This window comes from Pseudomonas sp. BN606, assembly GCF_029873115.1.
Lineage (GTDB): Bacteria > Pseudomonadota > Gammaproteobacteria > Pseudomonadales > Pseudomonadaceae > Metapseudomonas.
The window spans coordinates 1-55437 of the sequence record NZ_SSOF01000074.1 but is presented as its reverse complement, the minus strand read 5'-3'; the positions used below and the strand labels follow the sequence as shown (position 1 = coordinate 55437).

The window sequence follows — 55437 nt, the reverse complement described above, 5'->3', positions numbered from 1 at the left end:
GCCGAGGTCGCCATCGACTATCGCGCTGAAGATATCCACAAGGCACTTGGGCGGTGGGCACCGGAAGGGGTCGATCTGGTACTCGACTGCATTGGCGGCGGCAGCCTGACAGGCGCGCTCGACCTGTTGCGCCCTGGTGGTGCCCTCGTCGCCATCCTCACCCTGGCGCCGGGCGATGCCGGTCCCGACCATACCGAAGCGGCCCGGCGTGGGCTTCGCACCGCGGTGGCCTACAGCCGCATGCCCAGCGGCGAACTGCTGGGGCGCATCGCCAGCCTGCTGGCCGCTGGACGGGTGCGGCCCCCGGCCTTGGACCTGCTACCGCTGGCGGAGGTGGCCAATGCCCACGAGCGCCTCAAGCAGGGCCGCGTGCGGCGCAAGCAGGTTCTGCAAGTCGCCGAGTGAGTGACGCCCTCGTCCGCTCGGACGATGGAGTGGCCAGCCGAAGCGGCTCTACTGGCTCCGACAACAACTAGAGCGAGGGGCGTCAGCCATGCGAATCGAACAGGGCCAGGTGGCGGTGATCACGGGTGCGGCCGGCGGCATCGGCCGCGGCCTGGCGGAAGAAGGGGGCGCGCGCGGCCTGCGCCTGGTGCTGAGCGACGTGGACCCGCAGCGTTTAGCGGCCCTGGCCGGACAACTTCAGGCGCAAGGCGTCGAAGTAGTCAGCCGCGAGGCCAACGTAGCCGATGCGTCCCAGGTGGATGCTTTGCGCGATCTCGCCGTCGAACGCTTCGGCGGCGTCGATCTGCTGTTCAACAATGCCGGCGTCATTCAGACCGGCTTCAGCTGGGAGATCGAAGCCAGTCGCTGGCAACGCCTGCTGGATATCAACCTGGGGGGCGTGATCAACGGCATCCGCAGCTTCGTCCCCCTGCTGCTTGGCCAGCAGCGCCCGGCTCAGGTGGTCAACACCGCGTCCCTGGCCGGACTGGTTTGCAGCCCCATGCTCGGCCCCTACACCGTGAGCAAGCAGGCGGTGGTGGCGCTGTCGGAAACCCTGCACTACGAACTGGCTGCGTTGCAGTCACAGGTCAGCGTGGCCGTGCTCTGTCCGGGCCCGGTAGCCAGCGACATCATGGCGTCCAACCGGACTGCCGGTGCCGCTAGTGGCCAGCTCGATGCGTTGCTCGACAGCAGCATCCGCCAGGGCATGGACCCGCGCGATCTTGCCCGCGAAGTCTTCGCCGGCATCGAGGCCGGACGCTTCTGGCTGCTGCCCCACAAGAATTTCAAACCGGCGCTGGAACGGCGCCTCACCAGCATCCTCGACGAGACCAACCCGGTCTTCCAGATGGCCGAAGCCTAAGGACCGCATCATGCCCCTCGATCCTCAGATCGCCGCCGTACTCCAGCAATTCAGCGGCATGCCGCAACCGGACTACAGCCAGCTCGATCCGGTCCAGTACCGGCAGTTCTGCGACAACCTGATGCCGCCGATTCCCGGCGAGCGCCTGTTCGAGGTGCGCAACCTGGGCCTGGCCGGGGCCGAGGGCGAGCTGGACGCGCGCCTTTACCGACCTGAAGACCGCGATGATCTGCCGCTGCTGGTGTTCTTCCATGGCGGCGGCTTCGTCATTGGCAACCTCGATACCCACGACAACCTGTGCCGCAGCCTGGCGCGCCTGTGCAACGCGGTGGTGGTGTCGGTGGCGTACCGGCTGGCACCGGAAAGCCGCTTCCCGGCGGCGCCCTACGACTGTTACCGCGCCACCTGCGACCTGGTGGAACGGGCCCGCGAACTGGGCTTCGATGCCAGTCGCCTGGCCCTGGCCGGAGACAGCGCAGGGGCCAACCTGGCCATCGCCGTGAGTCGCCTGGCCCAGATTCGCAAGGGCCCGCGTATCGCCTGGCAATGCCTGTTCTATCCGGCCACCGATGCCCGTTGCGATAGCGCGTCCCATGCAGCCTTCGCTGAGGGCTTCTTCCTCACCCGTGAACAGATGCGCTGGTTCTGGAGCCAATACCTGCCGCGCGCCGAACTGGTCGACGACGCCCTGGCATCCCCAGTGCGCGCCGAGGACCTGGTCGGCCTGCCGCCTACCACGCTGATCAGCGCCGAGTACGACCCGCTGCGTGATGAAGGCGAAGCCTTCGCCCAGCGCCTGCAACAGGCCGGGGTGCAGGTCCGCATGGAGCGTTGCGAAGGCATGATCCACGGGTTCATCAGCATGGCCGCGTTCGTCGGACGGGCCCAGGCCGCGCTGGAATCCGCCTGTGCCGACCTGCGTCGCGCATTGAACTAGAAGGAGCGCCCATGGACAGCCCACAGCGACTGATCGAGGCCATGGCCAGCGGCGCAATGCTCGTGGTGACCGATGACGATGAAGGTGAAGGCTCGCTGGTAATTTCTGCCGGCCGGGCCGATGCCGCTGCCATCAACTTCATGGCCCGCGAAGCGCGTGGGCTGATCTGCCTAGCGCTCACCGAGGAGCGCTGCAAGACCCTCGGCCTGGAACTCATGGTGCCCAACTCACGCGCCCGCCACGGCATGGGTTTTACCCTGTCCATCGAGGCACGTACTGGGGTTTCCACCGGTATCTCCGCTGCCGACCGTGCACGCACGATCGAGGTCGCGGTGGACCCGGCCAGCAGCGCCAGCGACCTGGTGCAGCCCGGCCACATTTTCCCCCTGCGTGCCCAGCCGGGCGGGGTGATGCAGCGTGCCGGACATGTCGAAGCCGCGTGCGACCTGGCGCGCCTCGCCGGCCTGATCCCGGCCGCCGTACTGGTCGGCATCCTCGACGAAGACGGTGAGCCCGCGCGTGGCCAGACCCTTCGTGAGTTCGCGCAACGGCACGGTCTGCCGCTGGGCAGCGTGGCCGACCTGATCCACTACCGCATCCTCCACGAAGGCACTATTCGCCGCTCGGGCGAATACCCAATCCAGACCCGTCATGGCGAGTTCCGCGTCATCACCTACCTGGACGACTACCAGGGGCAACTGCACCTGGCCCTGGTACGCGGCGAAGTCCACCGCGACCGGCCGGCACTGGTGCGGGTACAGGCCGCGGAAACCCTGAGGGACCTGCTCGATAGCCACCCTGGGCAGTGGAACCTTGACCGTTCGCTGGCGAGGGTGGCAGAAGAGGGCGCCGGCGTCGTGGTACTGCTGGCACAGCAGGAAACGCCGGCCGCGTTGATCGAACAGCTCCAGCAGGGCACGCACAAGCCCCGCCCGCCAAGCTTTCCCCAGCGCACGCTGGGAATCGGTGCACAAATCCTGCGGGATGTGGGCGTTCGCAAGATGCGCCTGCTGAGTTTCCCGGTGAACTACAAGGCGGTGTCTGGCTTCGAGCTTGAAGTCGTCGAGTTCGTTTCCTTCGATCAGGAGCAGGCATGAACCCGCACCTCGACTGTGTGTTGCAACCGGCCCGGCTTGCCGGGCTTCAACTGCGCAACCGACTGATCAAGACGGCCACCTTCGAAGGCATGTGCCCCGGCGGGATTCCCGGCGACGACCTGATCGAGCATCACGCGGCCATGGCTCGCGGCGGTGTCGGCCTGACCACCGTGGCTTATTGCGGTGTCTCGCCCGACGGACTCACCTTTCACGACCAGATGTGGATGCACGCCGGCATCTTCCCGCAGCTGCAGCGCCTGACCGCGGCGGTGCATGCCGAAGGTGGCGCGATTTCCGCCCAACTCGCCCACTGTGGCTACTTCAGCCGCAATCGCCCGCTCAACATTCCCCGGCCTCGCGGTCCGAGCGCCTGCATCAACCAGTACGGCCTGTTCTCCGGCATTCCCTTCGGAGGTGCCATGGGCATCGTCGACATCGGCCGAACGGTCGCTGAGTATGCCGCGGCAGCCGGGTTGGTCCGCGATGCCGGCTTCGATGCCATCGAAATCCACATGGGGCATGGCTACTTGCTCAGCCAGTTCATCTCGCCAGCGTTGAACAAGCGTCGCGACGCATACGGCGGCGCGCTGGAAAACCGCATGCGCCTGCCACTGCAGGTGCTGGCGGCGGTGCGTGGCGAGGTGGGACGCGATTTCCCAATTCTGGCCAAGCTCAATCTCAGCGACGGATTTGCCGGTGGCCTGCAGATCGAAGAGTCCTGCCAGGCGGCGCGTCTGCTGGAGGAGGCGGGACTGGACGCCATTGTCATGAGCGGCGGGTTGGTCAGTCGCACACCGATGTTCCTCTTTCGAGGCGCGAGCCCGCTGCCGCAGATGGTGCCGCTGGAGAAGAACCCTTTGCAGCGTACAGCGATGAAGTGGTTCGGTGGCGCCAGCTTCCCGGACCTGCCATTCGAAGAGCTGTACTTCCTCGAGCTGGCCCGGCAGATGCGAAGCGCGGTGAGCATGCCACTGGTGTATCTCGGCGGCGTCACAAGTGGCGAAGGCATCTCTCAGGCGGCGCAGGAGGGATTCGACTTCCTCGCCCTGGGACGTGCCTTGCTCAATGACCCGCACCTGCCGCAGCGCCTTCGGCATGAAGGCTCGAACTGGCGTAGCGCCTGCACCCACTGCAACCAGTGCGTAGCCAGCATGGCGTTGCCGGGTGGGATTCGCTGCGTGCTGAACCAGCCGGCCGCCTTCCTATAGGGGTGAATTCATTCGCCAACCGGTCCTTAGGACCGGCCCGGTACTTTCCGGGGACGCTTCGCATCCCTTGGCGAATGAATTCGCCCCTACAGGGATCGTGTGCCCATCAAGTATCCAACCAGAAGGAACACCCATGACTCGTGAAGCATTCCCCGATGGCGTCGCCCTGGTAGTGGGCGGCAGTGGTGGCATGGGCCAGGCGATCTGCGAGCGCCTCGCCGAGGCCGGAAGCGATGTGGTGCTCACCTACCACCGCAACGCCGAACGCGCGCAGTCCGTGGTAGGCGCGGTAATGGAGCGCGGTCGTCGTGCCGAGGCGGTGCAACTGACCCTGGGCGATGAAGCGGCCGTTGCCGCGACGCTGCGGCAGCTCACCGCCGGCCGGCGTATTCATACCCTGGTGATCGCCTCCGGCTCCGACATCAGTCACCGCGCATCGTTGATCTCGACCTCGCGCAATGGAAACGAGTGATTGACGCCGACCTCAACGGTTTCCTCAACCTTGTGCTCTGCCTGCTGCCGCATATGCGCGATCAGGGCGGTGGTTCGATCGTGCATATCAGCTCCGCCGGGCTGTTCCGCTGGCCTGAGGGTGACGTGTTGTCGGTGGCGCCGAAGGCTGCCATCGAGTCGTTGATCCAGGGGATCGCCAAGGAAGAAGGCCGTCATGGCATCCGCGCCAACAGCGTGGCCATCGGCGTGATAGACGCGGGAATCTTCCACCGTCTCTGGGCGGACGGCACCTTTGACGAGCAGTGGAAGGACGCGGTACAGGGCAAGCTCTGCGTCAAACGCTGGGGCATGGCAGAGGAGGTGGCCGAGGCAGTGGCTTTCCTCGCCTCCAATCGTGCCGGCTACACCACAGGCCAGGTGCTGGCGGTGGATGGGGGATACGGGGTCTGACGCTTGAGGCGTTGGGCTTGCTGTAGTGTGGGCCACGCTCTACCGGTCCACCATTCGTGATTCATCCGGACTCCGCTGGTGGATGTGTACGGCGACATCCACCTTACGCACGTTGCGAGTGTACGTAGGTTGGTGCAGAGCGCAGCGAAGCCCAACGTGGCTCGGTATCAGGTCCGCACCGTTGGGTTTCGCGTAGCTCAGCCACAACCTACGGGTCGTACAAAAAAGCCCCGCATTCGCGGGGCTTCTTTTCGATCACTGGAATCTCAAGGCTTCAACCCGCCCAGCATCAGCTTCGCCTGAGCCTGTACCAGCGGCGAGGCGGTGTAGTTGCCGTCGATGGGGGTGATCACCGCCTTGCCGAGGGACAGCTGGTAAGAGTCGCCCTGCTTCTGTTCGGTAGTCGGTGCGGGTGGCGGCACGAGGTTTACCCGTACGACGCCGTCAGCGCCCTGCTGGGGGGCGAAGACCACATTTCCCCAGTCGCTGATCGGGGCGAAGGCCACGCCCGTAACCTCGCCTGACTCCAGCGCCGGGTAGTTGATGTTCAACCCGGTATTGCCCGGCAGGCCAATCACGTTGGTTTCGCAGTAGGGCTTGGCCTTGCCATGGCTCTTGTCGCAGATGCGTTTCGCCTCGGCGCCGATGGCAGCCGCGCGGTTGATCACGCGGACCGCGAAGCGTGCGGTGTCGTCCATGGCGTTCAGGGTTTTCTGGTAGCCGGCCTGCGGGTTCTGGGCGATCAGTTGCAGGTCGATGGCGGTGGACACGGCTACTGCTGGCACACCCTTGAACATGGCACGGACGGCGGCGTTGACGGTGCCGGACATCTGCGTCAGCGGTCCGACGTTGTCACCGAAGTTGGTGCCGGACACCACCAGGTCAGGGCGGTTGTCCTTGAGCAGCAGGTCAAGGCCGACGTTCACCGCGTCCACAGGCGTACCAATTGCAGAGGTCTTTCCGGCTGGCGGGACATAGCCGGCCGGAGCACCGACGCAGTATTTGTCCTGGGCAAGTTGGGTAATGGCGACCGGCTGGCCTGGTACCACGACGCTGGCAGCGCCGATGCCGCTGCTGTCGTTCTGCGGACCGACGAGGGTTACCTGGTGGCCGGCGGCGACCAGCGCCTGGTAGACGGCGTCGATACCGGGCGCGCGGCAGCCGTCGTCGTTGGTCAGGAGGATGTTCAGGGCGCTGGCCTGTGCGGACAGGCCAAGGGCGGCCAGGCAGATGCCGGCGCTCAACAGCGTTTTCATTGTTGTTTCCTCGTGAGGTGGGGCTGTTCGGAAAAAGCTGACCCTAGGGTCGATTTGTTACAGGCTTTCGAGGGTGCTGTTGCAACTGCTGCCGGGCGGCGGCGCCATTGCGGCTCCGCCACCCGGCATGCCTGGGATCAGCGACCCTGCTTGCGCAGGCTCGCGACGGTGAAGTTGCTGGCGTCGAAGTCGCTGGCGTTGAGCTTCGGCGCGTCCTGGTCGTTGATCAGGCGATCGGCCAGGTAGGAGCCGGCGATCAGGTCGTGATAGACCGCGACGCGGGCGTGGAAGCCCTGCAGCTCATAGGCGTAGATCGAAGCCTGCATGTTGGTGCGCCAGAGCTGGCCCTTGCCGTCGTAGTTGTCGGCCAGGGCGGCGGCCCAGGTGTCCTCATCGAGGTACATCACGCGCTTGCCGTAGACGTGGCGCTTGCCGGGCTTGAGGGTGGCTTCCAGCACCCAGACACGGTGCTTCTCATAGCGCATGTATTCCGGGTTGATGTGGCCGCTGGTGGACAGCAATTGGTCGAGCTTCACGGCCGGGTCATCGAGCCGGTAGTTGTTGTAGGGGATGTACAGCTCCTTCTTGCCCACCAGCTTCCAGTCGTAGCGGTCGGGGGCACCGTTGAACAGGCGGTCCTCGTCCATCACGCGGAAGCCGCCGGCGCCGTATGGGGTGTCATAGGCCACAGTGGGTGCGCGGCGCACGCGGCGGTTGCCGGGCAAGTACTGCCAGCTCTGGCGCGGTTGGGCCAGGGGGTCGGTGAACTCGTTGCCAAGGAAGATCTCTCCCCGCTTCCGGGTGGGTTCCATGGTGGTGATCATGAAGTGCGCCTGGATGCCGTTGAACCCGGTCGCGTTGCCCTTGGGATCGGTCCAGGGCGAGAGGATCTTGTAGTTCACCAACTCGAACTGGCGGTTACCGTTGGCCAGGGTCAGGGCCATCTTGTAGGTAGCGTCTTCCTTCCAGGCCACGGTGTGGAGGTTGTGGTTCCACATCAGCTCGTAGCCATTCTTCGGGATGGGGAATGGCGCACCACCGTAGGCGTTGGCCACTCCGTTGCCGTCATTCACGAGCTCGGCGTCCAAGGCATTCTGCTTGATCGCATCTTCCACCCACTGGGCGTAGCGGAAGTCCCGGTGACTCGGGTAGACCGGCATCTTGAAACTCTGTGGATAACGCTGGAACAGCGCCTTCTGCCCGTCCGAAAGCTGGTCGGCGTACTGCGCCATGTTCTGCGCGGTGATGGTGAACAGGGGCTGTTCGCCAGCGTACGGGTCAGGGTGCTTGTTGCCACTGCCGGCAAATTGCACCTGGGGCGGTGCACCGCGCCACTTGCCGCTCCAGGCGGGAATGCTGCCGTCGGCGTTGCCGGCTTTCTCTGCACCGGTGGGGGTCAGCTCCTGGCCCAGGCGTGCGGCTTCTTCCGGACCGACCTTGGCCAGGGCAGGAGCGCTGGCGATGCTGGCAACGAGCAGGGCGCCCAACAGAGGGGCGGGGTTTTTCATGAACATGTGCAAGGCTTCCGTGAGGGTTGCGGGGAAGCCCTGGCCCCGCCGTCTTGCGCGGCACGGGTGCCAGGGAGGGGCTCGGCTTATTTGCCGAGCTTGCGCAGGTTGGCGGCGGTGAAGTAGCTGGCGTCGAAGGCCGCGTCGTTCAGCTTTGCCGGCGTCAGGCCGTTGACCAGACGGTCGGCCAGGTAAGAACCGGCGATCAGGTCCTGGTACACCGCCACGCGGGCGTGGAAGGCCTGGATCTCGTAGGCGTACACGGAGGTTTGAGTGTTGGTGCGCCAGAGCTGGCCCTTGCCGTCGTAGTTGTCGCCCAGCGCGGCCGCCCAGCTGTCCTCGTCGAGATAGAACACGCGCTTGCCATAGACATGGCGCTTGCCCGGCTTGAGGGTCGCTTCCAGTACCCAGACACGGTGCAGTTCGAAGCGCACGTAGTCGGGGTTGATGTGGCCGGTGGCGCCGGTGATTTCACTGGCGGGCAGGTCCGGGTCGTCGAGGACGTAGTTGTTGTAGGGGATGTACATCTCCTTCTTGCCCACCAGCTTCCAGTCGTAGCGGTCTGGGGCGCCGTTGAACAGGCGGTCCTCGTCCATCACGCGGAAGCCGCCTGCACCGTAGGGCGTGTCGTAGCCGATGGTGGGTGCGCGGCGTACACGGCGGTTGCCGGGTAGGTACTGCCAGGCCTGGCGCGGCTTGGCCAGCGGATCGGTGAAGTCGCAGCTGAGGATGATTTCGCCCTTCTTGCGGGCCGGCTCCTGGGTGCTGATCATCGCGCACGCCTGGGTGCCGTCGAAGCCCTGGACGGAACCCCTGGGATCATCCCAGAGCGACAGGATCTGGTAGCCGACCTTCTCGTTCACGCGGCTGTTGTTGGCCAGCACCAGCGACATGTTGTAGGTGGCCTCTTCCTTCCAGGCACGCGCCGGCAGGTTCTGGTTCCACATCAACTCGTAGCCATTCTTCGGGATCGGGAAGGGCGAACCGCCGAAGGCATTGGCCACGCCATTGCCGTCGTTGACCAGTTCGGCGCTGAGCGCGTTCTGCTTGATGTTGGCTTCCACTACGGGTGAAAAGCGGAAGTCGCGATGGCTGGGATATACCACGATCCGGTAGGTGTCCGGGTAACGCTTGAACAGCGCCAGTTGGCCGTCGGATAGCTTGTCCTTGTACTGCTCCACATTGGCCGCGGTAATGGTGAACAGCGGCTTCTCGCCCGCATAGGGATCGGGGCGCTTGCTGCCGGTGCCGTCGAATTTCACATGGGGTGGGGCGCCCAGCCATTTTCCGCTCCAGGCGGGAATGCTGCCATCGGCGTTACCGGCCATCTCGGCGCCCATGGGGGTCAGGTCCTTGCCCAGGCGGGCGGCTTCTTCGGGGCTGACCTTGGCCAGCACGGGAGTGCTGGCCAGGCTGGCGGCGAAGAGGGCGATGAGGAGCGGTTTGTTGTTGTGCGCTTGCATCTCGTCTCTCCTGCTGCGGTGGATCAGAAGCTGTACTTGGCGCTGAGGCCGAAGTTGTCGCGGTCAGCCAGAGGGGTGTCGCCGGCGTCGCCGAGGAAGGCGTTGTAGCGGGCCTCGACGGTGAAGTTGTTGAGGTAGCGCCAGGTGGTGCCGATGCCGAGGCGGTCGTCGCCTTCGCCCATGCCGAAGCTGCCGGCCATGGAGGAGTCGCCGCCGAGCGACTGGCTGTAGATGAGCGGAACGGTTAGGTCCCAGCCTTCGAAGATGTTCAGGTACTCAAGCGACAGGTTGAGGGTGTAGCCCCAGGCCTTCTTGTCGTTGTAGAGCTCGTCGGTGTTGTTGGTGGTGATGGGCACGGCGCCGCCGAAGCCGTCCGGTACGAAGACGTTGAAGCTGGGCGCGCGGTCGTTGTCGAGCACCTCGTTGTAGCCAACCTCACCGGTCAGGGTGGTGTTGTCGGCGAAGGGCTGGTCACCGAAGGAATGGATGAACGACACCTGCGCCTGCAGGGTCTCGGCGCGCACCGCGTGCGGTGTCAGGCCGGTATCCACCAGCACCGGTTGGCCATCGCGGTAGCTCACTTCACCGCTCACGTTGGTCTCGCCGAGCACAGTGGAGAAGCTGGCGCCATAGAGGTCGATGTTGTCGAAGTAGCGCACCTGGTACTGGGCGGAGTTCCAGTTGGTGAGGAAGTCCAGGGTCGGCGCCTTGTCGTGGAAGCGGATGTAGTAGAGACCAAATTCGGTGTTGTTCAGCGACTCGGCGACGTAGGTCATGGCCACGCCGTACTGGCCGCTGTCGCTCGGCTTGTCGTCGCCGATCCGGCGGGTCAGGCCGAAGGCGTCGGTGAAACCGCCTTTATCCATCTGGTCGGTGACCGAGAAGAAGCTGCCGACACCATCGATCTCGGTCTTGTCCCAGTCGTACTGGTAGTAGGCCTGCAGGCCGAGGTTGTCGGTGAGGCTGAGCTGGCCGAAGAGCTGGCCGACCGGCAGGAAGATTTCCTTCACCTCCACGCCAGGGGTATTCACCTTGGTGCCATCGGCCGGGCTCATGGCTGAGGAAATGCCGTTGGCGATGAACAGGCTCTCGCCCCAGCTCACCACCTGGTCGCCGAGGCGCAGGTTGAGGTCGTGGCCGCCCATGTCCCAGGCGCCGTAGAGGTAGGAGTCGAGCAGGCGGACGTCCTTGCCGTGCTGGTCGATGGTGTCATGGGGGAAGTGGTTGGCCTGGGAGCAGCCGCCGCCAGCGAGGCAGTTGGAGGTGCCGGTGCCGTTGTCATTGCTGCGGTTGTAGACATCGTCGTAGAAGCCGCTGGCGCGCATGAACAGGCCGAAATCGCTGCGCCAGTTGAAGTTGGCCTCGGTGAGGAAGCTGGCGCGGTTGGTGATCAGGCTGCCCTTGTCGAAAGCGTTGTTGCCGTCGTCGATGTTGGCGATGTTCGGGTTCGGGAAACCGTTGGACAGCGCGTGATCGCGGGACTCGGTACGCCAGGCGAGGGCGTAGGTGAGGGTCGTGTCCCAGGAGATTTTCAGGTCATCGTTGGGCTGGAAAGCCAGAGCGTGACCCTGGCCAGCATGGCCGAGGGCAAGGCCCAGGCAGGCAAAGCGGATCGCGGAGTGAAGCGGCGCAAGGGGATGCCCCTTTGTTGTTCTTATCATGATGTCGCTCTCGGCGTGTCTGGGCACAGCTCGTTCCGCCAGGCCCAAGATTGAGTTGAGTGTGGCGGGCTGACTATGTGGTCACCGAGAGGGCGCAACATCGTCCGAAAAGACTAAGCGGAACGGCCCGGCACAAGGTGTCTACCGCTAGTCCCAACGGACGATGTTGCTGCAAGGAGGGCTGTCGAGAATCCGGCTGGATTGCGCATACAGAACAACAAGGGAGTAACCCGATGAGCGCCAACAGCCTGCAGTGGGACGACAGTTGCGACGTACTGGTGGTTGGGTCAGGAGCCGGCGCCATGACCGCTGCGCTCCGTGCCCGAGACCTCGGTTCGAAGGTGCTGGTGGTGGAGAAGAGCGACCGCTACGGCGGCACCTCGGCCGTATCCGGTGGTGGTATCTGGATACCCTGCAACCACCGCATCGAGGCCCTCGGCGGTGAAGACTCGGCCGAAGAAGCGATCGCCTACATCCGCGCCGTGACCCATGGCGAGATCGATGACGGACGCATCGAGGCCTACGTGGAACAGGGGCATCAGGTGGTACGCTACCTCGAAGCCAATTCGCGGGTGCGATTCGAGGCCCAGCCACGTTACGCCGACTACTACCCGGAAGTCCCCGGCGGCAAGCCAGGCTACCGCTCCATGGACCCGCTACCCTTCGACGCACGCCTGCTGGGGGACGAGTTCGCCCGTATGCGCGAGCCTTCTCCCGGCACCCTGATGATGGGTCGCATGGCCATGACCATGAAGGAAGCGCAGGTGCTGTTGTGCCGCGGCCCTGGCTGGTTCGGCCTGACCTTGAAGATTCTCTGGCGCTACTGGCGCGACCTGCCGGGACGACTGCGCTCGAAGCGCGACCGTTTCCTGACTCTTGGCAACGCGCTGGTTGCCGCCTTGCGCCGTTCCCTGCTGGACCGCGACGTACCGCTCTGGCTCAACTGCCGGCTCGAGCGCCTGATCGAGGAAGACGGCCGCGTGCTGGGCGCCGAAGTGATCCGTGATAGCCGCCACCTGCTGATTCGTGCCCGTCGTGGTGTGGTGCTCGGCGCTGGTGGTTTCGAGCGCAACCAGGAGATGCGCAGCCAGCATCATCCGCAACCCTCCCGCAGTGCCTGGAGCGCCACGCCGCCGTACAACACCGGCGATGCCATTCGTGCTGGGCAGGCACTCGGCGCCGCCACCGCGTTGATGGACCACAGCTGGTGGGCGCCCACCACCCATGTCGAAGGCGAGGAGAAGCAGCGTGCGCTGTTCGTCGAGCGCACTCTGCCTGGCTGCATCATGGTGGATGCGGCGGGGCAGCGCTTTGTCAATGAAGCCGCGCCCTACACCGACATCGTCTATGCGATGTACGAGCACGACAGTGAAGGCGCCCGCAGCGTGCCTTGCTGGCTGGTATTCGATGCCGAGTTCCGTCGCAAGTACCCCTGCGGTGCGCTGTTGCCGGGCTACGCGATGCCGGATAGCCGTTTGCCGAAGCACTTGCAGGGCTATTTCTACAAGGCCGATAGCCTGGTGGAACTGGCCGGGCAGATCGGCGTCGATCCCGCCGGGCTGTTGCGAACAGTTGAGCGCTTCAACCCGATGGCCGAGGCCGGGCGGGATGAGGACTTCCACAAGGGCGACTCGCTGTTCGATCGCTACTACGGTGACCCCACTGTGCAACCGAATCCCTGCCTGGCGCCGCTGCTGCAAGCGCCTTACTACGCCGTGAAAGTGGACGCCGGCGACATCGGCACCAAGGGCGGCTTGCTCACCGATGTGCACGCCCGTGTGCTGCGAGAGGATGGAAGCCCCATCGCCGGGCTCTATGCCATCGGCAACACCGCCGCTTCCATGATGGGCCGCACATATCCCGGTGCCGGCTCCACCATCGGCCCGGCCATGGTGTTCGGCTTCCTCGCCGCCAGTCATATCCACGATGCGGAGCAGGAGGCTGTAGGGGCGAATTCATTCGCGAAACAGGCCGCGGGTCTGCCCTCCTGATTCAGGGAAGAACGAATTCTCACTACTCCCCGTAGCGTGTGCTGCGCACACCGAAACATCCGCACGGGGCTTCCGGTGCGCATGGCGCACCCTACCCATTCGGGAGAATCCCATGACTGCAAGCAAACCCCGTATCGCCCTGGTCACCGGCGCCAGCCGTGGCGTCGGCAAGGGCATCGCCATCGCCCTGGGCGCCGCCGGTATGACCGTCTACCTCAGCGGTCGCTCCAGTACCGAAAGCGCCAGCCGCCTGCGTGGCCAGTTGTTGCCCGGCAGCCTGGCGGAAACCGCCGAAGCAGTGACCCGGGCTGGCGGCCAGGGCATCGCCGTGCCCTGCGATCATCGCGATGACGAACAGGTGCACGCACTCTTCGCCCGTATCGAACGGGAGCAGGGTCGTCTCGACCTGCTGGTGAACAACGCCGCTTTCCTCCACGAGAACCTGATCGACCCCGGCCCTTTCTGGGAAAAGCCCCTGGAACTGGTGGACATCCTCGATGTCGGCCTGCGCTCCGCCTACATCGCCAGCTACCACGCGGCGCCATTACTGGTGAAGAACGGCCACGGCCTGATCGCCTTCGTCTCGTCCTACGGCGCCGGCTGCTATATGCACGGCCCGGCCTATGGCGCGCAGAAGGCGGGTGTGGACAAGTTCGCGGCAGATATGGCGGTGGATCTCGAAGGCACGGGCGTCAGCGCGGTTTCCCTGTGGCTCGGGCCGCAGCGAACCGAGCGCACCGCAATCGCCGGTGCCGAACGGGCCGACCAGTACGAAGCCTTCCTGGCCGTGGCGGAAACCCCTGAGTTCAACGGCCAGGTGATCCATGCCTTGCTGAACGACCCGCAGCTTTCCAGCCTCTCCGGACAGACCCTGGTGACGGCGGAGTTGGCGCAGGGCTATGGCATCAGTGAAGCCGAAGGGCGCCAACCGCCGTCCTATCGGGAGATGCTCGGCAGCCCTCGTGTGCAACATCCGGCGCGGGTGATTTGAAGCGGGATTGCAAAAGGGGCGGCCGAGGCCGCCCCTTTTTTCTTCCAGTGGCTCAGCCCCAGTGCGCGTGGCCACCATCCAGCGGAATGGTTGCACCGGTCAGGTAGCGGGCCTGGTCGCTGACCAGGAAGGCCACGGTGCGGCCAATATCGTTCTCGCAATCGCCGACCCGGCCCAGGGGAATGCTGTGAACGAACGCTGCCGCTTCATCCGGGTAGGCGTCCATCCAGCCGCGCAGACCGGGCGACAACGCAAGCGGCGCGATGACATTGACGCGGATACCATCCGGCCCCCATTCACAGGCGGCACCACGGCTGAGCGCGCGAATGGCCTCTTTCGTCGCGGCGTAATGTCCGTAGCCGGAGGCATCCCAGCGGACGGCGGCGGAAGAGGCCAGGTTGACCACTGCGCCGTCGCCCTTCAGATGCGGGTAACAGGCGCGCATCAGGCGCACGGTTGCCATCGGACCAGAGTCGAGTCCCTTGCTGAAGTCCTCGTCTGTGACCTCCAGAATACGGCCCAGCGGAATGATCTGCGCGTTGTTCACCAGGATGTTCAGGCCGCCGAAAGCGTCCACTACCTGGGCGACACAGCGTTCGATATCAGCGGGATCCGTTACGTCGCAGGTCACCGCCAATCCCGTACCTCCGCGCTGCGCGATCTGTGCGCAGGTTTGCTCCAGTGCGGCGATGGTGCGTCCTGCCACTGCGACGCGCGCGCCCTCGGCTGCCAGTGCCAGGGCTATACCCTGGCCGACGCCCTGGCCACCACCGGTCACCAATGCGACCTTGCCTTCCAGCATTTTCATCGGTTGTCTCTCCTGAGAGTCTTCAATGGGGACTGCACAGGGGAACCTCCCACCGATACCAGGAGGTTGCATCGTCCGCAGGGACTAGCGATCGCGTCAGCCGGCGCGAAGTTCGCGAATGCCCTTGCCCAGGCGCTTGCGCAGCAGGGTACGCAGGGTCACGCCGTCGGCGTAGCCCACCAGTCCGGCGACCTGGTCGACGCTGTGCTCACTGGTCTTCAGCAGATGCACGGCGCGTTCGATGCGCAGGTCCTGCACATAGGCCAGGGGCGTTTTGCCCAGCACTTCGTGGATGCGCCGGGCGAGGGTGCGCTTGCTGGTGGCCAGTTCGCCAGCGGCGACGTCGAGGTTGAACCCTTCCGCCAGGCGGTCGCGCACCCAGCGATCGAAGCGCTGCACCAGCGGGTCGGCGTGAGCCAAGTGGTCGGAGAGGGCATAGGCCGATTGCGACGGGCGTGAGTCGACGATCAGGTAGCGCGCCACCAGGGCGGCCAGTTCCGGGCTGGTCTGGCGAATCAGCCAGAGGGTCAGGTCCAGATGGCTCAGCGCGGCGCCGGCGGTGACCCACTGCCCGGAGCTGACGATCATTCGCCCGGCATCGAGTTGCACCTGTGGATAACGTTGCCGGAAAAGCGGCGTCAGCCACCAGGTGGTAGTGGCGTCATGGCCGTCCAGCAAGCCGGTTTCCGCCAGCACGAAGGTGCCGATGCAGGCAGCGGCAATGCGCGCCCCCCCTTCGGCCCAGGCGCGCAGGGCGGCGACCGCATCGGCTACGTCTGGACGCGCCAGGGCCTGTTGCAACGGGTCGGGCATCTTGTAGCCCATGGCCGGAACGATCACCCATTCCGGTACCGGACAGTCCGTCACCAGGCGCACGGGAACGCCGAACCCCAGCGAGCTGTTCACCTGGGGCCGCACGCCCGCCAGGGCCACCTCGAACTGCGGGCAGGGCAGACCATGCAAGGTGGCCAGCTCGTTGGCGGTGGTCAGTGCATCGAGGACGGCGGCCAGACCTGTATCGAAAACCCCTTCAAGGGCGAGGACGGTGATCTTCATGGCGAGATCGCTACCAAAGTTGTCAATCGCGCCAGTATTGCAGAGGCCCGACAGGCCATAAAGTGAGCTCCACCCACCTTGCTGCGGAGACTCATCATGTACCGGAAGACCCTTATCGCCGGTTGGGGCGACATGGACTTCAACTCTCACATGCGCAACACCGCCTACCTCGACAAGTCCGCCGACGTGCGCATGATGTATTTCTCCGATCGCGGCTTCCCCATGTCGGAGTTTCGCCGTCTGCGCCTGGGGCCGGTGGTCATGAAGGACGAGATCGAGTACTTCCGCGAATTCCATCTGCTGGACGAAATGGACATCAGCATGCGCTTGTCCGGCCTGTCCGAGGACGGCAGCCGAATGATGCTGCGCAACGAGTTCTATCGAGGCAGTACGCTGGCGGCGCGGGTCACCTCCACGGCCGGCTGGTTCGACCTGGAGCAACGCAAGCTGGTGGTTCCGCCACCCGCACTGCTGGAGGCGCTTCAGGCCCTGGAAGAGAGCGAGGATTTCCGCGTACTGCCTGGCAGCAACCGCTGAGGAGGAGTGGAAATGAGCATCAGCATCGTTCAGCTGGGAACCGCGCGGGCGGACGGCGAAGGCCTGCGCATCGGCACCGTGCGTAGACCTCCACGGGGGGTACCCAAGGCCGAATTCGCCAGCCGCGACTACTACGACACCTGGTTGCCGCTGCTGGCGCCCAGCGGCGAGTTGATGGCCGAGGGCAAGGCCGCTGAAAGCGATGCCGACTGGGCCCGCTTCGCCAAGCGCTACCGCGCCGAGATGGAGGGCGGGGAAGGGGCGCGGGTGCTTGACCTGCTGTCAGCGCTCTCCCACAGCAGCCACTTTGCGGTGGGCTGCTACTGCGAAAATGAGGCACGTTGCCATCGCTCCGTGCTGCGTCAGTTGCTGGCCGAGCGCGGAGCCTCGATTCGCTGAGTCTGGCGGCGATTTTCGGCGAGCATTTCCCGCTGGCAGTCATTCGACCAAAGGCGCAAAATCGCGCCCCGACGACGGAAGGCGCTGAGTATTTGGCGCCTCCGTTCCTATACTTCGCCGGTATGGGTCCTACTTTTCATCTCTCTCATTTCCTACATTTTCGTTACTGGACGCATCGTGAAAATTCGCAGTTCGATCGCCAAGCTGTTCGTCCTCGGTTCCTGCCTGTTCGTGCTTGCAGGCTCGCCAATTCAAGCCCAGGAGGCGCCTCTGCCGGTTCGCGACCCGGCACAGTTGCACCTGGCTTCCGGCAGCGTGATGCTGCTTGACCTGAATACCGACAAGATTCTGTATTCCCGAAATTCCAATCTGGTTGCCCCCATCGCCTCGGTGACCAAGCTGATGACTGCCATGGTCGTGCTGGATGCAAAGCAGCCGATGGACGAAGTCATCACCGTGACTATCCGCGACAACCCGGACATGAAGGGCGTGTATTCACGGGTGCGTGTGGGCAGCCAGGTGAATCGCCACGACATGCTGCTGATGACCCTGATGTCTTCGGAGAACCGTGCTGCCACTGCCCTGGCCGCGGCCTATCCGGGCGGCTATTCGGCGTTCATCAAGGCGATGAACACCAAGGCCCGTGCCCTCGGTATGAGCAGCACCCGCTATGTCGAACCCACCGGCCTGTCGCTGCACAACGTGTCCAGCGCCCACGATCTGGTGCTGCTGCTCAAGGAAGCGCGCAAGTACCCGATGCTGAGCAAGCTCAGCACTACCCCGGAAAAGACCATCACTTTCGTCAAACCGCGCTACAGCCTGGGTTTCCGTAACACCAACAACCTGGTCCGCAAGCCTGGCTGGAGCATCCAGGTGACCAAGACCGGCTTTACCGATGAGGCTGGCCACTGCCTGGTGATGCTGACCCAGATGAATGGCCGCCCGGTGGCCATGGTGCTGCTGGATGCCTTCGGCAAATACACCCACGTGGCCGATGCCACGCGCATGCGCCGCTGGCTGGAAACCGGCAAGAGCGGCCCGGTGCCGGCGGCGGCGAAGAACTACCGTCAGTACAAGGACAGTCAGATTCGCGAGGCGACGGTGCAGACGGAGGTGAAGAACTGAGGTTCTGCGGGACCATGGAAAAGCCAGCCGTGAGGCTGGCTTTTTCGTTTTGCGCAATCGTTAGGCCAGGGCCTCGCCGGCAGTGACGGTGGCACGCTTGTTCACCGCACGGTGCAGCAGGCTGGAAACAAGGAAGCCGATTACCGCGAGCACGCTCATCAGGCTGAACACGTAGGTGTAGCCCTGTTCGCCCGGGTAGTGGTCGAGCAGTGCACCGTAGATGACGTAGGCGAACATCCCCGGGGCGTAGCCGATCAGGCAGCCGATACCGAAGGCGGACCCGGTGATGCGGGATGGGATACCCACTTCGCTCATCGGGGCCCAGAACACGCCGCGCATGGTGAAGACCACCAGGGCGAAGCTCAGGGTCGCGGCCATACCGGCATAGATGAAGCTCTCGCCACGCGGAATGCTGAGGATCACCGCCATCAGTGGCAGCAGGGCGAGGAAGGCCCACTTCAGGTAGCGGCTCGGACTCTTCAGGCCCTTGTCGGCCAGGAAGCCGCCAGCCGGTCCGCCCAATACCTTGAGGAAGTACTGGTTGATGATGCCGTAGGCACCGACCAGGGCTACCGGCAACTGGTACATGTCCTTCAGGTAGGGGATGAAGTAGGTCAGGCCGCAATAGACGATGTAGACCATGAAGACATTCAGGCTCACCAGCCAGATGCCCGGCACGCGCACCGCCTCCAGCAGACCAGCGAGACCGACGGGGTCACGCGCGGTGTTGTCCTGACGAGCGCCGCGCAACAGGAACAGGGTGAGCAGGCCGACGCTGATGTCGATGACGGAGTAGAACAGGATCGCCGCTTTCAGCCCGGCGGCACCGGAGCCCAGGGCGATGAATACGCCCAAGGCGGCGAACGCCACCAGGGTGTCGACCACGCCGCGGCCACCTTCGAGGAAACCGAACATGCGTCCCTGTTCGCCGTCGTCACCGAGATTGCGAACAGCTTTCAGCAGCGACGGCCAGAACAGGCAGTCGGCACACACCGCCAGCAGCGCGAAGACGATGAGCAGGTGGTTGTAGCCGGGGAAGCTGGCCAGGTACAGGCCCAGGGCGCCGGTGCCGACCAGCCCGAGTGGGATCAGCTTGCGGGTTTCGAAACGGTCGGCGAGGAAGCCGCCTACCACGAACAGGGCGGTGGCGACGATGGCGTTGGCGCTGAGCAGGGTGCCGATCTCGGTGTGGGTCAGCCCCATGTGCTCCTGCATCGGGATATAGAACGCGTCCTTGAGACTGGACAGTTTGTAGATGGTCCCGCCGCCAAGGACGAGGACCAGGAAGCGGAGCCACTTGGCTTTAGCCTGTGCTGTCATTGTTGTTCTCCACAGTTTCCGGGTTACGGGGAGCCGTCGGGACGGCCGGTCAGGTTCGTTCGGCGTCGGCCAGGGTCAGCTCGGCCAGCAGGCGGAGTTCGTTCAGCAGGCCGCGGACATGGCGCACCTGGTTGTTGGCCCAGCGGTGCTCGTCGGCCAGCATTCGCTCCAGGCTGTAGCCCGGCGGCAGCGGCGTTTCGCTCATCTCGCGATAGGGAATGAAGGGGTCGGCGTCTTCGCTGGTCTGACGGAAGGCCGGGGCGATGTAGTGGTTTTCCTGCTCCAGGATGAAGGCCACCACCTGCGGTGCCGATTCACCCAACAGCAGCAGTTCCAGCAGCATGCGCGCGCCGGGCAGCTGGTCCTCGGCGCTGCCCTGGAGCACACCGTAGTGGCCGAAGCCGTTCTGCTCGGGCACCACGCGTACGCCCTTGAGGTGAACCTGGCGGATGAAGGGTGCGAGGTTGGCGAGTGCCGGCAACGGCTGTTCGCACGCGTTGATCATGTTGCCGAAGTCGAACAGGGCATTTAGCCGCGGGTGTCCGACGCGGCGCAGCAGCGTGGCGATCTCGTCGCTCTTGAGTTCCTCGTGCTGCTCGAAATCGAAGTTGAGATCATGTTCGTCGGCCAGTCGTGCCAGGCGCCGCAGGTCGTCCTCGATAAGGTCCATGACCCGCGAAAGGTGACCCTCGTAGCGGGAATAGACACGGATGTTGCGGCTGCCGATGGCGCGGGCCACGGCCACGGCCTGGTCGACATCTTCAGGCAGGGTGCTGCTGATCTCCACGTGGACGTCCAGACCCAAGGTGCGGGCCTTGGCGGCGAAGGCGGCGAGGCGCTCAGACGACATCTGCGAGAGGCTGTTGTGTTCGCCATCCAGCAGGTGCAGGGAGAGCCCATCGAGTTCGTGCCGATAGGCGAAGTCGAGCATGTCTTCGGGGCTGACCCGGCCCTGGGTAAGGTTGGTCAGCAGGGGATAGCCGTGGGCGAACAGGCGCAGGCTGTCGAGGCGCTGCAGCAGACGGCGGGCGAGGTCGGGGGTGAGCGGCGGAGGCTCGGAACCAGCCCCTGCGTTATGGCTCAGCAGGGCGGCGAATCGGGCTTGGATAGCATTCATTATTGTCATTCCTGATAGCGACGCCGGGGTGGCCGGCGATGCCTTTATCGCTCCGGAATGGTGCTATCCCTATAGCCATTTTCCTTTTGTTGTTATGACCACTTTGGTAGCCCGTGTGGCGATGCTCAAACCTTCATCCCGAGGGCGCGCAAGGCGCTGGCGAACTCACGGACGCGCTGCTCCGCCTGCTCCTCCGGGGTGGCGGCGAAACCCAGCAGCAGTCCCGGTGGCAGGTATCGGCGGATGCAGTAGTCGCGCAGGGCGTAGGTGTAGACCTGGTGATCGGCCAGCCCCCGTGCCAGGGCGTCGTCGTCCACCGATTCGTCCAGCCAGCCGATCAGGTGCAGGCCGGCTTCTACCGGGTCCACCCTGAGGAACCCACCCAGGTGGCGCTGCAGTGCCTCCACCAGGCTGGCCTGGCGTGCCTGGTACAGACTGCGCATGCGGCGGATGTGGCCTAGAAAGTGCCCGTCCTGCATGAAGTCGGCGGTGGTGGCCTGATGCAGTGTGGAGGGGCTGCGGTCCATCACCGCGCGGATGGCGCAGAAGGGTTCGACCAGCGCCTCGGGAAGAATCACGTAGCCAAGGCGCAGCGAGGGGTAGAGCACTTTGCTGAAGGTGCCGACGTAGATGACCTTCTGCCATGGGTCCATGGCGTAGAGCGCCGGCAGCGAGCGACCGACGTAGCGGAACTCGCTGTCACAGTCGTCTTCGACTATCCAGCCCTGGCCGCGTCCAGCCCAGTCGATCAGTTCCTGGCGGCGCGCATAGCTCATGGTGGTACCCAGCGGGTGCTGCCGAGAGGGGGTGGTGAAGGCCAGGCGCGCGTCCGGGCATTCGCGCAGTCCCTGCTGCACGTCCAGTCCCTGCTCGTCGATACGCAGGGGCACCAGTTGGCAACCCAGGGCCTGGAAGGCGATACGCGCGGCTATGTGGCCGGGGTCTTCCATCCATACGCTGTCGCTGGGGTTGAGCAGCAGCATGCCCAGCAGGTTGAAGGCCTGCTGGGCACCAGAGGTGATCACGACCTGATCCACGCTGCAGTCGATGCCGCGGGCGTCGAACACGTATTCGACTATTGCTTCGCGCAGGCGCTGCAGCCCCTTCAGTTCGCCGTAGCCCAGTTGCGCCTTGCTCGGCTTACGCAGGTGACGGTCGACCAGGCGCTTCCAGACAGGCATCGGAAAGGCATCGTAGGCCGGGTGGCTGGGCAGGAAGGAGGTCGGGCAATCCGCCGCCCAGGCGTTGTAGGACACTCCGCCAAAGTGCTCGCTGCGCATGGAATGCACCGCCTGGCTCAGGCTCGACAGGCGCGGTGGTTTACGCGGGGCGTCGGCAGCGGCGTCACGGCCCTCCCATTCATCGCTTACGTAGGTGCCGGCTCCGGTGCGCGGTGCCAGGAAGCCTTCGGCGGTGAGCTGGTCGAAGGCATTGAGCAATGTGATGCGCGACAGCGCCAGCTCCTTGCACAGGGTTCGTGTGGAGGGCAGGCGGGTACCACCTGGCAGCCGCCCGGAGAGGATCTGCTTGCGCACTTGCAGGTAGAGCTGACGATAGAGCGGCACCGCGCTGGAACGGTCCAGTTCGATGCCGGAGAGCAACATGCCGCCGGGGGTCTTCATTCGGGTCCTGCCTTCTGCACGGAGTGCGCCGGGCGCCTATTGTGCGCGCCGGTGCTGGCTGCGGGGAGGTATCAAGGGTTGCCGATGAGGCGATGCGCCAGTCGTTGCTGGATCGCCTCGGCCTGTTCGCGGAAGAGTTGCATCGCCGTGTCGACCAGGGTCGAAGCAGGGCGGAACTCGGGGCGGATGAGTTGCACACGGAAGGGCACCGATACGGCGAGGCGGCGCATTTCCAGACCCCGTCCGGCTTCATCGAGGGCGCTCAGCGGGTTGACGATGGCCAGGCCCAGTCCCTGGCGCACCATGGCGCAGACCGAGGCGGCGGTGCTGGTTTCAACGACCAGGCGGCGTTGCACACCGGCGGTGACGAAGTGCGTATCCAGACTCTGGCGATAGATGTCCAGGCCCGAGAGGCTGATGAACGGCTGGTCATGGAAGTCGGCCAGGTCCAGCACCGGCTTCTGTAGCAGACGGTGGCCAGCGGGGAGGATGCATACCATGTCAGCTGCCAGCAGGGTGCTGCCCTGGGTGCCGCGCGGCACCAGTTCGGTTTCCAGGAGGCCGAGGTCGTGGCGCTGGCCGCTCAGGGACTCCTCCAGTAGCGGTGACTCTTGCGCAGCGATGCTCAGGCTGACGCCGGGGTGGCGTTCCTGTAGCGCCTGGGCAAACGCCGGCAGCAGGGTCTGGGCAAACACCGGCAGCCCGGTGATGGCCAACTGGCCCTGGTCGTAGCGCCGAATCGCATGGGCCGCGCCAGCGATGCGTTCCAGGCCGGTGTAGGCACGCTGCACCTCGTCGAACAGCGCCAACCCCTGCGCAGTGGGAGACAGGCGCCCGCCTTCGCGATCGAACAGACGGAAGCCCAGCAGGTGCTCGAAGCGTGCCAGCTCGCGGCTCACGGTGGGCTGGGAGGTGAACAGCAGGCGCGCTGCGCCGGTGACGCTGCCGGCAGTCATCACGGCGCGGAAGATTTCGATATGGCGGAGGGAAAGGTCCATGGGCGGTACCGAGTGGTTTGCATATCAATAATGAATCGAGTTGTGATGAATTGGTATTTTTATGAATCAGTACGGCTTGCGATCATGGCGGCATCTCGATTCCGGAGGCCGCCATGCGCCCGAACATTCCCGCCGCTACCCTCGCCAACCTCGTCCGTGAACACGGCACCCCGCTGTGGTGCTACGACGCGGCTGTGATCCGCGAGCGAATCGCCCAGCTCAAGGGCTTCGATGTGATCCGTTTCGCCCAGAAGGCCTGCTCCAACCTGAGCATCCTGCGCCTGATGCGCGAAGAGGGTGTGCAGGTGGACGCGGTATCCCTCGGCGAAATCGAGCGCGCTCTGCTGGCGGGCTACTCGCCCAAGGGTGAACCGGCGGGCGTGGTGCTGACCTGCGACCTGCTTGACCGTGCCACCCTCAAGCGCGCCGTTGAACTGGGTATCGAGGTCAACGTCGGCTCAATCGACATGCTCACCCAGCTCGGCCAGGCAAGCCCCGGCCATCGCGTGTGGCTGCGCATCAACCCCGGCTTCGGCCATGGCCACAGCCAGAAGACCAATACCGGCGGCGAGAACAGCAAACACGGCATCTGGCACAGCCAGCTGGACGCCGCGATGGCGGTGATCCGTGATTACGGTCTGGTTCTGGTGGGCCTGCACATGCACATCGGCTCCGGTGTGGACTACAGCCACCTGGAAGAGGTTTGCGGGGCAATGGTCGGCGCGGTACGTGACCTGGGTTGCGACCTGGAAGCCATTTCCGCCGGTGGCGGCCTGTCCATTCCCTATCGCCAGGGCGACCCGGTGGTGGACATTCCGCGCTATGTGGAACTGTGGAACCAGGCCCGTCGCGAGATCGAAGGCATCGTCAAGCATCCGGTGCGCCTGGAACTGGAACCGGGTCGCTTCCTGGTAGCCGAGTCCGGCTGTCTGCTCAGCGAAGTGCGCGCGGTGAAGGATGTGGGCAGCAACCACTTCATCCTGGTGGATGCCGGCTTCAACGACCTGATGCGCCCGTCCATGTACGGCAGCTTCCACGACATGAGCCTGATGGATGATGCCGGCAACCCGGTTACCGCCCCGCAGCGCCAGACGGTGGTCGCCGGCCCGCTGTGCGAATCCGGCGACGTCTTCACCCAGCACGACGGTGGCCTGGTGGCGCCGCGCGCCCTGCCGGCGGCCCAGGTTGGCGACCTGCTGCTGATCCACGACACCGGCGCCTATGGCGCGTCGATGTCATCCAACTACAACAGCCGGCCGCTGCTGCCGGAGGTGCTGGTGGATGGCGAGGAAGCCCGCCTGATTCGCCGCCGCCAGCCCCTGGCGGACCTGCTGGCGCTCGAGCAGTTCTGAGTGTTCTGCCCCCCTCTCCCTCCGGGAGAGGGGGGCAGGGTGAGGGTTTTCCCGCCACGCGGAAGTATCCGAGGCAGAATGCGTTGGGCTTCGCTGCGCTCTGCGCCAACCTACGAACCTTCCCGAAGGCGTCTGCAACCTCCACAATGCCGCGCCATGACCTTCGATTCCCCACTCGCCGCCTACCATCACGCCCTCGAGCAGGGTGGTTTCCTGCCTGACCCGGCCCAGCGGCGCGCGGTCGATTGCCTACAGGCCTGTCATGAGGCGCTGCACCACGCCGGCGAGGTAACAGGCGTCTATCTCTGGGGGCCGGTAGGGCGCGGCAAGACCTGGCTGATGGACCGCTTCCACCAGAGCCTCAGGGTCCCGGCACGGCGTCAGCATTTCCATCACTTCATGCGCTGGGTCCATCAGCGGCTGTTCCAGCTCACCGGCACGCCGGACCCGCTGCAAGCGCTGGCCCGTGAGTTGGCGCAAGAGGTGCGGGTGCTGTGCTTCGACGAGCTGTTCGTCAATGACATCGGCGACGCGATGCTGCTTGGCCGCTTGTTGCGGGCGATGTTCGATGAAGGCGTAGCCATGGTCGCCACCTCCAATCAGCCTCCGCAGCAACTCTACGCCGATGGCTTCAACCGCGAGCGTTTCGTGCCGGCCATCGACGCCATCGAGCGGCACATGCAGGTGGTGGCAGTGGACGGCGGTGAGGATCATCGCCTGCACCCGGGTACGGCCCATCAGCGCTACTGGGTGGCCGAGCCGGGCAAGCCCGGTTTCCTCGCCGAAGTCTTCGAACGGCTCGCAGCGGGGCAGGGCAGTTCCAACCAGCCGGTGGAGCTCGGCCATCGCCCGATACCGGTGGTGCGCCAATGCGCGGCGGCGGTCTGGTTCCGCTATGAAGACCTTTGCCAGCAACCGCTGGCGGCCCTGGATTTCATCGCCCTGTGTGACCGCTTCCCGGTGATTCTGCTGGGGGATGTGCCCAACTTGAGTGCGTCTCGTCGCGAAGGGCGTATCGCCCGGGGTACCGAAGATGGTGCGGAACGGGTCGACGCCGGCGACCGCGAATTGCCGCAGTTGTCGGTGCATGACGACGGCGTGCGCCGTTTCATCGCGCTGGTGGACGAGTGCTACGACCGCCGGGTGCCGCTTTACCTCGAGGCGGCCGTGGCCATGGACCGCCTCTACACCGAGGGCTATCTGGAGTTCCCCTTCCGCCGCACCCTGAGCCGGCTGAAGGAGATGCAGTTGGCGCGGTTCTGACGTCCGGTACTACTTGAGCTGATCCTTAACCACTTCCAGGCCTGCGTTGGCGCACTGTTAATCCAGGTGCCCGCCAGGCGCGCCGCCCACGCCCACGGCACCGATCACCTCATCGCCCACTTTCACCGGTACGCCGCCGCTCACTACCAGGAATCCGTCGATCATCGGCAAGTACTGGGCCGCAGGACTCTTCTGCACGTTCTCAAGCATTTCGGTGGTGCTGCGCTTGGTCGAGGCGGCGGTGTAGGCCTTACGCCGGGCAGAGTCGAGGGTGTGCGGGCCCGCCTTGTCCGTGCGGAGGATGGTGCGCACACTGCCGGCGAGGTCCATCACTGCGGCCGTGACGTTGTAGCCCTTGGCGGTGCAGGCCTGCACCGCGGCATTGGCGATGTCGCTGGCGATCTTGAGGGTCATGTTCTTTTCGCTGGCGACTTTGGCATGGGCGCTCAGGCAGGCAGCAAGACCACCAGGGCGAGGTACTGGAGTGATTTCATGGCGGGTTCTCCTGTCGCGGCACGCATGAAACCTTTGCCTTTGGCCGGGAGACAGGGACGGCGAAACGATGTCGTCAGGTAGGCGCTGGCCGAGGGTTACAAGCCTCGCCAGCCTTCTTAACATTTGTTAATGCCGCCTTTGCGGCGGCCCCCAAGAATCGGCGCACAACAACGCGCAGGTCCAGGAGGCCGCCATGTCCAGCCAGATTCCCACCACTGTCTACGAACTATTGCAGGCCTCGGCGGCCGCTCACCCGGAACGAATGGCGCTGACCTTTATCCACAACCTCGGGGAGGAGATGGGCGAGCAGGACCTGAGCTATTGGGCATTCTTTGACCAGCTCAATCGCAGCGCGCGGATGCTGCTGGACCTGGCCGGCACGCGCAGGCCGGTGATCACGCTGCTGCTGCCGAACATACCGCAGAGCCAGTGCCTGCTGTGGGCCGCCGCCAGCGTCGGCATCGCCAACCCGATCAACCCGCTGCTGAGCGAAGAAGCCCTGGCCAGCCTGATGGACAAGGCCGGCACGGATCTGTTGGTGGCGCTCGGTCCGGTGCCGGGCTCGGACCTGTGGCAAAAGGCGCTGGGCGCTTCGTTGCGCTTGTCGAAGCGACCCAGGTGCGTGTCGGTACTGGTACAGGGCGGCGAGTTTTTCTACGACCAGTTGCTCGAACGCTACTCCGGCGCGGCATTGGAGCCGGCACTGCTGCCTCGGCCAGACGACATTGCCGCCTACTTCCATACCGGCGGTACCACGGGGGTGCCCAAGCTCGCCCGGCAGACCCATGCGAACCAGGTAGCCGCCGCTTGCGCCTATCGCGCCTGCATGGAGGCCGGCCCTGAGGATGTGGCGCTGAACGGTTTGCCGATCTTCCACGTAGCCGGTGCCCTCGTGAATAGCCTGGGCGGCCTGGCCAGCGGGTTGCGCATGTTGCTGCCGACACTGGGCGGCTTCCGCAATCCGGAGGTGATCCGCCAACACTGGCGTCTGGTGGAGCATTACGGCATCACCATCAGTGGCGGCATTCCCACCTCGGTGGCGGCAATGCTGGAAGTCCCGATCGACGGGCACGACATCAGCAGTCTGCGTTTCATGCTTTCCGGCGGCGCACCGGTACCGGCGGCCCTGTGCGAGAAGGTGAAGGCACAGACAGGGCTGGAGCTGTACCAGGCCTATGGCATGACGGAATGCAGCGGCGTGATCGCGTTGCCCAATCTGAGTCGTCCGGCGATTCCGGGCAGTGCCGGGCATGTGGCGGCGCCAATCGAAGTGCGGATCGACGGCGGGGAAATCTGCGTGCGCGGCCCCACGGTTTTTCCCGGCTACCTGGGGCAGGACCGGTCGCCACTGGAGGGAGGCTGGTTGCGCAGTGGCGATCTGGGGCACCTGGACGAAAACGGCAATCTGTTCATCACCGGGCGTGCCAAGGACCTGATCATCCGCAGCGGCCACAATATCGATCCGGCGCTGATCGAGAACTGCCTGGAAAGCCACCCGGCAGTCTCCATGGCTGCTGCCGTGGGCATGCCCGACGAGTACGCCGGCGAGCTGCCGGTGGTGTTCGTGCAGCTGCGCCAGGGTCAGGCGGCCAGCCTCGACGAACTGCAGCGGTTCGCCTTCGAGCACATCGCTGAACGTCCGGCCTGCCCGAAACGGATATTCCTGGTGGATGCCCTGCCGGTGACGGTGGTGGGGAAGATCTACAAGCAGAAGCTGCGGGAGCTGGCGGCAGCCAGCGTTTATCGCGATCGGGTTGGCAGCGCCTGCCCGACCCTGGGTTGCGAGGTAACCCAGGGCGCCGATGGCAGCCTGTGGATAAGTCTGGCGGATGTACCTGCTGGGCAGCGTGAGTTCTGCGTTCAGCGGGCCGAAGCGCTGGGACTGCGAGTGCGCGAGTCGCTCAGCCCGCCCGTTTGCGCTTGACCCGTGAGAAGGACACCGGGTCCATCCCCAGGTAGCTGGCCAACTGGTACTGCGGCACCCGGTCCAGCAGCCAGGGCTCGTTATCCAGCAGCCACTGGTAGCGCTGCTCGCCATTGCGAGTGAGCAGCAGTGCCTCGCGGTCCTCGTTGCGCAGCATGATCTGCCGGGTTACCAGGTCTTGCATCTGCTGCAGCTGCGGGAAGCGCTTGCCGTACTGGTCGAGTATCGCCAGGGGCAGGCTCGCCAGCCGGCACCTTTCCACCGCGGCAATGCTGTAAGTGCAGGGTTGCTGCTTGAGGTGGGCGCTGAGAGAGCCAATCAACTGGCCTTCGCGGAAGAAGGTCTTGTTCCATTGGCGGCCTTCCGGGGACAGGTAGTAGTAGCGCGCCACGCCGGAGAGGATCACGTAGAAGTGCGTGGGACGCTCGCCTGCGCGGATGATCGGTTGATCATGGTCGTAGTCGCGCAGCTTGAGCACCTGCAACAGGCACTCCTGCAGCGCCGGGTCGGCCATGCCGTGGGCGTGGAAGATGTCCTGCAACTGGAGCTGGATGTCGGCGGGGATCATGGGGGGCTGGCCTGGAGGTACTGAACTCATCTAAGCACAGGCGGGCGCTCGGCTCCCAATCCGCAATTGCCCGTCGCCTCCGTGTGCCTGACACTAGACTCCTTTTTTCAGCCCCAACCAAGAAGGAACTCTCCCGTGTCCCCACGCGAACAAGACAGCTGGGCCCAGATTTGCCTGGCCGCCGGACTCGATCCGGAAAAGCGCCTGGCTGCCCGCGAGGCCGTGCTAAGTCATGCCGATGCCCTGGATTGCTCACTCTATCGTCCCGACGAGAACGACCTGGACGCGGAAGAAGAAGATCTGGGCGATGCGCGCATTCTCTTTACCGGTGCATTCAAGGCTCCGGCTGAATGGAGCGCGCAGGACCGCGAGGATTACTTCGGCGATATCGATCCCGCCTCGTTCGTCACGGCGCTGATCGAATGCCAGGCCGATCCGTCGACGCGTGATTTCTTCCTCGCCGATGCCGGGGACTTCGTCGCGGTGGTCGCCGCTTCCGGCGAGGTACAGATGTTCTACCTCTACGACTGCAACGAAGACGAAGAAGGCATGCACTGTGTGCTGGTGCGTGAGGACGAGGAAGACTGATCTGCCGTCCGGCTCATCGCGAATCTATTCGCTCCCACTAACGGAGATCGCCTTCAGCGCAGGTTCACGTGCCGGCTGATCAGTGCCCGTAGCGCGGCCGGCTTCACCGGCTTGGCCAGATAGTCCAGGCCGGCGGCGTGGACTTCGGCCACCAGCTCGGCGCGGCCGTCGGCGCTGATCACCACGCCGGGCAACGGTTCACCCAGGCGGGTCCGCAACCAGGCCATGAGTTCGGTGCCGGTCTCGCCTTCATCGAGGTGGTAGTCCACCAGCGCCAGTTGCGGCCGCACTTCCTCGGCCAGCAGGTGTTCGCATTCCAGGCGGTTGCGCGCCGTCCACACCTGGCAGCCCCAGCGTGACAGCAGGCTGTGCATGCCAGTGAGGATGCTGTCCTCGTTGTCGATGCACAGTACCTGGGTGCCGTTGAGCGTCTGGCCGTTGGCTTCGGCCAGTTTCTGCACCACAGGCGAGGGTTGCTGAACGCGCGCCAGCGGCACGGTGACGCTGAACACGCTGCCCTTGCCCGGCCAGGAGCGCACTTCCAGCTTGTGGTCGAGCACGCGGCAGAGGCCGTCGGCGATGGCGAGGCCCAGCCCCAGGCCTTTCTCGGCGCGGGTCTGATGGCTGTCCAGGCGCTTGAACTCCTCGAATATCACCTTGCGCTTGTCTTCCGGGATACCGGGGCCACGGTCCCAGACCTCCAGGCGCAGATTGTCGCCGTCGCGCCGGGCACCCAGCAGGACGCGTCCCTTGGCGTAGCGGAAGGCGTTGGTCAGGAAGTTCTGCAGGATTCGGCGCAGCAGTTTCATGTCGCTTTCCACGCGCAGCTTGCTGCCGCGCAGGCGGAAGTCCATGTGCTGCTCCTGGGCCAGCACCTTGAACTCGGCGCCGAGGGTGTCGAACAGCGAAGCCAGCGGGAAAGCGGTACGGTCGGGAGTGACTCGGCCGCTCTCCAGGCGCGAGATGTCCAGCAGGTCGGTGATCAGGTCCTCGGCCGAGCGCAGCGAGCTGTCCAGGTGGTTGACCAGTTCGCGGGCCTCGCGGGGCAGGACCTCCTGCTGGTGGCCAAGGGCGGCGGAGAACAGTCGCGCGGCGTTGAGCGGTTGCATCAGGTCGTGACTGACGGCGGCGAGGAAGCGGGTCTTGGACTGGTTGGCCGCTTCCGCCGTGCCTTTGGCCTCGATCAGCGCGTGGTTGAGTTGGGAGAGTTCCAGGGTCCGTTCGGTGACCCGTCGTTCCAGCCCTTCGTTGGCATCCTTGAGGTCCTGTTCGGCCTGGCGATAGGCGGTGATGTCGGTGAAGCTCATGACGAAGCCGCCACCGGGCATGGGGTTGCCGATCAGTTCAATGACCCGGCCATTGGGGAACAGGCGCTCCGAGGTGTGCGGCCTGCCCTGGCGCATCCAGAACAAGCGGCGAGCGACATGGGATTCCACCTCGCCGGGCCCGCAGAGTCCACGTTCGGCGTTGTAGCGGATGATGTCGGCGATGGGGCGGCCGACGCTGATCAGGCCTTCGGGATAGTCGAACAGCTCCAGATAGCGGCGGTTCCAGGCCACCAGTCGCAGCGACTGGTCGACGACGCTGATGCCCTGGGTGATGTTCTCGATGGCGCCTTGAAGCAGGGCTCGGTTGAACTGCAGCACCTCGGAAGCCTCGTCGGCGATGCGCACAACGTCCTCCACCTGCATCTCGCGGCCTTCGATGGCCGCCTTCACCACGGCCCGCGCCGACGAGGCGCCGAGTACGCCGGCGAGCAGGCGTTCGGTGTGGGTGATCCAATCCTGGTTGGCGTTCTGCGCCGGGTTGAAGCTGATGCCCAGGCGATAGGCGAAACGGATGAAGCTCTGCCGCGCGCGCTCTTCACCGACGAAGCGCGAGGCGAGCATCAGCAGGTCGTCCACCTGGACCGCCAGCAGGGTGCGGGAACTGGCTCGTGCGGAAACCTGCTGGCCGACGAAGCGGCTGGCCTGCCAGTGCTCGGACACGCGGGTGCGGGAGAACACCGACACCCAGGCGAAGAGGATCCAGTTGCCCGCCAGCGAGATCACCACGCCCTGGGTCAGGGGTTCGATGGGCAGGTTCAGGGGGTTTTCCATCATCCAGGAGAGGCCGGGGAAGTTTTCCAGCGGCCAGCCGAGGCCGCGAGCCATAACCGGCAATACCAGGGTGTAGGCCCAGAGGGCAGCGCCGGCAGCGAGGCCGGCGAACACGCCACGGCGGTTGGCCTGCTTCCAGAACAGCGCGCCGATCATGGCCGGGCCGAGCTGGGCGATGGAGGCAAAGGCGATCTGGCCGATGGTCGCCAGGCTCGCGGTGGAGCCCAGCAGGCGGTAGCTGACGTAACCCAGCAGGATGATCACCACGATGCTCACCCGGCGTACCGAGAGCATCCAGTGGCGGAACACTTCGAACGGGCGTTCGGCGTTCTGCCGGCGCAGCAGCCATGGCAGCAGCATGTCGTTGGAAACCATGGTGGACAGGGCCACGGCTTCGACGATCACCATGCCGGTGGCGGCCGACGCACCACCGATGAAGGCCAGCAGCGCCAGGGCCGGGTGCGCCTCGGCCAGCGGCAGGCTGATGACGAAGGAGTCCGGGATCACACCGCTGGGCAGCAGCATCTGCCCGGCCAGGGCGATGGGCACCACGAACAGCGCCGCCAGGGCCAGGTAGATGGGGAACACCCAGCGTGCCTGGCGGAGGTCACGCGGTTCGATGTTCTCCACCACCGTCACGTGGAATTGCCGGGGCAGGCAGATGATCGCGAGCATCGCGACGCCGGTCTGCACCAGCAGCGAGGACCAGTCCATGGATTGCGACCAGTAGTGCTCCAGCTGCGGAGCGCTGCGGGCACGGGTGAACAGGTCGTCGAAACCGTCGAACAGGCCGAAGGTGACGTAGGCGCCCACTGCGAGGAAGGCCAGCAACTTGACCAGGGACTCGAAGGCGATCGCCAGCACCATGCCGCGGTGGTGTTCAGTCGCGTCCAGGTTGCGGGTGCCGAAGAGGATGGTGAACAGGGCGAGCACCAGCGACACGATGAGCGCTGTGTCCTGGGCGCGGGTGCCAGAGGATTCGGCACTTGGGCCGATCAGCAGGTTCACCCCGAGGACGATGCCCTTCAGCTGCAGGGCGATGTAGGGCAGCACGCTGACCAGGCAGATCAGAGCCACCACTACCGCCAGGGCCTGGGATTTGCCATAGCGCGCGGCGATGAAGTCGGCGATGGAAGTGATGTTCTCCTGCTTGCTGATGATCACCATCTTCTGCACCACCCAGGGCGCCAACAGCAGCAGCAGGATGGGGCCCAGGTAGATGGGCAGGAAGTTCCAGACCTGACCGGCGGCCTGGCCGACAGCGCCAAAGAAGGTCCAGCTGGTGCAGTACACCGCCAGGGACAGGCTGTAGACCCAGGCGCGCATGCGCGGCGACAGGGGTGTGCTGCGTCGGTCGCCATAGAAGGCGATGGCGAAGAGGATGGCCATGTAGAGGAAGGCGACCGTGGCGATCAGCCCGCTGGACAGCGACATTGCAGCTCCGGATGGTGCGGTGGCGGGGCATGCCCGCGAGATTTCGACTTCCAGCAGTTTCGCACCAAAGTCGGCAATTCGTCAGGCCGCTGCTACCAAGGTCGCAGGCGCTATTGAGCCCCCGCACCGGGGCTGCTAGCGTGCTCCATTGCCCGCGCAGTTTTGTTTGTCTCGCGTGGGAACCTGCACGGCACTTCCGCTTGGCGCGACGTTCTCATCCGGCAGGGTTCTTTCGCCTGAGGAGGGCGCAGATGTTCAATCCACAACCGGTCATCCTGCAGCGCGGCGCCTTGCGCCTCGAACCGCTGGCAGAGGCCGACATCCCGGCGCTGGTTACCCTGGCTGAGGCCAACCGCGAAGCCCTGGCCTACATGAACGGCCCCCTGCGACCCGACTGGTATCGCCACGCCCTGGCCGACCAGCGGGAAGGGCGGGCGGTGGTCTTCGCCATTCGCCTGGGTGACAACCTGGTAGGCACCACGCGTTTCTCCGATTTCATGCCCAACCTGCCGGCCGCCGAGATTGGCTGGACCTGGCTCGCCGCCGGTGAGCACGGCAGTGGCCTGAATGCCTCGATCAAGTATCTGATGCTGCGCCATGCATTCGAGGAGTGGCAAGTGGTGCGGGTGCAACTGAAAACCGCCGCCAGCAACCTGCGCTCCCAGCGCGCCATCGAAAAGCTCGGCGCCCAGCGCGAGGGCGTGCTGCGCAACCATCGTCGCCTGGCTGACGGCCGCCTTGACGACAGCGTGCTCTACAGCATCACCGACCACGACTGGCCGGGCGTGAAGCAACGGCTGGAGGCGCTGTTCAGCGCATAACCTTGGGCGAGCATAGGGAAGACGCGCATTTCTGGCAGGCGGGCCATCTGGATGGCCTGGAGCTGCTGTCTGCTCGCTACATCGAACATCGCTTCGCCCCCCATGTACACGACGGCTATGTGATCGCCGTGGTGGAGGCAGGGGCCGAGCGCTATCGCTATCGCGGCGTCGATCACCTGGCCGGTGCCGGCAGCCTGGCGCTGATCAACCCGGATGAGGTGCACACCGGTTCCAAGGGACACGACGACGGTTGGCGCTACCGGGTGTTCTATCCGGATATCGCGTTGGTACGCAGCGCCCTGGAGGAGCTCGAGCTTCCTCTGGCTGGCATGCCGGCCTTTATCGGCAGCGTTCATCACGATCCCGACCTGGTCCAGATGTTCACCCATCTGCATCGGCTGCTGGAGGCAAATGCCAGTGCCCTGCAACAGCAGACTGCCTGGCGCGAGGCCCTGTTGTCGCTGTTCCGTCGTCATTCCAGGCTGCCCGAGCCCGGCGCCCCGGGCCGTGAGCCTCTGGCTGTGCTGCGTGCCAAGGAACTGCTGCGTGAACGCCTGGCCGAGCCGCCGTCCCTCGAGGAACTGGCCACTGCCGTGAAGCTCTCGCCATTCCATTTCGCTCGTACCTTCCGCCGCGCCACCGGCATGCCGCCCCACGCCTGGCTCAAGCAGCAGCGCCTGGATCAGGCCCGTGCCCTGCTCAAGGCCGGTTGCGCGCCAGCCGGTGTGGCGGCACAGCTGGGGTTCGCCGATCAGAGCCATCTGACCCGCCAGTTCAAGCAGGCTTATGGCGTTGGGCCGGGCGAATATCGCAACGCGTGCGCAAGATCGTTCAAGACGCACTGATGGCCTGACGCTAGCCTTTCGGGACAAGGAGGCCACATGTCCCGTATCACTGAGTTCATCCACGGCGCCCGCGACATCGTTCCGATGATCGTTGGCGCGATTCCGTTCGGCATCATTTTCGGCACCCTGGCCGCGGGCGCCGGCTTGTCCGCCTGGCAGACCATCGGCATGTCGCTGCTGGTGTTCGCCGGCTCGTCCCAGTTCATCGCCATCACCCTGCTCAGCGGGGGCGCCGGGATGGCCGTGGTGCTGCTGACCACCTTCGTGGTCAACCTGCGCCACGCCCTGTACAGCGCAACCCTGCAGCCGTACGTGCGCCACCTGCCGACGCGCTGGCGCATGCCTCTGGCGTTCTGGTTGACGGACGAGGCCTTCGCGGTGGTCCAGCATCGTTATGCCGAGAAGGACGACTCGCCGCACAAGCACTGGTACTTCTTCGGCGGGGCCCTGGCCATGTACCTGAACTGGCAGCTCTGCACCCTGGTGGGCGTGCTGTTTGGCCAGGCGGTGCCCAACCTGGCGGCATGGGGCCTCGATTTCGCCATGCTCGCCACATTCATCGGCATCGTCGTGCCCATGCTGCGCAACAAGCCGCAGGTGGCTGCCGCGCTCGTGGCCGGCGCCGTGGCGCTGATCTGTCATGGCCTGCCCTACAAGCTGGGCCTGATGGCGGCTGCCTTGAGCGGCATCGTCGTCGGGGTGGTGCTGGAACGTCGTTATCGCCTCGACCTGCTGGGGGAGGGTATCTCATGCAAACCTGGAGCCTGATCTTCGGCATGGCGGTCATCACCTTCGCCATCCGCTACAGCCTGTTCGCCTGGCCGAACCTCAGTTTCCCGCCGGTGGTGCGCCAGGGCCTGCACTACGTGCCGACCGCTGTGCTCACCGCCATCGTCGTGCCGGGAATGCTGATGCCCGACGGCCAGCACTTTCACTTGGCGCTGGACAACGCCTACCTGCTGGCCGGGCTTGGTGCAATCCTGATTGCTGCCCTGAGCCGCCACCTGCTGGCGACCATCCTTGGTGGGTTGGTGCTGTTCTTCCTGCTGCGCTGGGTGCTGGGGCAACTGCCGATGTAGGGGCGATCTTAATCGCCAAGCGGACAGCAGGTTCGCCCTTTGACTTTGCAGGGGGCAGCCTCGCCGCCCTTGGCGAATGAATTCGCCCCTACACAGACGGTCTTTTGCGAATTCGCACAAACAACCTTCTGGCCAATGTGGCTTTCCGCCATAGTCCTGCAGTCCAATCAGCGACGTGCGAATTCATGCGCACGGGGCCGTATCCCTGCTAATGACCAGGTACCAAGGAAGATGAGCCAACACTCGCAATTTGCCCTGCTGGGCACACGGCGATTCCTGCCGTTCTTCGTGACTCAGTTGCTCGGCGCGTTCAACGACAACATCTTCAAGCAGTCGCTGATTCTCGCCATCCTCTACAAACTCGCCATTTCCGGCGACAAGAGTGTTTTCACCAACCTCTGCGCGCTGCTGTTCATCCTGCCGTTCTTCCTGTTTTCCGCACTGGGCGGACAGTTCGGCGAGAAGTTCGCCAAGGACGCGCTGATCCGCGCCATCAAGCTGGCCGAGGTCGCCATCATGGCGGTGGGGGCCCTGGGCTTCTTCTTCGACAGTCTGCCGCTGCTGTTCCTGGCGCTATTCGCCATGGGCACCCACTCGGCGCTGTTCGGCCCGGTGAAGTACTCGATCCTGCCGCAGGTGCTGCGTGAGGACGAACTGGTAGGGGGCAACGCCCTGGTGGAGATGGGCACCTTCCTGGCCATTCTCGCGGGCACCATTAGTGCCGGCCTCATGATGTCCGTCGAGCGCTACGAGCCGATCGTGGCCTGCGCCATCGTGCTCACTGCCAGTCTCGGCTACCTGGCCAGTCGCGGCATTCCACGCGCAGCGGCAGCGCTGCCGGGGCTCGCGCTCGACTGGAACATCTTCCGCCAGTCCTGGCAGATCATGCGCCTGGGGCTTGGTCAGCGCCCTTCGGTATCGCGCTCTCTGGTGGGTAACTCCTGGTTCTGGTTCCTCGGGGCCGTCTACCTGACGCAGATCCCGGCCTATTCCAAGGAGCTGCTGCACGGCGACGAAAGCGTGGTGACACTGATCCTCACGGTGTTCTCGGTGGGGATTGCATTGGGCTCGATGCTTTGCGAGCGCCTCTCGGGCGGCAAGGTGGAAATCGGCCTGGTGCCCTTCGGTTCCATTGGCCTGACCCTGTTCGGCCTGTTGCTCTGGTGGCATTCCGGTGAGTTCCCGCAAGGTGCGACGCCGCACGACTGGCTGGCGCTGCTCGGTCATGGCCAGTCCTGGCTGATCCTTGCCGACATCCTCGGCATCGGGCTGTTCGGCGGTTTCTACATCGTGCCGCTCTACGCGCTGATCCAGTCGCGCACGGCGGAGAACGAGCGCGCGCGGGTGATCGCCGCGAACAACATTCTCAACGCGCTGTTCATGGTGGTCTCGGCCATCGCCTCGATCCTTTTCCTCAGCGTCGCCGGGCTGTCGATCCCCGAACTGTTCCTGGTGGTGTCGCTGATGAACATCGCGGTGAACAGCTACATCTTCAAGATCGTCCCCGAGTTCACGATGCGCTTCCTGGTCTGGCTGCTTGGCCATTCCATGTATCGCGTAGAACACAAAGGCCTTGAGGCGATTCCCGAGGAAGGGCCGGCGGTGCTGGTGTGCAACCACGTGTCCTTCGTCGATGCGTTGCTGATTGGCGGCGCGGTGCGGCGCCCGGTGCGCTTCGTCATGTACTACAAGATCTACCAGCTTCCGGTGCTGAACTTCATCTTCCGCACCGCCGGTACCGTGCCGATCGCGGCGCGCCACGAGGATCTGCTGGTCTACGATGCGGCCTTCAAGAAGATCGCCGAGTATCTGCGCAATGGTGAGGTGGTATGCATCTTCCCCGAGGGCAAGCTGACCGGCGACGGCGAACTGAACGAGTTCAAGAACGGCATCGAACGTATCCTCGAGGAGAACCCGGTGCCGGTAATCCCGATGGCGCTGCAGGGGCTTTGGGGCAGCTTCTTCAGCCGTGATCCGTCCAAAGGACTCTTCAAGCGCTTCTGGTCACGCATACGCCTGGTGGCGGGGGCTCCGGTATCGCCTGAGTTGGCCGACAGGCAGAGCCTGCAGTTGCAGGTGGCCGAACTGCGAGGCGATGCCCGCTGAATGAAAAAGCCCGCCGAATGGCGGGCTTTTCCGATGTAGGGGTCAGTGGCTGAGCTTGAGGCCGATCAGGCCGCCGATGATCAACGCGACGCTGAGCAGGCGTACCAGCGCCATGGATTCGCCGAACAGGATGACGCCGGCGATGACAGTGCCGACCGCGCCGACCCCCGTCCAGATAGCGTAGGCAGTGCCCAGCGGCAACTCTTTCATGGCCAGGCCAAGCAGGCCCAGGCTGATGAGCATGGCGATGACGGTGAGGGCCGTGGGTAGTGGCTTGCTGAAGCCGTCGGTGTACTTCAGGCCGACGGCCCAACCCACCTCGAACAGGCCTGCGAAGAAGAGAATGATCCAGGACATGGTGACCTCCAGTTGGACGACAGATTGAAATGGGGCCGTCCCCGTCGATCACTCGCAGAGTGGTAAGGTCGTCCTTACGTTGCGCAGTATTTTGCACATCTTGGCCGGTTGGACAAGTCCGACCGGCCAGGTGGGATGGGGTTACTCGCGTTCCTTCCGGGGCTCATCCATGCGCCGGAACACCGCAGCCAGCAGCGATCCTGAGAGGTTGTGCCAGACGCTGAACAGCGCGCTGGGCACTGCGGCCAGCGGCGAGAAATGCGCGGTCGCAAGGGCCGCGCCGAGTCCCGAGTTCTGCATTCCGACTTCGATGGAGAGCGTCTTGCGCTGGGCCAGCGGCAGGCCACAGAGGCGGCCCGCCAAGTACCCCAGGGCCAGACCGAGCCCATTGTGCAGGACCACTACGGCCATGATCAGCAGGCCGGATTCGGCGATCTTCGCCTGGCTGGCGGCTACGATCGAGGCGACGAGCGCGACGATGCACACCACCGATACCAGCGGCAGCACGTCGACCGCCAGGCGGACGCGTTCTCCCAGCAGCCGTTGGGCGACCAGTCCGAGCGCAATGGGCAGGACCACCACCTGCAGGATGGACGTGAACAGGGCGCCGAACTGGACCGGCAGCCACTCCGTGGCCAGCAGCCAGATCAGCGCCGGCGTTACCAGCGGGGCGAGTAGCGTAGTCGCAGCGGTAATGGCTACCGACAGGGCGACATCGCCACGGGCGAACCAGGTGATCACGTTAGAGGCGGTGCCGCCTGGGCAGCAGCCCACCAGGATGACGCCGACGGCGATCTCTGCCGGTAGTTGCATCAGCTTGCAAAGCAGCCACGCCAGTCCCGGCATGATGATGAACTGCGCCAGTACGCCGATCAGCACCCGCAACGGGCGTCGCAACACCTCGCGGAAGTCTTCGGTCTTGAGCGTCAGCCCCATGCCGAACATGATCAGGCCGAGCAGCGGGACCAGCCAGTGGATGACCGGCAGGAACCAGGCGGGCTGGTAGAAGGCCAGTACCGCGAACAGCAGGATCCAGAAGGCAAAGGTGTTGCCGACGAAGCGACTGAAAGTGACGAGGGCGTGCATGGCGCCTCCTTCTCTCCGTTGTGAAAGCGCCGGCTCGGGACCGGCGCTCGGAGGGGTCAGACGCCCTGCGGAATCTCTTCGCCGCCCAGGGCTTCGAAGAGCTGCGGGATGAACTCCACCAGAGTCAGCATCATCAAGGTGAAGCTGGCGTCGAGTTGGCTCAGGGAGTCATCACCACCATCCTGCTCGGCCTTCTCTTGCAGCAGATCCTCGAAGCGCAGGCGCTTGATCACCAGCTTGTCGTCGAGGATGAAGGACAGCTTGTCTTGCCAGGCCAGGGAAAGCTGGGTGACCAACTTGCCGGAAGTCAGGTGCAGCTGGATTTCGTCGCTGGTCAAGTCCTGGCGCTTGCAGCGCACCACGCCGCCGTCTTCGTCGGTGTCGCGCAGTTCGCACTCGTCCAGCACGTAGAAGTCGCTGGCCGCTTCCTGGGTCTGGACCCACTGGGTGAGGGTAGCGGTGGGGGCGATCTTCACTGAAGCCGGACGCACCGGCAGCGAACCGATCGCTTCACGCAGGGTGGAAAGCAGGTCTTCGGCGCGCTTGGGGCTGGACGCATCGACCAGGATCAGGCCCTGGGCCGGCGCGATAGCTGCGAATGTAGCGGACTTGCGGATGAAGGCGCGCGGCAGGAAAGTCTGGACGATCTCGTCCTTCAGCTGGTCGCGTTCCTTCTTGTAGACCTTGCGCATCTGCTCGGTCTCGATCTGGTCGACCTTTTCTTTCAGGGCGTCACGCACCACGCTGCCGGGGAGGATGCGTTCTTCCTTGCGCGCGGCAACCAGGAAGAAGCCTTCGCTGACGTGCACCAGTGGTGCATCCGCGCCCTTGCCGAACGGCGCCACGAAACCGTAGGTGGTCAGCTCCTGGCTGGCACATGGCCGTGCGGGCTTGGTCGCCAGCGCGGCTTCCAGCGCCTCGGCATCAATATTCAGATCCTGGGTGAGGCGATAGACAAGCAGGTTGCGAAACCACATAAGGGGAAAACCTCCGGACACAAAGCGCGCATTATTCTCATCGGGAGGCGTCGGGCTCAACCCTGAGCTAAGCCTTTGGAAGGCCTGATAATTTTTTTTCAAAAGGGACTTGCCAGAGGCGGGATACCTCTCTAGAATGCGCCCCACTTCGAGAGTGAAGGGTGATTAGCTCAGCCGGGAGAGCATCTGCCTTACAAGCAGAGGGTCGGCGGTTCGATCCCGTCATCACCCACCAATCTCGCAGTTACGCGCAGCGGTAGTTCAGTCGGTTAGAATACCGGCCTGTCACGCCGGGGGTCGCGGGTTCGAGTCCCGTCCGCTGCGCCATATTCGAAAGCCCTCAGGTAGTAATGCCTGAGGGTTTTTCATTTAGTGTGTGACCCTTCATTGGGCGCATATTGGGGTGATTAGCTCAGCCGGGAGAGCATCTGCCTTACAAGCAGAGGGTCGGCGGTTCGATCCCGTCATCACCCACCAGTTTCAAGGTTACGCGCAGCGGTAGTTCAGTCGGTTAGAATACCGGCCTGTCACGCCGGGGGTCGCGGGTTCGAGTCCCGTCCGCTGCGCCATACAAAAGCCCTCAGGTAGCAATGCCTGGGGGCTTTTTCTTTGCCTGTCGAAAATCCCCGGCAACACTGCAGTCAATGCTTACGTGATGCCGCGCAAGCTGCTGAACTTATTGCAGACTCTCCGTTCTTATTGCCCATAGCCACCTCTCGCGGCGGCCTGCTAAGCTCGCCGCTCCATCGTATTGCCATCATGGCGACAGACAAGGATTCAGCATGAAACAACATCGGTTGGCGGCCGCTGTGGCCCTGGTGGGCCTGGTTCTCGCGGGCTGCGATTCGCAGACCAGCGTTGAACTCAAGACTCCGGCCCAGAAAGCCTCCTACGGTATTGGCCTGAACATGGGCAAGAGCCTCGCCCAGGAAGGTATGGACGACCTCGATCCCAAGGCTGTCGCCCAGGGCATCGAAGATGCCATCGGCAAGAAAGAGCAGCGCCTGAAGGACGAAGAGCTGGTTGAAGCCTTCGCCTTCCTGCAGAAGCGTGCCGAAGAGCGCATGACCGCGCTGAATGCCGAGAACGCAAAAGCCGGCAAGAAATTCCTCGAAGACAACGGCAAGCGCGAAGGTGTTGTGACCACCGCTTCCGGCCTGCAGTACGAGATCGTCAAGAAGGCCGAGGGTGCCCAGCCCAAGGCGACTGACGTGGTGACCGTTCACTACGAAGGCAAGCTGACTGACGGTACCGTCTTCGACAGCTCCGTCCAGCGTGGCAGCCCCATCGACCTGCCGGTCAATGGCGTGATCCCGGGTTGGGTCGAAGGTCTGCAACTGATGCACGTGGGTGAGAAGGTCAAACTCTTCATCCCCAGCGAGCTGGCCTATGGCGAGCAGAGCCCGAGCCCGGCCATTCCGGCCAACTCGGTTCTGGTGTTCGACCTGGAACTGCTCGGCATCAAGGATCCGGCGGCCGCCGACAAGCAATAAGCGGCAGTTGCCTTCGCGTGAACGCCCCGTCTCGACGGGGCGTTTTCGTTTCCAGCGCCAGTCTCATCTGAGCCTGAAGTCGACTTTTCAGTCACATCGGGAGTAGAGCGTCGAAAAGGTGTTACGGTTATGCACATGACCGGGTAACCACGATTGTGCTCGGTGCGACTTGCAGTCGCATTGCAGACCGTCTGGTCAAATGATTGATTTTCCTGGCCTTTTGGTAGTGGGCAAAATTTGCCCGATCTGTCGCGGAGCCGCATGACATGGGCCTTTTCCCTGTAATGTGGAAAACTGTTAACAAGGTTATCCACAGATTTCGTGGATAACCGCGCCAAGCCCTCTAGGCCAGGCTTCTGCCGAGGAGTAGCCGTGAAAGCACCCTGGAATTTCCAGCGTTACCTGACCCTGGCGCAGCGTTTCCTCGCCGGTGGGCGATTGCCGTCACTGCTGCTGGCGGTATCGCGCAAGAGCTCGAGTCAGAGCGGCCGGCTTGGTGCGGTGAAGGATGACCTGCGACTGTTACTGTCCCTCGCCAATGCCTGGCTGCGCGGTGAGTACCGGCAGATCAACCCCAAGGCGTTTCTCGCCGTGGTGGGAGCCTTGATTTACTTCGTCACGCCGCTCGATGCGCTGCCGGATTGGCTGGTAGGCATGGGCTTTGTCGACGATCTGGCGGTGCTGGCGTGGGTCCTGAAAACCTGGGGTGGCGAACTGGATGCCTTCCGTGCGTGGCGCGATGGACAGACGCCGGCTGTACGAGCAGCCCTGGAACAGTTGCCGGCGCCGGATTCTCAGCGATCCTGAAGTCCCGCGCGCTGTTGCTCGCCCTGTAGCAATGATTCGATTTCACCACTGTCCCTCAGGCGTTGCAGGGCGGCGTCCAGTTGTTCGGCCGGTATCGGCAGCTGACGGCCATAGGCGCAGTGCAGCCGGTAGCGTTCCACTACCCAGGGACTGAATACCAGCGGGGCGTCGGGTCGCACGGCCAGTTCATAGGCAAGGGCGCGGCGCATATCGATGATGGCGTCCAGTCGCTTGTGGCTTAGCAAGTTCAGGCGGGTGTCGAGATCGCGCACGTCCTTGCGTTCCACGTCGTTGTTCGCGAAGGCTTCCATCAGCGGCATGCTGTAGGCGAAGCCCAGGCTGGTACCCAGTACCTTGCCCTTGAGGTCGGCAAGGCTGGCGATGCGCGGGCTATCACGATGCTGAAGGAGGGCGTCTTCCTCTTCGAACAGCGATGGCGACCAGTGATACGCAGCTGCGTCCACCATCCATTCCGGATTCGAATTGCAGATCAGGTGGATGCGCCCGTTCTTCAGGGATTCCTCGATGCGCTTGTTCGGCGTTTCGATGAAGCTGACTTTTATGGACAGGTCTTTGGCGATGCGTTCGCCCAGATGACGGATGAAACCGCCGAGCAGGGCATGGTCGCTTACCTGTGCGTAGGGCATGCCATCGGCCGGGCCAAAACCCCAGCGCAACTCCTCGCCCAGTGATAGTCCGGGCCAGAGGCTGACAAGTATCCAGAGAACTATAAGAAAATGCCGCGTCACGAGCCTTCCCCCGCCAGGTGGACGCAGTATAGTTCACCCTCTGCGGGCCCTCGGCCTGATAATATGGCCGCCTGCATGGAGGTGCTGAAGCAGTCGGCACTGCGTTCCACGGGGAGCTTCAATGAGTGTGCAAGTGATCATGCGTGACGGCCAGGCGGAGTACGCGGTACTGCCCTGGTCCGAATACCAGGCGCTGCTGCGCGCCGCCGGCCAGGCCACTACGGAGTCGGCCACCGAACAAGCCAAGGTTGCGCTCGGACAACTGAAGTCGCTGCGCGAAGCGCAAGGCCAGAGTCTGGAGCAATTGGCCCGCACCGTGGGGATCAGCCCTCACTACCTCGGGCTGATCGAAAGCGGCGAACGCGAGCCCGACGAAGCCATTAAGCGTAGTCTGGCGCGTGTCCTCGGCGTATCCGGCTGGGAGTCCGGATCTTGAGTCTGCGAATCAGCCGCCAGCACTGGCAAGCCTTGTTGGATGAACTGGAAGATGCTCGCCGCCAGCGTCACCTGCTGACCTACCGCGCGTTGATCGAGCGCCTGCAATTGCCGTCCCCGGCGATGCAGACTCTCACCGCGGCCCTCGAACACCTGGCCGCCCTCGATGCACGCGCCGAGCGCCCGTTGCGTAGCTCCCTGGTGATCAGCCAGGGCGCCAGCCGCCTGCCGCGTACCGGCTTCTTCGAGTGTGTGGAACGCCTTGGCCGCTTCGCCGGTCCACCGGATGGCACCGCTGCCGCGTCCTGGCATGCGGCTGAAGTGGCACGGGTGTTCGAGTTCACCTACCCCGAGGAGCAGTGATGCTCTGGAAGCTGCGGGCTCGGCTCGGCTACCTGGTGGCACGCCGGCTCATGCGCTTCCCCAAGCTGGTGGCCCATCCGCGTGCCTGGCAGTGGATGCAAGGCCAGTTCGCGCGCATGGCTGCTTTGGGCGATGTTCCTGCACAGAGCTTTTACGGCCATCTCCTGCTGCACCGGGGACATGGCTTCGGCGCGCGGGAAGAGGGTATTCGCCTGCTCCGTCTGGCAGCTCAGGCCGGAGATGGCAAGTCCGCTTATCAGCTCGGTGTGCTGAGTCTGGCCGGCGATGCCCGCCAGGCTCCGGATGCCGCGGAAGCTGCACGCTGGTGGAAGCTGGCGGCCGATGCCGGTCATCCACTGGCGGCGCGAAAGCTGGTCGACCTTTACCGCGACGGCGGCCCGGGCCTGGAGCCCGATGGCGATTCGGCCAGGCGCGCTGAGCAGCGCGCAGGTGAGCTCGGTCTCTGACTCATTGGGGGATTGACTCCGCCCCTGATGAAACCGCTTCGATGATGTGCAAGCTGTAGCCTGGCATTGTCTTGGCGTGGCGTTTGGCCTCCGAGGCGAGCCCCGCCAGTTGCGAGGCATCAAGCCGCACGCAGTCTTCGGCCTTGAGTGTTACTACACCGATGGACAGCGACAGCAACGGATACTCCTCGCGCTGGCCGTGGCGATTGTGGGCAACGAAGCAGCCCGCCTCCAAATGATCGTTGCGGTAGAAGCGCCGACACTGACCCTGGAAGTCTTCCAGCAGATGGTTGAGCCGCATGCGCCAATCGTCCGATCCCAGTACCAGCATGAAATCGTCACCGCCGATATGACCGACGAAGTCCCGTGCCGGGTCCACGCGCTCGCTCAGGCACTGGGCCAGGCACAGCAGCACCTCGTCGCCCTTGGCGTAGCCATAGAGGTCGTTGAAGGGCTTGAAGCTGTCGATGTCTACGTAGCAAACCACCGCCTGACGGCGTTGTTGCAGCAGGCGTGTCAGGCATTGCTGGATGGGCACGTTGCCCGGTAGCAGGGTCAGTGGATTGGCATGGCGGGCTTGCTGGATCTTCAGTTCGGTAATCAGCTTGAGCACGTCGATCACCCGTCCGAGGCCCCGGTAGCGACCGTCGAGAATGATGATGAAGTCCTCTTCGATACGTTGCCGCGCACGGCTGGTGATAAGGCGGCTGACCTGTTGCAGCGACTGCCCCATCTCCACGGCGAGGAAGTCTGCGCTCATCAGTCGATTCACCGATTTCCGGGTGAACAGGTCAGTAGCGAAAGGACGCAGCAGGGCTTCGGAGAGCAGATGACGATGCACGATGCCAACCGGGCGCTGATGGGCGTCCAGCACAGCCAGCGAGTTGAGGTTGGCCTGGGCCCGGAACGTTTCCAGCACCTCGTGGATGGGCGTGTCCTCATGTACCGCCAGCTGTTCGTTGAGTAGTGCGCAGAGGTCGCGGTTCTCCTCGTTCATGCTGCTGAGCGATTCCATTGTCGGCAACAACGCGCGGGCGTCTCGCGAGGGACGTTCCTGGGGGCGTCCAAGCAGGTAGCCCTGGACCAGGTCGACCCCCATTTCCGCAAGCACCGCGAGCTCTTCCGGCAGTTCGATACCTTCGGCGATGACCTGGGCCCGCGAGGCTTTTGCCATCTTCAGGATAGACTCGACGAACTCTCGCTTCACCGCGTCCTGGTGGATACCGTCGATGAAGTGGCGGTCGATCTTCACATAGTCCGGGCGCAGTTCGGACCAGAGGCGGAGGCTGGAATAGCCTGCACCCAGATCGTCGAGGGCGATGGAGAAGCCCATGGCGCGGTAATGGTGCAGGGCGGTATCGAGCAGGTTGAAGTCTTCGGTCGGAGTTTGCTCCGTCAGTTCGATCACCACCTGGCTCGGAGGGATACCGAAGGCTTGCAGCATCTTCAAGGTGCGGCCTGGCTGGTGCGCCGGGTCCAGCAGGGACTCCGGAGACACGTTGAGGAACAGCAGGCCATCGAGCTTGAGGTCCTTGAAACGGTGGCACGCAGTCTTGCGGCAGGCCATTTCAAGTTCGCTCAGACGTCCGGCGTGGCGCGCCACCGCGAACAGGGTCATGGGGGAGTGCAAAGGGCTGTTGGAGGGGCCGCGGGTCAGCGCCTCGTAGCCGAGGATGCGTCGCTCCGACAGCGACAGAATCGGCTGAAACAGGCTGTGCAAGTCGCCGTGAGCGAGGATCAGGCCCAGTGCGCTCAACTGCTCGGTGACGGTCATGCTGTTACTCGTGAAAAAGAAAGGGGCCGCAATTGCGGCCCCCGGATTTCACGACAGTTGTGTGACGGCCTTATGACATCATTTCAATGTTTCGCCACAGCTGCGTTCAGACCCAGATAGTCCAGCAGGATCTGCCCGGTTTCAGTCAGGTAGGCGTCGTCTTCCGGCTTGGTCTTTTCCTCTTCTACCGGTGCGGCGTCTTCGTCTTCCGGCTTGAGTTCCTTCAAGAGTTCCTCGCCCTTGGCCTTACGACGGGTGTTTTCCATCGCCAACTGCTTGGCTTCAATGTCGGACTGCTGGGCGCGACGCTTGGTCTCATTGAGGCTGACCTCAGTCTCCTTCAGCAGTTTCTGGGCCAGCGCCAGGCGCTCACGGCTGTAGACGAAGTCCGGATCCTGCGCGGTGCGCGCATCGTGGCGAGACTTCAGCTCAGCCAGGAACGGCTTGAACGGGTCCAGTTCAGGCTTGATGGCCGGACGGATGCTGTCCCAGGGCATGGCCTCTGGCAGGGCGCTTTCACCGATCTGCTTGGTATCCACAACCGAGGGGTACTCGATGTCCGGCAGCACGCCCTGGTGCTGGGTGCTCTGGCCGGAGACGCGGTAGAACTTGGCCAGGGTCAGCTTCAGCTCGCCGTGGTTCAACGGCTGGATGGTCTGCACGGTGCCTTTTCCGAAGGTCTGGCCACCGATGATCAACGCGCGGTGATAGTCCTGCATGGCGCCGGCGAAAATCTCCGAAGCCGACGCGGACAGGCGGTTGACCAGTACGGCCATCGGGCCGGTGTAGTAGGCGCCGGTGTTCTCGTCGGCCAGCACGTCGACGCGGCCGTCGCTATTTCGCACCAATACGGTCGGGCCCTGGTCGATGAACAGGCCGGTCAGCTCGGTGGCTTCCTGCAAGGAGCCGCCGCCGTTGTTGCGCAGGTCGATGACCACGCCGTCGACTTTTTCCTTCTGCAATTCGCCGAGGAGTTTCTTCACGTCGCGGGTGGTGCTCTTGTACTCGGGGTCGCCAGCGCGGAACGCCTTGAAGTCCAGGTAGAAGGCCGGTACCTCGATCACGCCGAGCTTGAACTTGCTGCCTTCATGCTCGAGGTTGAGTACGGATTTCTTCGCAGCCTGTTCTTCGAGCTTCACCGCTTCGCGGGTGATGGCGACGATCTTACTGGTCTGGTCGTTTGGCGCGTTGCTGGCCGGGATCACTTCCAGGCGAACCACAGAGCCTTTCGGGCCACGGATCAGCTTGACCACTTCGTCCAGGCGCCAGCCGATCACGTCGACCATTTCGCCATTGCCCTGCGCGACGCCGACGATCTTGTCCGCCGGTGCTACCTGCTTGCTCTTCTCGGCCGGACCCGCCGGGACCAGGCGCACCACCTTCACGTACTCGTTGTCGCTTTGCAGCACGGCGCCGATGCCCTCGAGGGACAGGCTCATGTTGATGTCGAAGTTCTCCGCGTTGTCCGGGGAGAGGTACTGGGTGTGCGGGTCGTATGTCTGGGCAAAGGCATTGATGTAGGCCTGGAACACATCCTCGCCACGGGTCTGCTCGAGGCGGGAGAGCTGGTTCTTGTAGCGTTTGACCAGCAACTCCTGGATGGCCTTGGGTTCCTTCTTGGCGATCTTCAGGCGCAGCACTTCATCTTTCACGCGCTTGCGCCAGAGGTCGTCGAGGGCGGCGCGGTCCTTGGCCCAGGGCGCCTTCTCGCGATCGATCTCCAGGCTTTCGTCGACATTGAAGTCGATCTTGTCGACGCCCTTGTCCAGCAGCGCCAGGGCGAAGTCCAGGCGCTCCTTGAGTCGGTCCAGATGACGTTTGTAGATGATGAAGCCCGGCTCCAGGTCGCCGCTTTTCAGCAGGTCGTCGAAACGCGTGCGCCATTTGTCGAACTCGGCGATATCGCCGGCGGTGAAATACATCCGTGCCGGGTCGAGCAGCTTGAGGTAGCCCTCGTAGATCTTCACCGAGCGCTCGTCGTTGAGCGGCGGCTTGTTGTAGTGATGACGCTTGAGCAGCTCCACCACATTGAGGCTGGCGATCACCTGTTCACGGTCGGGCTGAATGGAGTCCCAACTGTTCGGGGCGGTAGGGGCGGCATGCAACGGCAGGACGCTGACGCTGAGGGCCAAGGCAAGGGCAGAACTGATCAGGGAGCGCTTCATGCTGATTCGACGTCGGGACAGGTGATAACGCATATTAGGCCGTATTTGAGGGCGCCGGGTTCCATTGGCGCAACGCGAAGGCCCAGCAGGTCGCCGGGCCAGGTCCAAGCTCACTATGGAGGCACCGTGAAGGCATTGCAAGGCGTCGAAGGGCGCGTGGAGTGGGGGGAGCGGGCCAGCCCGGCCTGTGATGTGGGGCAAGTGCGGATTCGTGTGGCCGCCGCCGGTCTGAACCGAGCCGACCTGTTACAACGTGCGGGACTATATCCGCCGCCGCCAGGGGCCAGCGATATCCTGGGACTGGAAGCCTCCGGGGTGATCGCCGAAGTGGGCCCGGGCAGTGGTGCCTGGCAGGTAGGTGACCGTGTCTGCTGCCTGCTCGCCGGGGGGGGGCATGGCCGAGGAAGTCGTGGTGGATGCGCGCCATGTGCTGCCGGCGCCAGAGGGGCTATCCCTGGCCGAAGCCGCCGCGTTGCCCGAAGTCTATGCGACCGCCTGGCTCAACCTGTTCCAGCTGGCCGCTCTCAGGCCGGGCGAAAAGGTGCTGCTGCATGCTGGCGCAAGCGGCGTCGGCTCCGCCTCCATCCAGCTGTGCAAGGCTTTCGGCAATCCCTGCTGGGTCAGTGTGGGGTCGGCCGAGCGCCTGGCCTATTGCGAATCCCTTGGGGCCCAGGGCGGTGCGCTGCGTGGCGAAGCTCTGGAAAGCCTGCGTGACTTCGCGCCCTTCGACGTGATCCTCGATCCGGTGGGGGGCAACTATGCCAGTCTCAACCTCGCCCTGGCTGCCACCGATGGCCGCTGGGTGAACATCGGCCTGATGGGCGGACGCAAGGCCGAGCTCGACATGGCTCTGCTGCTGGGTAAGCGCGTGCAACTGATCGGGTCCACCCTGCGCAGCCGCGACGAGCAGTTCAAGGCCGATCTCATCAGCGAATTGCGCCAGCACGTATGGCCGCTGTTCGAGGAGGGCCGCCTGCAACCGAGACTGGAACGAGCCTTCCCTGCCAAGGACGCCGAGGCGGCTTTCGAAGCCCTGGCGAGCAACCAAGTGGAAGGAAAACTAGTGCTTGTGCTGGACGAAAGCCTGGTTTGACGTCCCTTTCCTCGACGCTCAAGCCCCCGTGGTCCGGGGCGTCGAGGAGTTGCATTGAGGTAATCAATCGTTCTGATGGGGTCATTCAATATGCTCTTTTTGGAATAACCCAATAGTCTTTGTCGGGTAAATTTCTAACCCAACGAGGACGTTGCGATGTCTCTGATCAACACCGAAGTCAAACCGTTCAAAGCCACCGCCTACCACCACGGCAAGTTCGTCGAACTGACCGAAGCCAACCTGAAGGGCAAGTGGTCCGTATTCTTCTTCTACCCGGCCGACTTCACCTTCGTCTGCCCGACCGAGCTGGGCGACCTGGCTGACAACTACGCCGAGTTCCAGAAGCTGGGCGTGGAAATCTACGGCGTGTCCACCGACACCCACTTCACCCACAAGGCCTGGCACGACACTTCCGACACCATCGGCAAGATCCAGTACCCGCTTGTTGGCGACCCCACCTGGGTTCTGTCCAAGAACTTCGAAGTACTGATCGAAGAAGCAGGCCTGGCTGACCGTGGCACCTTCGTGATCGACCCGGAAGGCAAGATCCAGATCGTTGAAGTCAACGCTGGCGGTATCGGCCGTGACGCCCAGGAGCTGCTGCGCAAGGTCAAGGCTGCCCAGTACGTTGCCGCTCACCCGGGCGAAGTCTGCCCGGCCAAGTGGAAAGAAGGCGAAGCCACTCTGGCTCCTTCCCTCGACCTCGTAGGCAAGATCTAAGAATGGGCGGAACGCTGCTGCGCTAGGCATTGCTGCGTTGAAATCAGGCTCGGGCTGCTCATTTACAGCTCGTAAACTCCGCGCCCTCGCCTGATTTCGCCTTGCACTGCCGTCGCTCGCGACGTGTTCCATCCCATTTCGCTTCTTGCTTCGGCGGATGGCCTGGCCATCCGTCTGCATCACCCCTCATCCCGTTTCGGGCGGCTGGCGACGGCCGCCGAGGGGTGACTCATGCCCGCAATAAAGGAATTCGCACATGTTGGACGCCAATCTTAAAACCCAGTTGAAGGCCTACCTCGAAAAGGTCACCCAGCCGTTCGAGATCGTCGCGTCCCTCGATGACGGCGACAAATCCCGCGAATTGCTCGGGCTGCTGCAAGACATCGTCGGCCTGACCGACAAGATCACCCTGAAGACCGATGGTAGCGACGCCCGTCGTCCGTCGTTCTCCCTGAATCGCCCTGGCGCGGACATCTCCCTGCGCTTCGCCGGCATTCCCATGGGCCACGAGTTCACCTCGCTGGTGCTGGCCTTGCTGCAAGTGGGCGGTCACCCGTCCAAGCTCGGCACCGACGTGATCGAGCAGATCAAGTCGATCGAAGGTGAGTTCACTTTCGAAACCTATTTCTCGCTGTCCTGCCAGAACTGCCCCGACGTGGTGCAGGCGCTGAACCTGATGGCCGTGCTCAACCCGAACATCCGCCACGTCGCCATCGACGGCGCACTGTTCCAGGATGAAGTCGAGCAGCGCCAGATCATGTCTGTGCCCAGCATCTACCTGAACGGCGAACTGTTCGGCCAGGGCCGCATGGGCGTGGAAGAAATCCTCGCCAAGATCGACACCGGCGCCGCCGCTCGCGATGCCGAGAAACTGAATGCCAAGGCGCCTTTCGACGTGCTGGTGATCGGCGGTGGCCCTGCTGGTGCTTCCGCAGCCATCTACGCGGCGCGCAAAGGCATCCGCACCGGCGTTGCCGCCGAGCGCTTCGGTGGCCAGGTGCTGGACACCATGGCCATCGAGAACTTCATCTCCGTTCAGGAGACCGAAGGCCCGAAACTGGCCCGCGCCCTGGAAGAGCACGTCAAGCAATACGACGTCGACATCATGAACTTGCAGCGCGCCAGTGCGCTGGTCCCGGCCAAGGCTGAGGGCGAGCTGCATGAAGTCAAGTTCGAGAGCGGTGCGTCGCTGAAGGCGAAAACCGTGATCCTCTCCACCGGCGCCCGCTGGCGCGAAATGAACGTGCCCGGCGAGCAGGAATACCGCGGCCGTGGCGTGGCCTACTGCCCGCACTGCGACGGCCCGTTGTTCAAGGGCAAGCGTGTGGCGGTGATCGGTGGAGGCAACTCCGGCGTGGAAGCTGCTATCGACCTGGCCGGCCTTGTTGCCCAGGTCACCTTGATCGAATTCGACGACAAGCTGCGTGCTGACGCCGTGCTGCAGAAGAAGCTGGCCAGCTTGCCCAACGTCAACGTCATCAAGAGCGCGCTGACCACTGAAGTGAAAGGCGACGGCCAGAAGGTCAATGGCCTGGTCTACAAGGACCGCACCACTGACGAGCTGCGCACCCTGGAACTAGAAGGCATCTTCGTGCAGATTGGCCTGCTGCCCAACAGCGAGTGGCTGAAGGGCGTTGTGGAGCTGTCCCCGCGCGGCGAGATCATCGTCGACGCCAAGGGGCAGACCAATATCCCCGGCGTGTTCGCTGCGGGCGATGTGACAACCGTTCCGTACAAGCAGATCGTGATCGCCGTGGGTGAGGGCGCCAAGGCGTCGCTGGGGGCCTTCGATCACCTGATCCGTACGACCTGATTTACTCAGCGTGGTGTGCTGATATGGCGGAGGCCCGAAAGGGTCCTCCGCTTTTTTTATGTCCGTGTGGCTTCCCTGTATCCTTCGCGCTTTCGTTCCTCAAGCGGCAGGGCTCTTCTCGTGAAACAGCAACTTATCGAATTGATCGCGGCAATCAGCTCCGGCTGCATGGCCGAGGATGAGATCGAACGCGTCGCCTCTGAGGCGACCCAGGCTTACGCCGATGCGGACGCCTTCCTCGCCGCCAACCCCGATATCAACTACGACGACAGCTTCCCCATCCCCCTCGGCGAGTGGGTGGTGGTGGGCAGCCTACCGGATACCGTGCTGTTCCAGGCAGACAGCTACGACCAGTTGTTCCAGCAGGTGGTGGATTCTTTCGGTCCGAGCGTGAATTTCGTGCTCAAGCCCAAGCAACTGGTGAAGGTCGAGCCACTCAAGGCCCTCAACCGTATCCAGGTTCAGATGGGCAGTCTCTACCCGGAAAAGGGTGGCTACGTGCTGGTGGATTTCAGCGAGCCGCTGGATGACGAACTGCAGTGCGTACTGGTCTACAAGAACGATCTGGAGAAGGTCATGCAACTGGCCGTGGACGTCGGTATTTACGCCGCCCCGGCGTACGAGGCCCTCAAGGCCGCGATGGAGGAGGGCGACGACTGAGTCGTCGCCGACAGGCGCCCCTTTCGCTCCAGGAGAGGGGCCGGGGGTGAGGGAGCGTCACCCCGTGCCGTCGTTACAGCTGATAGCCGTAAGACTTGATCACTTCCGCAGCCTTTGGCCCCTTCAGGTAGTCCACCAGTGCCTTGGCGGCCGGATTGGCTTCGCCCTTCTTCAGGATCAGTGCGTCCTGCTTGATCGGCTCATGCATGTCGGCCGGCACGATCCAGGCGGAGCCGCTGGTGATCTTGCCGTCCTTGTACACCTGGGACAGGGCGACGAAGCCCAGCTCGGCATTCCCGCTGGAAACGAACTGCAGGGCCTGGGTAATGTTCTGGCCTTCCACCAGCTTGGGTTTGACTTCAGAGGCCAGGCCCAGCTTGTCCAGCACCTGGGTGGCCGCCAGGCCGTAAGGTGCAGTCTTCGGATTGGCGATGGACAGGTGTTTGTACTGGCCGCTCTTCAGCACATCGCCCTTGGCGTCCACATAGCCGTCCTGCGCCGACCAAAGCACCAGGGTGCCGATGGCGTACGTGAAGCGTGAGCCAGGCACCGAATCGCCTTCTATTTCCAGCTTGGCCGGAGTGGTGTCGTCGGCCGAAAGAAAGACCTCGAAGGGGGCGCCATTCTTGATCTGGGTAAAGAGCTGGCCGGTGGCACCGGAGGCGGCGACCAGTTTGTGGCCGGTATCTTTCTCGAAGTCCTTGGCAATGGCCTGGATCGGCGCGGTGAAGTTGGCGGCGACAGCCACCTGGACTTCCGCGGCCGACGCGCTGCCCAAGGCGAAAGCTACGAGCGCGGCGGCGGCGCGGGAAAGGTGATGACTCATGAGACGACTCCTTGGTGAAGTGCTGAGGTTCTTGTTTTAGCGTTATGTATATATCTATATAGCGATTGCGACGCATTGTTGGGATTGGTTGACTTCAAAGTCAAGTTTCTGTTTGATCTGCACCGCCCGCCAATCTGCTTCGGTGACCTTTTGATCAGGTCGATGATGTTCGCCTAGCGCTATATACAAAATAATACAGCGATGTGCGATTGGTTTCGGGAGGACTTCAAGACCCAATGCATCGGAGTACAGCAATGAAACGCTCTCATTTCGCCCTGGCCGTCGCCCTCGGCGTGCTGGCCCAGCAGGCCGCCGCTGGCGGTTTCATCGAAGACAGCAAGGCCAGCCTGACCCTGCGCAACTTCTACATCAACTCGGACAACCGCCAGTTCGCCGACGCGCCGTCCAAGCAGGAAGAGTGGGGCCAGGGCTTCCTCTTCAACTACGCCTCCGGCTACACCGAAGGCACCGTCGGGGTTGGCGTCGATGCCCTCGGCCTGTTGGGCGTGAAGCTGGATTCCGGCAAGGGCCGCCACTACAACCCGACCAGCGCCAGCTACGGCGGCACCGTGTTCCCGACCGACAACGACGGCCGCGCCAAGGACGATTTCGGCAGCCTCGGCGTGACCGGCAAGGTGCGCATTTCCAAGACCGAAGCGCGTATCGGCACCCTGCTGCCGAAGCTGCCGGTGGTGACCTACAACGACGGCCGCCTGCTGCCGCAGACCTTCGAGGGTGGCCAGGTGACCTCCAGCGAGATCGCCGGCCTGACCCTGGTCGGTGGCCAGCTGGAACACGCCAAGGGGCGTAACTCCAGCGACGCCCGTGGCCTGTCGATCGCCGGCGCGAACAACGCCCGCAGCGGCCAGTTCGTCAACAAGTTCTACTTCGCCGGGGGCGACTACAAGGTCAGCGACAACCTGCTCGCGCAGTACTACTACGGCAACCTGGAAGACTTCTATAACCAGCACTTCCTCGGCCTGACCCACAACTGGGCGCTGCCGGTGGGCGCGCTGAAGTCCGACCTGCGCTACTTCTACAGCGATTCCGACGGCAAGAACGCCAGCGTGGCCGGCCGCCGCGAAGGCTTCCGCAGCTCGGGCAACTGGGCGGCCAACGACCCGGACCGCTATGAAGTGGACAACCGCACCTGGAGCGCGCTGTTCACCTACACCCTCGGCGGCCACGCGGCCAGCCTGGGCTACCAGCAGGTCTCCGGCGACAGTGCCTTCCCCTTCCTCAACCAGGGGGATGGCGCCACCGCCTACCTGATCACCGACCGCCAGATCGGCAAGTTCCTCAGCGCCGGCGAGCGCACCTGGGTGGCCGAATACGGCTACGACTTCGCCAAGCTCGGCGTGCCGGGGCTGAAGGCGGTGGGCACCTACCTGAAGGGCAGCAACATCGAGACCCAGGGCAGCGACCAGGGCGAGTGGGAGCGCGACTTCCGCCTCGACTACGTGCTGCAGGACGGTCCGCTGAAGGGGCTCGGCGTGTCCTGGCGCAACGCCGCACTGCGCAGCGACGCAGCCCGCGACCAGGACGAGAACCGGCTGATCCTGAGCTACACCCTGACCTTGCTGTAAAGCGCCCTGGGGCCTGTGGGAGCGATTTCAATCGCGAATGAATTCGCTCCTACAGGGATGGTTCCCATGTCAGGCCTCAGCACGGACGACTCCCTCTCCCGTTTGCGGGAGAGGGTTGGGGGGAGGCAAATAAGGCCCGCCCGGAGCTTCGTTGTGTTGGGCCTTGCAGGCTCGGGCCAACCTACG

General features: G+C 64.0%; 50 protein-coding genes, 4 tRNA genes and 1 pseudogene (1 of these 55 only partly in view). 35 read left to right on the top strand and 20 right to left on the bottom strand.

What is annotated here, in order from left to right; all coding sequences use genetic code 11:
• From E8E75_RS15910 to E8E75_RS15880, 7 genes are all read left to right on the top strand, one after another.
• Window positions 1-405: the end of an NADP-dependent oxidoreductase gene (locus E8E75_RS15910; RefSeq protein ID WP_153922412.1), read on the top strand. Its footprint begins 570 nt before the window's first position; the window shows 405 of its 975 coding nt (coding positions 571-975); the start codon falls outside the window, past its left edge; it ends in the stop codon at window positions 403-405.
• An 88-nt stretch (window positions 406-493) separates the two neighbouring features.
• Window positions 494-1309 (top strand): SDR family NAD(P)-dependent oxidoreductase, encoded by an 816-nt coding sequence (locus E8E75_RS15905; RefSeq protein ID WP_120652694.1) that lies wholly within the window; start codon window positions 494-496, stop codon window positions 1307-1309.
• 10 nt (window positions 1310-1319) lie between these two features.
• Entirely contained in the window at window positions 1320-2246 is a 927-nt protein-coding gene (locus E8E75_RS15900; RefSeq protein ID WP_120652693.1) for an alpha/beta hydrolase, read from the top strand.
• 11 nt (window positions 2247-2257) lie between these two features.
• Window positions 2258-3343, top strand: coding sequence for a 3,4-dihydroxy-2-butanone-4-phosphate synthase (gene ribB, locus E8E75_RS15895; protein ID WP_153922414.1), 1086 nt, complete (start codon window positions 2258-2260; stop codon window positions 3341-3343).
• On the top strand, window positions 3340-4551 hold the full coding sequence (locus tag E8E75_RS15890) for an NADH:flavin oxidoreductase (protein ID WP_153922416.1): 1212 nt from the start codon (window positions 3340-3342) through the stop codon (window positions 4549-4551). Before ribB ends, E8E75_RS15890 begins: the two co-directional genes overlap by 4 nt.
• Window positions 4552-4684: 133 nt before the next feature.
• Window positions 4685-5023 carry an SDR family NAD(P)-dependent oxidoreductase gene (locus E8E75_RS15885; RefSeq protein ID WP_218584193.1) on the top strand — a complete coding sequence of 113 codons (339 nt, stop codon included), beginning with the start codon at window positions 4685-4687 and terminating at the stop codon, window positions 5021-5023.
• The gene (locus tag E8E75_RS15880) at window positions 5020-5454 is read left to right on the top strand and encodes an SDR family oxidoreductase (protein WP_280359410.1); all 435 of its coding nucleotides are present in this window, start codon (window positions 5020-5022) and stop codon (window positions 5452-5454) included. Before E8E75_RS15885 ends, E8E75_RS15880 begins: the two co-directional genes overlap by 4 nt.
• Before the next feature lie 266 nt (window positions 5455-5720).
• Here E8E75_RS15880 and E8E75_RS15875 read toward each other — a convergent pair whose 3' ends face one another.
• The 4 genes from E8E75_RS15875 to E8E75_RS15860 all read right to left on the bottom strand — a co-directional run bounded on the left by E8E75_RS15875 (window position 5721) and on the right by E8E75_RS15860 (window position 11342).
• Window positions 5721-6710: a 5'/3'-nucleotidase SurE gene (locus E8E75_RS15875; RefSeq protein WP_153922418.1), complete on the bottom strand. Its 990-nt coding sequence runs from the start codon at window positions 6708-6710 to the stop codon at window positions 5721-5723.
• Window positions 6711-6847: 137 nt separating this feature from the next.
• On the bottom strand, window positions 6848-8224 hold the full coding sequence (locus E8E75_RS15870; RefSeq protein WP_280359409.1) for a DUF1329 domain-containing protein: 1377 nt from the start codon (window positions 8222-8224) through the stop codon (window positions 6848-6850).
• 80 nt (window positions 8225-8304) lie between these two features.
• Window positions 8305-9681, bottom strand: a complete 1377-nt coding sequence (locus E8E75_RS15865) for a DUF1329 domain-containing protein (RefSeq protein ID WP_120652688.1) — start codon at window positions 9679-9681, stop codon at window positions 8305-8307.
• Window positions 9682-9704: 23 nt separating this feature from the next.
• Window positions 9705-11342: a DUF1302 domain-containing protein gene (locus tag E8E75_RS15860; protein WP_153922420.1), complete on the bottom strand. Its 1638-nt coding sequence runs from the start codon at window positions 11340-11342 to the stop codon at window positions 9705-9707.
• Window positions 11343-11575: 233 nt separating this feature from the next.
• Here E8E75_RS15860 and E8E75_RS15855 point away from each other — a divergent pair, with 233 nt between their 5' ends.
• Window positions 11576-13333: an FAD-dependent oxidoreductase gene (locus E8E75_RS15855; RefSeq protein WP_153922422.1), complete on the top strand. Its 1758-nt coding sequence runs from the start codon at window positions 11576-11578 to the stop codon at window positions 13331-13333.
• A gap of 112 nt (window positions 13334-13445) precedes the next feature.
• Window positions 13446-14324, top strand: a complete 879-nt coding sequence (locus E8E75_RS15850) for an SDR family NAD(P)-dependent oxidoreductase (RefSeq protein WP_120652685.1) — start codon at window positions 13446-13448, stop codon at window positions 14322-14324.
• 52 nt (window positions 14325-14376) lie between these two features.
• Here E8E75_RS15850 and E8E75_RS15845 read toward each other — a convergent pair whose 3' ends face one another.
• Window positions 14377-15132, bottom strand: a complete 756-nt coding sequence (locus E8E75_RS15845) for an SDR family oxidoreductase (protein ID WP_348530019.1) — start codon at window positions 15130-15132, stop codon at window positions 14377-14379.
• A 96-nt stretch (window positions 15133-15228) separates the two neighbouring features.
• Window positions 15229-16188 carry a helix-turn-helix domain-containing protein gene (locus E8E75_RS15840; protein WP_153918910.1) on the bottom strand — a complete coding sequence of 320 codons (960 nt, stop codon included), beginning with the start codon at window positions 16186-16188 and terminating at the stop codon, window positions 15229-15231.
• A gap of 96 nt (window positions 16189-16284) precedes the next feature.
• On the opposite strand from E8E75_RS15840, the gene E8E75_RS15835 reads away from it, so the two are divergent.
• The 3 genes from E8E75_RS15835 to pbpG all read left to right on the top strand — a co-directional run bounded on the left by E8E75_RS15835 (window position 16285) and on the right by pbpG (window position 18249).
• A complete protein-coding gene (locus tag E8E75_RS15835; RefSeq protein ID WP_120652682.1) occupies window positions 16285-16725 on the top strand; it encodes a thioesterase family protein in 441 nt (146 codons plus the stop codon).
• A 12-nt stretch (window positions 16726-16737) separates the two neighbouring features.
• Window positions 16738-17124, top strand: coding sequence for a DUF488 family protein (locus E8E75_RS15830; RefSeq protein ID WP_153918907.1), 387 nt, complete (start codon window positions 16738-16740; stop codon window positions 17122-17124).
• Window positions 17125-17301: 177 nt separating this feature from the next.
• Window positions 17302-18249 carry a D-alanyl-D-alanine endopeptidase gene (gene pbpG, locus E8E75_RS15825; RefSeq protein WP_280359404.1) on the top strand — a complete coding sequence of 316 codons (948 nt, stop codon included), beginning with the start codon at window positions 17302-17304 and terminating at the stop codon, window positions 18247-18249.
• A 60-nt stretch (window positions 18250-18309) separates the two neighbouring features.
• On the opposite strand, the gene E8E75_RS15820 is transcribed toward pbpG, so the two are convergent.
• The 4 genes from E8E75_RS15820 to E8E75_RS15805 form a co-directional block, all read right to left on the bottom strand.
• On the bottom strand, window positions 18310-19569 hold the full coding sequence (locus E8E75_RS15820; protein WP_120652680.1) for an MFS transporter: 1260 nt from the start codon (window positions 19567-19569) through the stop codon (window positions 18310-18312).
• 49 nt (window positions 19570-19618) lie between these two features.
• Window positions 19619-20689 carry a TIM barrel protein gene (locus E8E75_RS15815; protein WP_280359454.1) on the bottom strand — a complete coding sequence of 357 codons (1071 nt, stop codon included), beginning with the start codon at window positions 20687-20689 and terminating at the stop codon, window positions 19619-19621.
• A gap of 122 nt (window positions 20690-20811) precedes the next feature.
• Window positions 20812-22308, bottom strand: coding sequence for a PLP-dependent aminotransferase family protein (locus E8E75_RS15810; protein WP_120652679.1), 1497 nt, complete (start codon window positions 22306-22308; stop codon window positions 20812-20814).
• 71 nt (window positions 22309-22379) lie between these two features.
• On the bottom strand, window positions 22380-23306 hold the full coding sequence (locus tag E8E75_RS15805; protein ID WP_153918901.1) for a LysR family transcriptional regulator: 927 nt from the start codon (window positions 23304-23306) through the stop codon (window positions 22380-22382).
• A gap of 113 nt (window positions 23307-23419) precedes the next feature.
• On the opposite strand from E8E75_RS15805, the gene lysA reads away from it, so the two are divergent.
• Window positions 23420-24658 (top strand): diaminopimelate decarboxylase, encoded by a 1239-nt coding sequence (gene lysA / locus E8E75_RS15800; RefSeq protein WP_280359401.1) that lies wholly within the window; start codon window positions 23420-23422, stop codon window positions 24656-24658.
• 156 nt (window positions 24659-24814) lie between these two features.
• Complete coding sequence (gene zapE / locus E8E75_RS15795) at window positions 24815-25921, top strand: cell division protein ZapE (RefSeq protein WP_120652676.1); 1107 nt, start codon at window positions 24815-24817, stop codon at window positions 25919-25921.
• Between the two features lie 57 nt (window positions 25922-25978).
• Here the strand turns inward: zapE and E8E75_RS15790 are convergent, their stop codons facing one another.
• Window positions 25979-26335 (bottom strand): heme-binding protein, encoded by a 357-nt coding sequence (locus tag E8E75_RS15790; RefSeq protein ID WP_256672946.1) that lies wholly within the window; start codon window positions 26333-26335, stop codon window positions 25979-25981.
• A 274-nt stretch (window positions 26336-26609) separates the two neighbouring features.
• Here E8E75_RS15790 and E8E75_RS15785 point away from each other — a divergent pair, with 274 nt between their 5' ends.
• Complete coding sequence (locus E8E75_RS15785) at window positions 26610-28340, top strand: AMP-binding protein (protein WP_153918892.1); 1731 nt, start codon at window positions 26610-26612, stop codon at window positions 28338-28340.
• Here E8E75_RS15785 and E8E75_RS15780 read toward each other — a convergent pair.
• Window positions 28318-28908 carry a Crp/Fnr family transcriptional regulator gene (locus E8E75_RS15780; RefSeq protein ID WP_153918889.1) on the bottom strand — a complete coding sequence of 197 codons (591 nt, stop codon included), beginning with the start codon at window positions 28906-28908 and terminating at the stop codon, window positions 28318-28320. The two genes, E8E75_RS15785 and E8E75_RS15780, sit on opposite strands and share 23 nt — an antisense overlap.
• A 168-nt stretch (window positions 28909-29076) precedes the next feature.
• Between E8E75_RS15780 and E8E75_RS15775 the strand changes: the two genes are divergently transcribed.
• Window positions 29077-29496, top strand: coding sequence for a hypothetical protein (locus E8E75_RS15775; RefSeq protein ID WP_280359453.1), 420 nt, complete (start codon window positions 29077-29079; stop codon window positions 29494-29496).
• 53 nt (window positions 29497-29549) lie between these two features.
• Here E8E75_RS15775 and E8E75_RS15770 read toward each other — a convergent pair whose 3' ends face one another.
• The gene (locus tag E8E75_RS15770) at window positions 29550-33029 is read right to left on the bottom strand and encodes a PAS domain-containing hybrid sensor histidine kinase/response regulator (protein WP_153918886.1); all 3480 of its coding nucleotides are present in this window, start codon (window positions 33027-33029) and stop codon (window positions 29550-29552) included.
• A 251-nt stretch (window positions 33030-33280) separates the two neighbouring features.
• On the opposite strand from E8E75_RS15770, the gene E8E75_RS15765 reads away from it, so the two are divergent.
• The 5 genes from E8E75_RS15765 to E8E75_RS15745 all read left to right on the top strand — a co-directional run bounded on the left by E8E75_RS15765 (window position 33281) and on the right by E8E75_RS15745 (window position 37880).
• The gene (locus E8E75_RS15765; RefSeq protein ID WP_120652671.1) at window positions 33281-33850 is read left to right on the top strand and encodes a GNAT family protein; all 570 of its coding nucleotides are present in this window, start codon (window positions 33281-33283) and stop codon (window positions 33848-33850) included.
• A gap of 2 nt (window positions 33851-33852) precedes the next feature.
• Window positions 33853-34695 carry an AraC family transcriptional regulator gene (locus tag E8E75_RS15760; protein WP_120652670.1) on the top strand — a complete coding sequence of 281 codons (843 nt, stop codon included), beginning with the start codon at window positions 33853-33855 and terminating at the stop codon, window positions 34693-34695.
• A gap of 36 nt (window positions 34696-34731) precedes the next feature.
• A complete protein-coding gene (locus tag E8E75_RS15755; RefSeq protein ID WP_120652669.1) occupies window positions 34732-35463 on the top strand; it encodes an AzlC family ABC transporter permease in 732 nt (243 codons plus the stop codon).
• Window positions 35445-35774, top strand: a complete 330-nt coding sequence (locus E8E75_RS15750) for an AzlD domain-containing protein (protein WP_153918884.1) — start codon at window positions 35445-35447, stop codon at window positions 35772-35774. Before E8E75_RS15755 ends, E8E75_RS15750 begins: the two co-directional genes overlap by 19 nt.
• Before the next feature lie 231 nt (window positions 35775-36005).
• Complete coding sequence (locus tag E8E75_RS15745; protein ID WP_153918880.1) at window positions 36006-37880, top strand: MFS transporter; 1875 nt, start codon at window positions 36006-36008, stop codon at window positions 37878-37880.
• Between the two features lie 42 nt (window positions 37881-37922).
• On the opposite strand, the gene sugE is transcribed toward E8E75_RS15745, so the two are convergent.
• The 3 genes from sugE to rdgC form a co-directional block, all read right to left on the bottom strand.
• Window positions 37923-38237, bottom strand: a complete 315-nt coding sequence (gene sugE, locus E8E75_RS15740; RefSeq protein ID WP_120652666.1) for a quaternary ammonium compound efflux SMR transporter SugE — start codon at window positions 38235-38237, stop codon at window positions 37923-37925.
• Between the two features lie 141 nt (window positions 38238-38378).
• On the bottom strand, window positions 38379-39323 hold the full coding sequence (locus E8E75_RS15735) for a bile acid:sodium symporter family protein (protein ID WP_120652665.1): 945 nt from the start codon (window positions 39321-39323) through the stop codon (window positions 38379-38381).
• Window positions 39324-39379: 56 nt separating this feature from the next.
• Window positions 39380-40300 carry a recombination-associated protein RdgC gene (gene rdgC / locus E8E75_RS15730; protein WP_120652664.1) on the bottom strand — a complete coding sequence of 307 codons (921 nt, stop codon included), beginning with the start codon at window positions 40298-40300 and terminating at the stop codon, window positions 39380-39382.
• Window positions 40301-40459: 159 nt separating this feature from the next.
• Between rdgC and E8E75_RS15725 the strand changes: the two genes are divergently transcribed.
• The 6 genes from E8E75_RS15725 (at window position 40460) to E8E75_RS15700 (ending at window position 42600) form a co-directional block, all read left to right on the top strand.
• Window positions 40460-40535, top strand: a tRNA-Val gene (locus tag E8E75_RS15725).
• Window positions 40536-40550: 15 nt separating this feature from the next.
• Window positions 40551-40627, top strand: a tRNA-Asp gene (locus tag E8E75_RS15720).
• A gap of 74 nt (window positions 40628-40701) precedes the next feature.
• A tRNA-Val gene (locus E8E75_RS15715) sits at window positions 40702-40777 on the top strand.
• A 15-nt stretch (window positions 40778-40792) separates the two neighbouring features.
• Window positions 40793-40869 (top strand) — tRNA-Asp (locus E8E75_RS15710).
• Window positions 40870-41082: 213 nt separating this feature from the next.
• Window positions 41083-41793, top strand: a complete 711-nt coding sequence (locus E8E75_RS15705) for an FKBP-type peptidyl-prolyl cis-trans isomerase (RefSeq protein ID WP_120652663.1) — start codon at window positions 41083-41085, stop codon at window positions 41791-41793.
• Window positions 41794-42165: 372 nt separating this feature from the next.
• Complete coding sequence (locus E8E75_RS15700; RefSeq protein WP_120652662.1) at window positions 42166-42600, top strand: DUF1232 domain-containing protein; 435 nt, start codon at window positions 42166-42168, stop codon at window positions 42598-42600.
• On the opposite strand, the gene E8E75_RS15695 is transcribed toward E8E75_RS15700, so the two are convergent.
• The gene (locus E8E75_RS15695) at window positions 42588-43247 is read right to left on the bottom strand and encodes a transporter substrate-binding domain-containing protein (RefSeq protein ID WP_256672943.1); all 660 of its coding nucleotides are present in this window, start codon (window positions 43245-43247) and stop codon (window positions 42588-42590) included. The two genes, E8E75_RS15700 and E8E75_RS15695, sit on opposite strands and share 13 nt — an antisense overlap.
• A gap of 223 nt (window positions 43248-43470) precedes the next feature.
• Between E8E75_RS15695 and E8E75_RS15690 the strand changes: the two genes are divergently transcribed.
• Genes E8E75_RS15690 through E8E75_RS15680 form a run of 3 tightly spaced genes read left to right on the top strand, consistent with a single transcriptional unit; the run spans window position 43471 to window position 44614 of the window.
• Window positions 43471-43785 (top strand): helix-turn-helix transcriptional regulator, encoded by a 315-nt coding sequence (locus E8E75_RS15690; protein WP_153918872.1) that lies wholly within the window; start codon window positions 43471-43473, stop codon window positions 43783-43785.
• Complete coding sequence (locus E8E75_RS15685) at window positions 43782-44147, top strand: hypothetical protein (RefSeq protein ID WP_153918869.1); 366 nt, start codon at window positions 43782-43784, stop codon at window positions 44145-44147. Before E8E75_RS15690 ends, E8E75_RS15685 begins: the two co-directional genes overlap by 4 nt.
• A complete protein-coding gene (locus E8E75_RS15680; RefSeq protein WP_120652658.1) occupies window positions 44147-44614 on the top strand; it encodes a sel1 repeat family protein in 468 nt (155 codons plus the stop codon). Before E8E75_RS15685 ends, E8E75_RS15680 begins: the two co-directional genes overlap by 1 nt.
• A 1-nt stretch (window position 44615) precedes the next feature.
• Here E8E75_RS15680 and E8E75_RS15675 read toward each other — a convergent pair whose 3' ends face one another.
• Together E8E75_RS15675 and E8E75_RS15670 are read right to left on the bottom strand one after the other, a co-directional pair.
• Window positions 44616-46388 (bottom strand): bifunctional diguanylate cyclase/phosphodiesterase, encoded by a 1773-nt coding sequence (locus E8E75_RS15675; protein ID WP_120652657.1) that lies wholly within the window; start codon window positions 46386-46388, stop codon window positions 44616-44618.
• Between the two features lie 83 nt (window positions 46389-46471).
• On the bottom strand, window positions 46472-48553 hold the full coding sequence (locus tag E8E75_RS15670) for a carboxy terminal-processing peptidase (protein WP_153918867.1): 2082 nt from the start codon (window positions 48551-48553) through the stop codon (window positions 46472-46474).
• A 126-nt stretch (window positions 48554-48679) separates the two neighbouring features.
• On the opposite strand from E8E75_RS15670, the pseudogene E8E75_RS15665 reads away from it, so the two are divergent.
• The 4 genes and pseudogenes from E8E75_RS15665 (at window position 48680) to E8E75_RS15650 (ending at window position 52839) form a co-directional block, all read left to right on the top strand.
• Window positions 48680-49646 (top strand): annotated as a pseudogene (locus tag E8E75_RS15665) (NAD(P)H-quinone oxidoreductase).
• A 156-nt stretch (window positions 49647-49802) separates the two neighbouring features.
• Window positions 49803-50366, top strand: a complete 564-nt coding sequence (gene ahpC, locus E8E75_RS15660; protein ID WP_069082528.1) for an alkyl hydroperoxide reductase subunit C — start codon at window positions 49803-49805, stop codon at window positions 50364-50366.
• A gap of 256 nt (window positions 50367-50622) precedes the next feature.
• Window positions 50623-52179, top strand: coding sequence for an alkyl hydroperoxide reductase subunit F (ahpF, locus tag E8E75_RS15655; RefSeq protein ID WP_153918864.1), 1557 nt, complete (start codon window positions 50623-50625; stop codon window positions 52177-52179).
• A 120-nt stretch (window positions 52180-52299) separates the two neighbouring features.
• Window positions 52300-52839: a hypothetical protein gene (locus E8E75_RS15650; protein ID WP_280359391.1), complete on the top strand. Its 540-nt coding sequence runs from the start codon at window positions 52300-52302 to the stop codon at window positions 52837-52839.
• A gap of 73 nt (window positions 52840-52912) precedes the next feature.
• Here E8E75_RS15650 and modA read toward each other — a convergent pair whose 3' ends face one another.
• A complete protein-coding gene (gene modA, locus E8E75_RS15645) occupies window positions 52913-53665 on the bottom strand; it encodes a molybdate ABC transporter substrate-binding protein (RefSeq protein WP_153918861.1) in 753 nt (250 codons plus the stop codon).
• Between the two features lie 254 nt (window positions 53666-53919).
• Between modA and E8E75_RS15640 the strand changes: the two genes are divergently transcribed.
• Window positions 53920-55251 (top strand): OprD family porin, encoded by a 1332-nt coding sequence (locus E8E75_RS15640; protein ID WP_120652652.1) that lies wholly within the window; start codon window positions 53920-53922, stop codon window positions 55249-55251.
• Window positions 55252-55437 lie beyond the last annotated feature (186 nt).

What these genes read in the sequence shown, in the direction of transcription:
- E8E75_RS15670 (WP_153918867.1), bottom strand. Translation starts at nt 48,553, where the DNA reads ATGAAGCGCTCCCTGATCAGTTCTGCCCTTGCCTTGGCCCTCAGCGTC.
- E8E75_RS15705 (WP_120652663.1), top strand. Translation starts at nt 41,083, where the DNA reads ATGAAACAACATCGGTTGGCGGCCGCTGTGGCCCTGGTGGGCCTGGTT.
- E8E75_RS15790 (WP_256672946.1), bottom strand. Translation starts at nt 26,335, where the DNA reads ATGACCCTCAAGATCGCCAGCGACATCGCCAATGCCGCGGTGCAGGCC.
- modA (WP_153918861.1), bottom strand. Translation starts at nt 53,665, where the DNA reads ATGAGTCATCACCTTTCCCGCGCCGCCGCCGCGCTCGTAGCTTTCGCC.
- E8E75_RS15830 (WP_153918907.1), top strand. Translation starts at nt 16,738, where the DNA reads ATGAGCATCAGCATCGTTCAGCTGGGAACCGCGCGGGCGGACGGCGAA.
- E8E75_RS15690 (WP_153918872.1), top strand. Translation starts at nt 43,471, where the DNA reads ATGAGTGTGCAAGTGATCATGCGTGACGGCCAGGCGGAGTACGCGGTA.
- E8E75_RS15680 (WP_120652658.1), top strand. Translation starts at nt 44,147, where the DNA reads ATGCTCTGGAAGCTGCGGGCTCGGCTCGGCTACCTGGTGGCACGCCGG.
- E8E75_RS15840 (WP_153918910.1), bottom strand. Translation starts at nt 16,188, where the DNA reads ATGAAGATCACCGTCCTCGCCCTTGAAGGGGTTTTCGATACAGGTCTG.
- E8E75_RS15805 (WP_153918901.1), bottom strand. Translation starts at nt 23,306, where the DNA reads ATGGACCTTTCCCTCCGCCATATCGAAATCTTCCGCGCCGTGATGACT.
- E8E75_RS15820 (WP_120652680.1), bottom strand. Translation starts at nt 19,569, where the DNA reads ATGACAGCACAGGCTAAAGCCAAGTGGCTCCGCTTCCTGGTCCTCGTC.
- E8E75_RS15780 (WP_153918889.1), bottom strand. Translation starts at nt 28,908, where the DNA reads ATGATCCCCGCCGACATCCAGCTCCAGTTGCAGGACATCTTCCACGCC.
- E8E75_RS15745 (WP_153918880.1), top strand. Translation starts at nt 36,006, where the DNA reads ATGAGCCAACACTCGCAATTTGCCCTGCTGGGCACACGGCGATTCCTG.
- E8E75_RS15770 (WP_153918886.1), bottom strand. Translation starts at nt 33,029, where the DNA reads ATGTCGCTGTCCAGCGGGCTGATCGCCACGGTCGCCTTCCTCTACATG.
- E8E75_RS15765 (WP_120652671.1), top strand. Translation starts at nt 33,281, where the DNA reads ATGTTCAATCCACAACCGGTCATCCTGCAGCGCGGCGCCTTGCGCCTC.
- E8E75_RS15695 (WP_256672943.1), bottom strand. Translation starts at nt 43,247, where the DNA reads ATGCCCTACGCACAGGTAAGCGACCATGCCCTGCTCGGCGGTTTCATC.
- E8E75_RS15735 (WP_120652665.1), bottom strand. Translation starts at nt 39,323, where the DNA reads ATGCACGCCCTCGTCACTTTCAGTCGCTTCGTCGGCAACACCTTTGCC.
- rdgC (WP_120652664.1), bottom strand. Translation starts at nt 40,300, where the DNA reads ATGTGGTTTCGCAACCTGCTTGTCTATCGCCTCACCCAGGATCTGAAT.
- sugE (WP_120652666.1), bottom strand. Translation starts at nt 38,237, where the DNA reads ATGTCCTGGATCATTCTCTTCTTCGCAGGCCTGTTCGAGGTGGGTTGG.
- E8E75_RS15785 (WP_153918892.1), top strand. Translation starts at nt 26,610, where the DNA reads ATGTCCAGCCAGATTCCCACCACTGTCTACGAACTATTGCAGGCCTCG.
- E8E75_RS15855 (WP_153922422.1), top strand. Translation starts at nt 11,576, where the DNA reads ATGAGCGCCAACAGCCTGCAGTGGGACGACAGTTGCGACGTACTGGTG.
- zapE (WP_120652676.1), top strand. Translation starts at nt 24,815, where the DNA reads ATGACCTTCGATTCCCCACTCGCCGCCTACCATCACGCCCTCGAGCAG.
- E8E75_RS15845 (WP_348530019.1), bottom strand. Translation starts at nt 15,132, where the DNA reads ATGAAAATGCTGGAAGGCAAGGTCGCATTGGTGACCGGTGGTGGCCAG.
- E8E75_RS15875 (WP_153922418.1), bottom strand. Translation starts at nt 6,710, where the DNA reads ATGAAAACGCTGTTGAGCGCCGGCATCTGCCTGGCCGCCCTTGGCCTG.
- E8E75_RS15865 (WP_120652688.1), bottom strand. Translation starts at nt 9,681, where the DNA reads ATGCAAGCGCACAACAACAAACCGCTCCTCATCGCCCTCTTCGCCGCC.
- E8E75_RS15900 (WP_120652693.1), top strand. Translation starts at nt 1,320, where the DNA reads ATGCCCCTCGATCCTCAGATCGCCGCCGTACTCCAGCAATTCAGCGGC.
- E8E75_RS15905 (WP_120652694.1), top strand. Translation starts at nt 494, where the DNA reads ATGCGAATCGAACAGGGCCAGGTGGCGGTGATCACGGGTGCGGCCGGC.
- lysA (WP_280359401.1), top strand. Translation starts at nt 23,420, where the DNA reads ATGCGCCCGAACATTCCCGCCGCTACCCTCGCCAACCTCGTCCGTGAA.
- ribB (WP_153922414.1), top strand. Translation starts at nt 2,258, where the DNA reads ATGGACAGCCCACAGCGACTGATCGAGGCCATGGCCAGCGGCGCAATG.
- E8E75_RS15755 (WP_120652669.1), top strand. Translation starts at nt 34,732, where the DNA reads ATGTCCCGTATCACTGAGTTCATCCACGGCGCCCGCGACATCGTTCCG.
- ahpC (WP_069082528.1), top strand. Translation starts at nt 49,803, where the DNA reads ATGTCTCTGATCAACACCGAAGTCAAACCGTTCAAAGCCACCGCCTAC.
- E8E75_RS15890 (WP_153922416.1), top strand. Translation starts at nt 3,340, where the DNA reads ATGAACCCGCACCTCGACTGTGTGTTGCAACCGGCCCGGCTTGCCGGG.
- ahpF (WP_153918864.1), top strand. Translation starts at nt 50,623, where the DNA reads ATGTTGGACGCCAATCTTAAAACCCAGTTGAAGGCCTACCTCGAAAAG.
- E8E75_RS15850 (WP_120652685.1), top strand. Translation starts at nt 13,446, where the DNA reads ATGACTGCAAGCAAACCCCGTATCGCCCTGGTCACCGGCGCCAGCCGT.
- E8E75_RS15860 (WP_153922420.1), bottom strand. Translation starts at nt 11,342, where the DNA reads ATGATAAGAACAACAAAGGGGCATCCCCTTGCGCCGCTTCACTCCGCG.
- E8E75_RS15885 (WP_218584193.1), top strand. Translation starts at nt 4,685, where the DNA reads ATGACTCGTGAAGCATTCCCCGATGGCGTCGCCCTGGTAGTGGGCGGC.
- E8E75_RS15870 (WP_280359409.1), bottom strand. Translation starts at nt 8,224, where the DNA reads ATGTTCATGAAAAACCCCGCCCCTCTGTTGGGCGCCCTGCTCGTTGCC.
- E8E75_RS15750 (WP_153918884.1), top strand. Translation starts at nt 35,445, where the DNA reads ATGCAAACCTGGAGCCTGATCTTCGGCATGGCGGTCATCACCTTCGCC.
- E8E75_RS15810 (WP_120652679.1), bottom strand. Translation starts at nt 22,308, where the DNA reads ATGAAGACCCCCGGCGGCATGTTGCTCTCCGGCATCGAACTGGACCGT.
- E8E75_RS15640 (WP_120652652.1), top strand. Translation starts at nt 53,920, where the DNA reads ATGAAACGCTCTCATTTCGCCCTGGCCGTCGCCCTCGGCGTGCTGGCC.
- E8E75_RS15835 (WP_120652682.1), top strand. Translation starts at nt 16,285, where the DNA reads ATGTACCGGAAGACCCTTATCGCCGGTTGGGGCGACATGGACTTCAAC.
- E8E75_RS15675 (WP_120652657.1), bottom strand. Translation starts at nt 46,388, where the DNA reads ATGACCGTCACCGAGCAGTTGAGCGCACTGGGCCTGATCCTCGCTCAC.